The sequence below is a fragment of the Pseudochryseolinea flava genome, assembly GCF_003286915.1.
GTDB classification, from domain to species: domain Bacteria; phylum Bacteroidota; class Bacteroidia; order Cytophagales; family Cyclobacteriaceae; genus Ohtaekwangia; species Ohtaekwangia flava.
Map to the genome: position 1 here is coordinate 173,014 of NZ_QMFY01000002.1, position 57,671 is coordinate 230,684.

Annotated in this window: 39 protein-coding genes (2 of these 39 only partly in view); 17 read left to right on the top strand and 22 right to left on the bottom strand. The window is 43.9% G+C overall.

Annotation, left to right across the window (positions count from 1 at the left end):
- The 3 genes from DQQ10_RS06085 to DQQ10_RS27865 form a co-directional block, all read right to left on the bottom strand.
- Positions 1 to 1,722: the 5' portion of a cation:proton antiporter domain-containing protein gene (locus tag DQQ10_RS06085; RefSeq protein ID WP_112745940.1), read on the bottom strand. 564 nt of this gene lie to the left of the window's left edge; 1,722 of the gene's 2,286 nt are visible here — the first part of the coding sequence; it begins with the start codon at positions 1,720 to 1,722; its stop codon lies beyond the left edge, outside the window.
- A 42-nt stretch (positions 1,723 to 1,764) separates the two neighbouring features.
- Positions 1,765 to 1,965, bottom strand: coding sequence for a hypothetical protein (locus tag DQQ10_RS06090; RefSeq protein ID WP_112745941.1), 201 nt, complete (start codon positions 1,963 to 1,965; stop codon positions 1,765 to 1,767).
- 353 nt (positions 1,966 to 2,318) lie between these two features.
- Positions 2,319 to 2,471, bottom strand: a complete 153-nt coding sequence (locus tag DQQ10_RS27865) for a hypothetical protein (RefSeq protein WP_165823812.1) — start codon at positions 2,469 to 2,471, stop codon at positions 2,319 to 2,321.
- Between the two features lie 249 nt (positions 2,472 to 2,720).
- Between DQQ10_RS27865 and DQQ10_RS06095 the strand changes: the two genes are divergently transcribed.
- From DQQ10_RS06095 to DQQ10_RS06110, 4 genes are all read left to right on the top strand, one after another.
- On the top strand, positions 2,721 to 3,074 hold the full coding sequence (locus DQQ10_RS06095) for a bleomycin resistance protein (RefSeq protein ID WP_112745942.1): 354 nt from the start codon (positions 2,721 to 2,723) through the stop codon (positions 3,072 to 3,074).
- Positions 3,075 to 3,142: 68 nt separating this feature from the next.
- Positions 3,143 to 3,982 (top strand): chromate resistance protein ChrB domain-containing protein, encoded by an 840-nt coding sequence (locus DQQ10_RS06100; RefSeq protein ID WP_112745943.1) that lies wholly within the window; start codon positions 3,143 to 3,145, stop codon positions 3,980 to 3,982.
- Positions 3,983 to 4,055: 73 nt separating this feature from the next.
- Entirely contained in the window at positions 4,056 to 4,814 is a 759-nt protein-coding gene (locus DQQ10_RS06105) for a DUF2490 domain-containing protein (RefSeq protein ID WP_112745944.1), read from the top strand.
- 13 nt (positions 4,815 to 4,827) lie between these two features.
- Positions 4,828 to 5,973, top strand: coding sequence for a chromate transporter (locus DQQ10_RS06110; RefSeq protein WP_112745945.1), 1,146 nt, complete (start codon positions 4,828 to 4,830; stop codon positions 5,971 to 5,973).
- 5 nt (positions 5,974 to 5,978) lie between these two features.
- Here DQQ10_RS06110 and DQQ10_RS06115 read toward each other — a convergent pair whose 3' ends face one another.
- The 5 genes from DQQ10_RS06115 to DQQ10_RS06135 form a co-directional block, all read right to left on the bottom strand.
- The gene (locus DQQ10_RS06115) at positions 5,979 to 7,655 is read right to left on the bottom strand and encodes an ABC transporter permease (protein WP_112745946.1); all 1,677 of its coding nucleotides are present in this window, start codon (positions 7,653 to 7,655) and stop codon (positions 5,979 to 5,981) included.
- Complete coding sequence (locus DQQ10_RS06120; protein WP_112745947.1) at positions 7,579 to 8,637, bottom strand: ABC transporter permease; 1,059 nt, start codon at positions 8,635 to 8,637, stop codon at positions 7,579 to 7,581. The genes DQQ10_RS06115 and DQQ10_RS06120 overlap by 77 nt, the downstream gene beginning before the upstream one ends.
- A complete protein-coding gene (locus tag DQQ10_RS06125; RefSeq protein ID WP_112745948.1) occupies positions 8,637 to 8,957 on the bottom strand; it encodes a PadR family transcriptional regulator in 321 nt (106 codons plus the stop codon). Before DQQ10_RS06125 ends, DQQ10_RS06120 begins: the two co-directional genes overlap by 1 nt.
- 204 nt (positions 8,958 to 9,161) lie before the next feature.
- Positions 9,162 to 10,331 carry a zinc-dependent alcohol dehydrogenase gene (locus tag DQQ10_RS06130; protein WP_112745949.1) on the bottom strand — a complete coding sequence of 390 codons (1,170 nt, stop codon included), beginning with the start codon at positions 10,329 to 10,331 and terminating at the stop codon, positions 9,162 to 9,164.
- A gap of 1 nt (position 10,332) precedes the next feature.
- Positions 10,333 to 11,136: an SDR family NAD(P)-dependent oxidoreductase gene (locus DQQ10_RS06135; RefSeq protein WP_112745950.1), complete on the bottom strand. Its 804-nt coding sequence runs from the start codon at positions 11,134 to 11,136 to the stop codon at positions 10,333 to 10,335.
- Between the two features lie 387 nt (positions 11,137 to 11,523).
- On the opposite strand from DQQ10_RS06135, the gene DQQ10_RS27740 reads away from it, so the two are divergent.
- The 10 genes from DQQ10_RS27740 to DQQ10_RS06180 all read left to right on the top strand — a co-directional run bounded on the left by DQQ10_RS27740 (position 11,524) and on the right by DQQ10_RS06180 (position 37,099).
- Positions 11,524 to 11,898: a hypothetical protein gene (locus tag DQQ10_RS27740; protein WP_133259550.1), complete on the top strand. Its 375-nt coding sequence runs from the start codon at positions 11,524 to 11,526 to the stop codon at positions 11,896 to 11,898.
- Between the two features lie 165 nt (positions 11,899 to 12,063).
- Entirely contained in the window at positions 12,064 to 14,439 is a 2,376-nt protein-coding gene (locus tag DQQ10_RS06140) for a TonB-dependent receptor domain-containing protein (RefSeq protein WP_112745951.1), read from the top strand.
- The gene (locus DQQ10_RS06145) at positions 14,436 to 15,695 is read left to right on the top strand and encodes a PepSY-associated TM helix domain-containing protein (protein WP_112745952.1); all 1,260 of its coding nucleotides are present in this window, start codon (positions 14,436 to 14,438) and stop codon (positions 15,693 to 15,695) included. Before DQQ10_RS06140 ends, DQQ10_RS06145 begins: the two co-directional genes overlap by 4 nt.
- Before the next feature lie 438 nt (positions 15,696 to 16,133).
- Entirely contained in the window at positions 16,134 to 17,780 is a 1,647-nt protein-coding gene (locus tag DQQ10_RS06150) for a hypothetical protein (protein WP_133259551.1), read from the top strand.
- Between the two features lie 6 nt (positions 17,781 to 17,786).
- Entirely contained in the window at positions 17,787 to 24,341 is a 6,555-nt protein-coding gene (locus tag DQQ10_RS06155; protein ID WP_112745954.1) for a polymorphic toxin-type HINT domain-containing protein, read from the top strand.
- 5 nt (positions 24,342 to 24,346) lie between these two features.
- Entirely contained in the window at positions 24,347 to 25,036 is a 690-nt protein-coding gene (locus DQQ10_RS06160) for a hypothetical protein (protein ID WP_112745955.1), read from the top strand.
- Positions 25,033 to 25,959, top strand: coding sequence for a hypothetical protein (locus DQQ10_RS06165; protein ID WP_133259552.1), 927 nt, complete (start codon positions 25,033 to 25,035; stop codon positions 25,957 to 25,959). Before DQQ10_RS06160 ends, DQQ10_RS06165 begins: the two co-directional genes overlap by 4 nt.
- 10 nt (positions 25,960 to 25,969) lie before the next feature.
- Positions 25,970 to 30,538 carry a hypothetical protein gene (locus DQQ10_RS06170; protein WP_133259553.1) on the top strand — a complete coding sequence of 1,523 codons (4,569 nt, stop codon included), beginning with the start codon at positions 25,970 to 25,972 and terminating at the stop codon, positions 30,536 to 30,538.
- A 35-nt stretch (positions 30,539 to 30,573) separates the two neighbouring features.
- The gene (locus DQQ10_RS06175) at positions 30,574 to 34,980 is read left to right on the top strand and encodes a hypothetical protein (RefSeq protein ID WP_165823813.1); all 4,407 of its coding nucleotides are present in this window, start codon (positions 30,574 to 30,576) and stop codon (positions 34,978 to 34,980) included.
- A 10-nt stretch (positions 34,981 to 34,990) separates the two neighbouring features.
- Positions 34,991 to 37,099 carry a fibronectin type III domain-containing protein gene (locus DQQ10_RS06180; protein WP_112745959.1) on the top strand — a complete coding sequence of 703 codons (2,109 nt, stop codon included), beginning with the start codon at positions 34,991 to 34,993 and terminating at the stop codon, positions 37,097 to 37,099.
- 42 nt (positions 37,100 to 37,141) lie between these two features.
- On the opposite strand, the gene DQQ10_RS06185 is transcribed toward DQQ10_RS06180, so the two are convergent.
- From DQQ10_RS06185 to DQQ10_RS06240, 12 genes are all read right to left on the bottom strand, one after another.
- On the bottom strand, positions 37,142 to 38,020 hold the full coding sequence (locus DQQ10_RS06185) for an alpha/beta fold hydrolase (protein WP_221409680.1): 879 nt from the start codon (positions 38,018 to 38,020) through the stop codon (positions 37,142 to 37,144).
- A gap of 113 nt (positions 38,021 to 38,133) precedes the next feature.
- Positions 38,134 to 38,559 (bottom strand): NAD(+)--rifampin ADP-ribosyltransferase, encoded by a 426-nt coding sequence (arr, locus tag DQQ10_RS06190; RefSeq protein ID WP_112745960.1) that lies wholly within the window; start codon positions 38,557 to 38,559, stop codon positions 38,134 to 38,136.
- Positions 38,560 to 38,667: 108 nt separating this feature from the next.
- Positions 38,668 to 39,321 (bottom strand): DUF2461 domain-containing protein, encoded by a 654-nt coding sequence (locus tag DQQ10_RS06195; RefSeq protein ID WP_112746234.1) that lies wholly within the window; start codon positions 39,319 to 39,321, stop codon positions 38,668 to 38,670.
- 5 nt (positions 39,322 to 39,326) lie between these two features.
- Positions 39,327 to 39,695 carry a VOC family protein gene (locus DQQ10_RS06200; RefSeq protein WP_112745961.1) on the bottom strand — a complete coding sequence of 123 codons (369 nt, stop codon included), beginning with the start codon at positions 39,693 to 39,695 and terminating at the stop codon, positions 39,327 to 39,329.
- A gap of 74 nt (positions 39,696 to 39,769) precedes the next feature.
- The gene (locus DQQ10_RS06205; protein WP_112745962.1) at positions 39,770 to 40,588 is read right to left on the bottom strand and encodes a helix-turn-helix transcriptional regulator; all 819 of its coding nucleotides are present in this window, start codon (positions 40,586 to 40,588) and stop codon (positions 39,770 to 39,772) included.
- A gap of 18 nt (positions 40,589 to 40,606) precedes the next feature.
- Positions 40,607 to 42,247, bottom strand: a complete 1,641-nt coding sequence (locus tag DQQ10_RS06210) for a hypothetical protein (protein ID WP_133259554.1) — start codon at positions 42,245 to 42,247, stop codon at positions 40,607 to 40,609.
- 13 nt (positions 42,248 to 42,260) lie between these two features.
- A complete protein-coding gene (locus tag DQQ10_RS06215; RefSeq protein WP_112745964.1) occupies positions 42,261 to 43,949 on the bottom strand; it encodes a CsgG/HfaB family protein in 1,689 nt (562 codons plus the stop codon).
- A gap of 115 nt (positions 43,950 to 44,064) precedes the next feature.
- Complete coding sequence (locus DQQ10_RS06220) at positions 44,065 to 48,906, bottom strand: DNA repair ATPase (protein ID WP_112745965.1); 4,842 nt, start codon at positions 48,904 to 48,906, stop codon at positions 44,065 to 44,067.
- A 136-nt stretch (positions 48,907 to 49,042) separates the two neighbouring features.
- Complete coding sequence (locus DQQ10_RS06225) at positions 49,043 to 51,070, bottom strand: flotillin family protein (protein ID WP_112745966.1); 2,028 nt, start codon at positions 51,068 to 51,070, stop codon at positions 49,043 to 49,045.
- 58 nt (positions 51,071 to 51,128) lie between these two features.
- Positions 51,129 to 51,803 carry an OB-fold-containig protein gene (locus tag DQQ10_RS06230; RefSeq protein ID WP_112745967.1) on the bottom strand — a complete coding sequence of 225 codons (675 nt, stop codon included), beginning with the start codon at positions 51,801 to 51,803 and terminating at the stop codon, positions 51,129 to 51,131.
- Between the two features lie 28 nt (positions 51,804 to 51,831).
- The gene (locus DQQ10_RS06235) at positions 51,832 to 52,533 is read right to left on the bottom strand and encodes a PspA/IM30 family protein (RefSeq protein WP_112745968.1); all 702 of its coding nucleotides are present in this window, start codon (positions 52,531 to 52,533) and stop codon (positions 51,832 to 51,834) included.
- A gap of 35 nt (positions 52,534 to 52,568) precedes the next feature.
- A complete protein-coding gene (locus tag DQQ10_RS06240; RefSeq protein WP_112745969.1) occupies positions 52,569 to 52,961 on the bottom strand; it encodes a YbjN domain-containing protein in 393 nt (130 codons plus the stop codon).
- A 101-nt stretch (positions 52,962 to 53,062) separates the two neighbouring features.
- On the opposite strand from DQQ10_RS06240, the gene DQQ10_RS06245 reads away from it, so the two are divergent.
- The 3 genes from DQQ10_RS06245 (at position 53,063) to DQQ10_RS06255 (ending at position 55,858) form a co-directional block, all read left to right on the top strand.
- Positions 53,063 to 53,740, top strand: a complete 678-nt coding sequence (locus DQQ10_RS06245) for a helix-turn-helix domain-containing protein (protein ID WP_112745970.1) — start codon at positions 53,063 to 53,065, stop codon at positions 53,738 to 53,740.
- Positions 53,741 to 54,044: 304 nt separating this feature from the next.
- The gene (locus tag DQQ10_RS06250; protein ID WP_112746235.1) at positions 54,045 to 54,887 is read left to right on the top strand and encodes an SDR family NAD(P)-dependent oxidoreductase; all 843 of its coding nucleotides are present in this window, start codon (positions 54,045 to 54,047) and stop codon (positions 54,885 to 54,887) included.
- 53 nt (positions 54,888 to 54,940) lie between these two features.
- Positions 54,941 to 55,858, top strand: coding sequence for a helix-turn-helix domain-containing protein (locus tag DQQ10_RS06255; RefSeq protein ID WP_112745971.1), 918 nt, complete (start codon positions 54,941 to 54,943; stop codon positions 55,856 to 55,858).
- On the opposite strand, the gene DQQ10_RS06260 is transcribed toward DQQ10_RS06255, so the two are convergent.
- Both DQQ10_RS06260 and DQQ10_RS06265 read right to left on the bottom strand, forming a co-directional pair.
- The gene (locus DQQ10_RS06260) at positions 55,859 to 57,382 is read right to left on the bottom strand and encodes a PQQ-dependent sugar dehydrogenase (RefSeq protein ID WP_221409682.1); all 1,524 of its coding nucleotides are present in this window, start codon (positions 57,380 to 57,382) and stop codon (positions 55,859 to 55,861) included.
- A gap of 101 nt (positions 57,383 to 57,483) precedes the next feature.
- Positions 57,484 to 57,671: the 3' portion of a helix-turn-helix domain-containing protein gene (locus tag DQQ10_RS06265; RefSeq protein ID WP_112745973.1), read on the bottom strand. 871 nt of this gene lie beyond the right edge of the window; only the last 188 of its 1,059 coding nucleotides appear in the window; the start codon falls outside the window, past its right edge — the gene reads right to left on this strand; its stop codon occupies positions 57,484 to 57,486.

Here is a 57,671-nt window from a genome sequence, read left to right on the forward strand (position 1 = left end):
CGAATTTGCAGATTCAATTTCCCTTGCATTTAAATTCCCTAAAAAACGTTCTTCGAGTCTCCGGTAGAAATTTTTCATTCGTTGCGTAAAAACAAATAAGATCGCCATCACCACAGGAACGGCGACCATAATGGCAACTTGATTAGATGATAATTGAAATGCCCACACAAAAATCAGCACACCGCCCAACAAAACGCGACTCGCTTCTATCAACAGCAACGGCCCACGATTATATTTTCGATCAAGCCACAACTCTTTATAAGAATTGTTTTCTGGCTTCTTTGCCATCAATGCCCACAGAAACGGCAGCGCCACAACAAACGATATGGCCAACGCCACCACACCGCGTGTTGTTTCATTTTCAATCGTACCGCTCAGATACGGCAGCAAGAAATTGATGGACAACCAAAACAAAATCAACAAGAAAACAATATTGATTAAAATAATGTTTCGATACGATTTCAACGCAATCTTCCAATCTGTTTCCGCTTGAATATTTTGCGTGCCGGCAGAGTAAGCTTGCAGACGTTTGATCCATCGCTCTGGAAGTATTCGCTCTAGAAAAAAGTACAGCGGCTCCGAAAATTTAATTAAGTACGGCGTCGTGAAGGTTGTTATTGCTGAGGCTCCCACGGCGACTGGAAAGAGAAAATCAGAAATAACACCAAGGGATAAGCCCAACGTTGCAACGATGAACGCGAACTCACCGATTTGCGCCATACTCATACCAACTTGCACCGATTGTTTTAAGGGTTGCCCCGAGAGCAGTGCACCCACCGTTGTACTGAACAATTTCCCAAACAAGGTAAGTAACGTTACCACAACTACCGGCCACCCATACTGCATGATGGCTTGAGGATCAATCATCATTCCGACGGATACGAAAAACACCGATCCGAAAAGATCTTTTACTGGCTTCGTAAGATGTTCGACACGTTCCGCAGATGTAGTTTCCGCAATAATTGATCCCATGATAAACGCGCCAAGCTCTGCAGAGAATCCGACTTTGGTAGCCAGCACTACCATCGCCAAGCAGAGACCAATCGATAGTATCAGCAATGTTTCTTCGTCTAGTAATGCCTTTGCTTTCTTTAATAACGTCGGCAAGAGAAAGATCCCGGCAATAAACCAAAGCGCGAGGAAGAATAGCAACTTCACGATCGTAAACACAATTTCACTTCCCTCAAATTGCTGCGTAACGGCAATCGTAGACAGGAGCACCATAAGCAAAATCACGACGATATCTTCGACAACGAGCACACCAAAAACAATTCTAGCGTACTGCTTTGTCTTCACACCAAGTTCTTCGAAGGCCCGAATGATAATGGTAGTCGACGAGCTCGCGAGCATCCCCCCCAGAAATAAACTGTCCATCGTTGACCAGCCCATCCACCTTCCAGCATAGTAGCCTGCGATGGTGATAAATGCAATTTCAACGAACGCCGTAATCGATGCAGCGCCGCCAACACGCATCAACTTTTTAAAACTAAACTCAAGACCAAGACTGAACAAGAGAAAGATCACACCAATCTCCGCCAGCACTTCGATATTCTCGTTATCGGCTACAGTCGGCAAAAAATGAAAGTGCGGCCCTACGAGAAAACCAGCAATGATGTATCCGAGCACGAGCGGCTGCTTAATCTTCTTGAAGATTAATGTTGTTGTCGCCCCCGCCATCAAGATTAGCGCAAGGTCTCGTATCAGATCTGGTAAATGTCCCATAGTACCAAGTTAACTTTTAAAAACAAGAAACATGAGCGAACGCTAAGGATCACGATTTTTCTTGACATCGGCCATCCATTTGGCCACCCACATTCCACCAATAATAACGAGTACCATCGTTATAAAGGTCAAGCTAAAAGGATTCGTAACTTCGCGTCGCACGAAGATCACCATTCCTATTAGCAATAACGTGCGCAGCAGGCTTCTTCCGTTGCTATTTTCATCAATGATATTATTTGTCACCGCACAAGAAATTAAAATGAGATTAAAATTACCACTGCCTTGTCACTCATTGAACGAGTGCAACAAGTTCGGCGCTTGAGCGAATCCAACTTACACGCTCTTTCCGTTCGTCATTCCTAAGGTAACGGAAAGCCTTTTTCAATTCCTTTTTGAATAACCTTTTATCAAATGTCATTTTCAACAAAATCAATTTGGAATATTCGAGCATGCTGCTCTTAAATGTTCTGCTCATCATGGCCAATAAAAATTTATCAGCACGGCTTTGAATGGTAGCGTACTGGATGGAATTTAGGAATAACTAGTAAACGAAAAGTGGCTTTTACAGAAAGCGCAACTAGAAAATATTACGGCCACTATAGTTGATAGTGGCCAACAGGCTCTGATGCATGAATGATTTTGATCGCCTCAATATATGGACCAACGGTTAAGGCATCACTCGCGTAAAAAGCGAAATCAGCGTGCAGCAACGCGGTGCTTGCCTTCGTATTTCTCTTTCGCGTGATCATGCTTGTCATAATTAACGATGTTTCACTATTCAAACGTGTGCAAGAAGGCTGCAGTTATTAGAATTTCATTATGTTTCTGATCATCAAGGTCACCAATTGGATTGCGATCGATTAGGCACGCGTTAATAATTACTGGCGTTCCACCCATACGAGAGTATTTGAAAAGCAGTAATTGATAAAAAGGATCTCATGCCTAACGAAGAGGACGCGTCTGTATAGTATATTGTACACAAAACAAAACAGACAGCCATGCTAACACACGTAAACCCTAAATTACCGATGCGTGACAAGGAAATCTCGCGCGCATATTATTTGAGTTTGGGATTCAGTGAATTGGGAAGCACAGCATACAAAGAATATTTGATGGTTCAAAAGGACAACGTACAGCTGCATTTCTTTGAATTCAAGGAGCTGATACCTGAGCATAACTACGGACAAGTGTACCTTCGAACAGATAACATCGAGGCCCTTTACCAATACATGCTTGATAAAAATCTTGACATTCACCCCAATGGAAAGTTGCAAGTAAAACCCTGGGGACAAAAAGAGTTCTCGATGCTCGATCCTGACAATAACCTGTTAACTTTTGGTCAAGCTAGCTAGGCGGTTAAGAAAGATCTTAGTTCAAGCTACATGGCAGCATTGGAAATAACCTTATACTTCGCAGCGGCATGAAATGGATAACACGTGAACGCCCAAAAATAGACCGCCTTGCTTGCCCTTGGCTGATCAAGCGCTTTGTCGACACAGACGCCGAATTCATCTACGTTCCTTCGCATGAGGTTGTTGAACGCGCTAAAGCATACGATGCAACCCCATTCGATGTACCTGATGTAGAATATACACACTATGGAGATGAATGTACCTTCGATTATATCATCCGAAAGCATAAAATAAAAGATGCTGCTGTTCAAACGATGGCGGCGATCGTCCGCGGTGCAGACACTGATAGGCATGATCTCGCCAGTCAATCATCAGGATTGTGGGCTATCTCTGCTGGGATCGCTCATAACATTAAAGATGATCAACAACTTTTAGCACAGGGCATGATCATATATGACGGATTGTATACATGGTCGAAGCTCCTTCAAAATGAAAAACATACACAAAGTCCATTTGAAAGGACGCTACTGGACGTCTACCAAAAGTTTCTGCATGAGAAAAAGAATAAAGCCATACCAACATGGGCAAAAGAATTGAAGGAAATAATTCAAGATCAGATTGACACCAACCTCACACTAAGTTTGAAAGAAATATCACAAACCCTTAATGTACATCCGAGCTATTTGTCGCGAGAGTTTTCAAAGTACTTCGACAATCTTTCTTTCGGCGATTATATCAGAAAACTGAGAATCGAAAAATCCATTGCATTACTAGAAGATCCAAAATATTCCCTTGCCGAAGTCGCCTATCTTACCGGTTTCTCCGATCAAAGTCATTTCAATCGCATCTTTAAGAACCATACAGGAAAAAATCCATCGATCTATCGCAAAGAGTTACATAAGAAGTAAACAATATACAAGTCGGTCAATTCCGTTCTAGACATAAATAATCAAACAATGTTAGCATTGCGTAAAGATTTTTATGTTGCGAACAATTTTCAATCACTTAACCCTCCTGGCATTTATTTGCGTGAGCGCTCATGTCCAAGGGCAGGTTCCAGAAAAACATATTCATGAGCGCGAACAATTGTGGACAGGCTATTTTAATCAAACAAGATTTTCAAACAGGTGGGGAATTTGGGCTGATGTTCACTATCGCATGACCGACAATTTTGCGCGCCGTCCTTTCCAGTTTCTTTTACGACCAGCCATTACATACTTTATAAAAGATAACCTGCGTGTTCATGTGGGCTATGCTTACGCACATCATTTTCCGGGGAAAGCACTTCACACATCACGTGAAGAGCATAGGACTTGGCAGCAAATCTGGTGGAACCAAAAATATCCAGGGCTCACAACTTTACAATGGCTTCGACTTGAACAAAGGTTCAACGAGAAGATTATTGGCGATGTCAAACAAGAAGGATACAATTACACATTCCGAATTCGCTATAATTTTTCATTCTTCATTCCTTTGAAAGGAAAAGCGTTGGACGCAAAGACGCCGTTTGCAGCGGTCATGAACGAAGTATTTCTGAATTTTGGCGATAATGTCGTTTACAATACATTTGACCAAAACCGATTCTTTGCAGGGTTCGGCTATCAATTTTCTTCGCACCTCAATGCGCAACTTGGCTACATGAACGTATACCAGCAGGAAGCATCTGGTAACAACTACTTTTCGACACACGCGATACGATTCTTCGTGTTCCACTCAATCGATTTAAGAGACAAAAATTGACCGAGCCTTCACCATGGAAAAAACAGCAAACTACTCGTTGAAAGATCTAATAGTGTATTACCTAAAACTCGGTACGTGGGGATTTGGTGGTCCCGTTGCGCTCGTTGGCTACATGTATCGTGATTTGGTTGAAAACAAAAAATGGATTACAGAAGACGACTACAAAGAAGGATTGGCACTGTCACAACTTGCACCTGGTCCGTTGGCAGCACAACTCGCCATCTATATTGGCTTTGTGCACCACCGAATTCTCGGCGCAACGTTAGCGGGAATTGCCTTCGTTCTTCCCTCCTTCCTGATGGTACTCGGCATTGGATACGCGTACGTCACTTACGGTGGACTTCCTTGGATGCAGGCCGTGTTTTACGGTGTCGGCGCTGCTGTCATCGGCATCATTGCCATCGGAAGTTATAAACTAACCACAAAGAGTATCGGTAAAGACAAAGTACTCTGGATGATATTTGTTACACTGGCGATCGTAACATTTGCAACGGAACAAGAACTATTGTCACTAATTCTACTCGCCGGATGTATCATGTGGTTCGTAAAAGCTCCACCAAAATGGCTGTCGTCTGCCAACGTAATTTTACCAACTGTCATCGCCCAAATACCAACCATCACAACAGAATCCAAGCTATGGCAACTCGCATGGTTCTTTACGAAAGCTGGTGCATTTGTATTCGGCAGTGGTCTCGCGATCGTTCCCTTCCTTTATGGTGGTGTTGTGGGAGAACATCATTGGTTAAATGAACAACAATTTCTTGATGCGGTAGCTGTAGCGATGATCACGCCCGGTCCAGTTGTGATCACGGTGGGATTTATCGGCTACCTTGTTGCAGGCGTCGGCGGCGCTGTGGTTGCCGCGGCTGCTACATTCATCCCTTGTTATCTCTTCACCATTATACCAGCGCCCTACTTTAAAAAATACGGAAAGCACCCTGCTATAAAAGCGTTTGTTGATGGCGTTACAGCGGCCGCTATCGGAGCAATTGCCGGCGCGGTTCTTGTACTCGCCAAGCGAACATTAACGGATATCCCAACCATGGTCATTGCCGTGTCGAGCGCATTGGTCTTGTTTAAATTTAAAAAACTACAAGAGCCATTGGTAATCGTAGTCGCTGCCGTGCTCGCGATCGTGATCAAAGTACTCTTGCACTAAATAAGTTACTCATTCCGAAGTTTATCGACCGGGTTGGCAATGGCTGCATTAAAAGATTTCATGCTGACAACGCCCAACGCAATTACCAACACCATAATACCGGGTACCACGAACAACCACCATTGAACTTCAATGTGATTTTCGAAATTCATCAACCACTGATCTACGCCATACCACGCGATCGGCACGGCCAACGCGAACGACACGGAAATGAGTGTGATATACTCTCGCGACAACATCACAATGATATTGCTAACACTCGCACCAAGCGTCTTACGCACAGCAATCTCCTTGCCCTTCCTATTCGCGATAAATGTGATTAAACCGTAAAGTCCTAAACACCCAATAAGGACAAATACTACTGAAAACACTTGGAACATCCTTGAATACTTCAGTTCCTGGTCATAGAACATTGCAATATTCTCATCGAGGAAACGGTATTGAAATACATGCTCCGGATAAATCGATTTCCAAGTTTGCTCAAGTTTATCAACCACTTCAGTCATGTTTTGATCTCCGCCGAGATCAAGCTTCACACTCACTTGCCGATATCGATCCGGACTCGCATCAAGGGCAATATTATCAACACGTTCCTTCAACGAGTTTCCGTAATAGTCGTTGATCACACCTACCACATGAACCAAACTATTGCCGCCCACCTTCAGCGACTCACCTACAATTGCCTGCGCATGGTTGTAGCCCAAATTCTTCATTAGCGTTTCGTTGACGAGAATGTTTTTTGATGAGTCCGCCGACGTAAGATTGCGCCCTGCAACGAGGCGAATACCATAGAGGTCTAGAAAATTTTCATCGATTGCAGAATATTCGTAGTTCTGAAAATCCTGAACATCACTTGCTTCCAGTCTACCGATGCTCCGCGAATTTCTATTGCGCTCAACGCCTGACGGAAGTGTAAAACTTTTCGCAACACGCGCGACAAAAGGAAGCTTTCTCAATTCAGATTCAAAGGCGCTTAGGGAGGATGGATCGCTATTCAGCAGTCGAACAGAAACGATCGTTGCATCGCGGTCAAAACCCATTTCCATATTCCTAAAGTACGCCATTTGTGTTACAACGATAAACGTACCAACAGCAAGCACCTGGGTGGCTGTAAATTGAACAATCACTAAAGTCTTTCGCAGACTGACACCCCCAATCTTCGTTGTACTGAACTGATTCTTCATAGCCCGGAGTTGATTCAAACTTGAAATCGTGAGGGCCGGATATAAGCCAGCACATACGGTGACGCCTGCAACAATCATTGCCAAGGTTAACCATAACATCGGATCGAATAAATTAATACTTACCTGCAAGTCCAGCATGAAGGCAAGTGCGGGCATCAACGCTGACACGAGGCCAAGCGCGATAAGTGCCGCGAGGGCAACAATCACGGTAGTTTCTACAAGAAACTGCAATACCAGGTTCAACTGACTACTTCCCATAATCTTCCGCAGACCGATCTCCTTCGAACGCAGTGTAGATTGTGCCGTCGAAAGATTTACATAATTGATACACGCCACCGCCAACAGACAAAATACAATTAACTGTAGTGAAAAAATAGTTTCGTGCGTTATCGTTCTTCTGCTAAACGTTCCAAAGTTCGGATCAAAATGCACTTCGCTTAGTGGCTGAAGATAATAATGACGATAGCTTGACAAATCCTTTCCGATATTTTGCTTCATGTAACTTCGCTATCTGTGCTTCAACATCCTTTACGTTTACGCCCTCTTGAAGGACAACATATACAGCATGTCCATCATTTGAACTCACCCAATCTGACATTCGTTCTTTGAACAGCAGCGGCATTGATGAATAGGACACCAACATGGTGAATGGAAAATCTGTATTCCTCGGAAAATCTTCGATGACACCCGTAATTTTGAAGTCGTAAGCTTTTTGAAAACGCAGTGTTCTCCCGATAGGATTTTCTTCACCAAAATATTTCTGTGCAATTGCCCGTGTAACAACAACACTACTTGGCTCACGTAATGATGTTTTCGCATCGCCAGCAATCCATTGTATAGGACTGCCTGCAAAATCGATAACATCAAAGAACTCAGGCTCGACCGTTACAACACCGTCTTCTTCTATAAACTGTCGCTCAAATTTACCATCACTGCTTAGTACATCGACGTTGGCACCACGCAGATATTCGAGTTTGGTCATCTTCTTTATGGAAGCAACGTCTTTCATTGCGGGCGGAATCGCGTAGGGAATGCCAGTTCGAAATTCAGCAACATCACCACCACTTACGCGCACCATTCTGTAAGTATTCTTATAGTCAGAGTGAAACGTATCAAAGCTTTGTTCGAATCGAATAATGGAAATGATCGCCAACGCTGATGCAATACCAATCACCAAGCCAAGTACGTTAATGGTTGTCGTCACCTTGTTGGCAAGCAAGCTTCGCTTTGCCATTTTAAAATAGCTACCTGTCATATTATATCGGTTTTGTTGAGTTGGTTGTTTCCAGAAAAAAGTGTGCGTACAAAATCCGAGTACACGCCATACATATTTGCGTCGAGCAACACGATGATTCCGTTGTTTTACATCGCCCAAATACATTTCATACAAATCGCCTCTGATCTCCTCTGCAAAATTTTTGGGAGCGAAGCGTTCGATGAGCATCTCTGCCCAGCGGGGAGGTTGTGGATCGGTCACCATCAGATATTTTGAATTTGAGCCCAGATTAGATCACGCACATCACGAACCTCTTCCAACGTTTGACGTCCATAGGTCGTGATTTGGAAGAGTCGTTTTCTTCTTCCACCACGTTCCATGGAAGCACCACCCATCTTTGATTTCACAAAACCTTTATCTTCTAACCGATGCAGCGCTGCGTGCACGGCACTAATGGTGATAACCCGACCGGTCTGCTCCTCGAGTGCTGTGGCAATTGAAACGCCGTAGGCGTCTGTGCCTATGAGCGCGACCATCAATAAAATGAGTTCTTCTAATTCACCAAGATAGATTCGTCCTGACATACGTTATTATTTCAACATCTGTAGAACAAATAGCGGGCCGATGCGAAATCAGTTGAATTTAACGGAAATAAATAATGCCAGTGTACGAAAAATAATCCGATGTGACCGCGTGTGAACACTGAACGCTGCGATAAAAAAAAACTAGACCTTAAAAATTAAATGATCAAGATGATCGATCACCATCTTGATCATTGAAACGCCAAACTACTTCCAAGGATCAAGCACAACCTTCACACAATCTTCTTCTTTTTCCTTAAAAATCTTGTAGGCATGAGCGACTTCAGACAGCGGCAAACGATGGGTGATGATATCATCGAGTCTTACCTTTCCATCAACGACATACTTCAGTAGTGTATCGATATGTTTGTGTGCCGGCGCTTGCCCTCCTTTCATCACAATCCCTTTGTCAAAAAATTGACCGAGTGGGAAATTATCATACGTCGTTGGATAAACGCCCAACACAGATACCGTTCCGCCCCGTCTTACGGCGCTCATGCACGCTTCCAATACCTTGATCGATCCTTTCTCCAGATTAACAACGGCCTTTGCACGATCAAGAATATTTCTATCAGGCTCAAAGCCCACCGCCTCGATACACACGTCGGCACCGCGACCGTTGGTTAACGCGCGAATTTGTTCGACAACCTCTTTTGCACCATCTGTCCATTGAATGGTATCACATCCTGCGGCTGCTTTCGCTTTATCAAGCCTGTACTTCAACGTATCGATTACAATCACACGCGCAGCGCCTCGAAGCCATGCACTCTTCGCCGCCATAATTCCCACAGGGCCAGCGCCAAAAATAGCGACAGTCTCACCACCTTTTACTTCACCCCAATCAACGCCAGTGTAACCCGTAGGAAAAATATCAGTGAGAAAAAGTACTTGTTCATCGCTTAAATTGTCGGGCACCACACGTGGTCCGTAATCCGCATAGGGCACACGAACATATTGTGCCTGTCCGCCATCGTATCCTCCATATAAATCGGTGTAACCAAATAACGCGCCTCCCTTTTCTTTTATCAATCCACCTTCAGGACCATAGTGCTCTGGATTGCTATTTTCGCAATGTCCGGGAAGATGATGAGCGCAGAAAAAACAATTTCCACATGCAATCGGAAAAGGGACGACGACACGGTCGCCACGCTTCAGATTCTTTACACCTGCGCCTACCTCTTCAACAATTCCCATAAACTCGTGACCAAGCGTCATGGGTCTTGGTTGCGGCAGTCCACCGGAGTAAATATGTAAATCAGAACCACATATCGCAGTGGCCGTTACTTTTAAAATTATATCTCTATTATCCTGAATTTTCGGATCGTCTACGGTGTCCATCTTGACATTACGCGGACCATGAATTCTAGCTGCTTTCATTTTATTTTCTCCCTGTGGTAACTGGTTCTTGTTGTTTGTTCATTTTATCGGCGAGTTTTTCGTCTGTTGTTACTGCGCTCATCGCGACTTGCATCTTGTTGCCAAAGCCAGACACAACCATGTCGTCGCCGTCGAGAAGCGCTTTGTATCCGTCCCGTGCAACATCCACCGCATCGTATAACTTTCCTTCTTGATAGATTTTTGATTCTTCCATTCCCGCTTTGTTGAAAAAGTCAGTATCCGTTGCTCCTGGTAGTAGCGCGGTGATCGTAACACCAGATTCTTTCACCTCGCTACGCACAGCCTCTGTAAATGATTGAACAAATGCCTTCGTACCGTGATATACGGATTGCCACGGTCCAGGTGCTTTACTCGCAATAGACGAAAGGTTCATTATCTTGCCTTGTCTGCGCGCGACCATGTCTTTCAGAAAAAGCTTCGTCAATATCACAAGACTGGCAATATTCAAGTCAACAATTTTCAATTCCATTTCAAGATCTGTCTCTAGAAATTCGCCGTAATGACCATGTCCCGCGTTGTTGATTAGAATATCAACATCAATATTCCGCGCTTTCACGTCGTGGTAGAGATCGAATGCACTTCGCCGCTCGAATAAATCTTTTGCAATGGTAATTACATCGACGCCATACTCGTTCTTCAATTGTGACGAGACACGCGCGAGGTCGCCATCGCTGCGCGCAACAATGATAAGATTGTAACTGTCGGCGGCTAACAATTTCGCCAGCTCAAGACCAATGCCACTTGTCCCGCCGGTCACTAATGCATATTTGTTATTTTCATTCATGCTATCAGATTTTAGATGTTTTGTACCTTAAGCGGAAGAACAGATGCGAATGAGATACTATCTTCCGTTTGTTCAACACAAATTAGAAATAGTGATGCCTACGAGACCGGATGTAAATGAAGGCTGTTGACTACCTGCGTGGCGAGCAAAAAATCAATACAAAAAAAACAAGAACATTGTTGATTTATATAAGCGAAGTTATCAGCGGCGTTGCGTTAGATACTACGCCGTTCACCTGTAGCATAAGTTTTCCTACGCGTTACCGTGGGCAATTAAGTCGGCATCTGCGTTGGAGACCGATCGTCTTTACGGGAAATCCCCATAGTTCAATATTGATTACGAAATGCGGTTGGAAAATCCCAGTTCGCATCATACATTTGCCCGCACGTGAAAAACCGACTGATCATAGCACTCATTCTTTTCAGCATGACGTTGCATTGCAGCAGCAGAATCGGTCTTATTTCTTATCTTTATCAACAACGCCACGAAATGGCCCACGCATTGGGGCTTATTTCAGAGGTTCCCATCGCAGTCTGCGGTAGCGATTATTACGACAACACTACACTAACGTCTCCTACCCAGGATAGTCATAACCACCTCCCTGCCACCTTACAGGCCATTGAAATAATTCTCTTCGTAAACAACGACGAAGTATCAACAAACTTTGACACAGTTCTGCTGCAAAACATCGCGTTCTGTCGATACAGCGATGCCGTAATCGGAAACTCTCCTCTCCCAATTTTCCAACCACCGCGCGTTTAGTTTTCCATACATCTGAGGTCGAACGTAAATAATGTCCGCCCTCCGATCCGTAATCGTTTTGCATTTCGCTTAACGATTCAATTCCATCATCAACAATTCAAAGGATAGTTTGACTATCCACAAAAGCGACTGAAGAAAATTCTTCATCGCTCAACCATCTCAATCATGGAACGTTTTTATTTGACGATACTCATTATAGTTCTTCCTGCAGTCACCACGCCCCTACTTGCCCAGGTTAAGGGAAGGGTGTATGATGCACACACGAAAGAACCACTTGTAGGTGCTTCTGTTTCATCACTCGATGGCAAACACGGCACCACAACAGATGTTACTGGTCAATTTTTACTCGACACAAAAAAAGAATCGATTGACAGTATAAAGATCCAATATATTGGATACGCGACGTACAACACCTTGGTCGTTGCCGAAGGTCCTTTGTCGATTCCGCTAACAGCAGCGAGTGAAAATCTTCAAACGATTGTTGTCACCGGTAGTAGAGAGGCAGCCTTAAGAACTGAAACACCGATTGCCATCTCGAAAATTTCATCGCAGCTCATTGATGAAACGAAAGCCACATCCATTCATGAGGTAATCAACAAAACGCCCGGTGTGATGATGGTGAACTATAACAACGAACAACATGCGATGTCTATCCGCCTTCCGTTCACAACAAGCTCATACTACCTTTACCTCGAAGACGGTGTACCAATTCGACCGATGGGCGTCTTCAACCACAACGCTTTGTTAGAGATGAATCAATTCACCGTAAGCAGCATTGAAGTTGTAAAAGGTCCTGTGTCATCGATATATGGTCCTGAAGCGGTTGGTGGTGCCATCAATTTCATTTCTCAACGACCCACCGCTGTACCTACTGCACGCATCGGTGTACAACTGAACAACTTCGGGTATAGACGAATACAATATGGCGGCGGTGCGACATTAGGCAAGTTCGGTTTCTACATCGGTGGGCTTGTGTCCGATCAAAAAGATAGTTGGATGACTTATTCCGACTACGACAAACACGCACAATACGCGCGAATGGAGTACGCCATCACGCCGCGTCTGCATCTCACGAGCACAATATCCTGGGCTGACTACGATTCCCAAACTGCTGGCAGTGTTGATAGCATCGCGTTTTATAACCGCGCGTATGTGAGTACCAATGACTTCACATATCGTAAATCATATTCCTTACGCGCGCGTGTTACACTTGACAAATCATGGAAAGATGAGTCAAAAACTTTTGTAACGTTATTTGCGCGCGACAACAAACTCGGTCAAAATCCCGCCTACCGCATCCGATGGACAAGCGGTACGACTACAGCGACCGGCGAAATCAACTCCAACGATTTTCAGAGCGTAGGTGCGCTGGCACAACACGTTCAGCACTTTAACATCTTGAATGCAAAACTTATCATCGGTGGAATTTACGACAACTCCCCCGTTCAATACCACTCGCATCAAATTGATCTCGAAGCAAAATTAAGAGCCGACGGAAAATCAGTTGAAAAATATATCTTCCTTAAAGAACGCCCGGATATACTCATCGGCGATTACGACGCCACCATTCACAATGCCGCAGCCTATGGACAATTCGATTTCAATTTGACTGAAGCATTAAGAATTTCTACCGGACTGCGTTACGACAATATGTCGTTTGATTTTGTAAACTATCTCGACAAAGATCTTGGCAACGGTAAGGCTATTGGTGGAAAGAAAATTTACGCCCGCGTCTCGCCGAAGATAGGACTCACCTATGACCTTGGACAAGGTGCTGGATTATACGCGAGCTACGCGCAAGGATTCTCTCCTCCCGACTTAACAGCCATATTCCGTAAGCGGACTGTTCCTGCTGATAACGGCGACTTGTTCTATTATAATCTTGAACCGGCTACATTCAACAACGTTGATATCGGGGGCTGGGCATCGTTACTCGAAAACAAAATCTATGTAGATATGTCATTCTATAGCATGAGCGGAAAAAACGAACTTCTACAAATTCGTTTGGCCGATAACTCATCCGACTACCGTTCCGCAGGAAAAACATTGCATCGTGGTCTTGAATATGGAATTACATTCAAACCCTCAGCTGAATTTATGTTTCGTTGGGGTGGCACGTACGCGATTCACAAATACAAAACTTTTGTTCTGAGCGAAAGAGAATCTGACGTCATTCAAAATGTTGATGGGAAGTACATGCCAACGTCTCCACGCTGGTTGTGGAATACAGAATTCAGTTACTACCCAAAACGGCTAAAAGGATTCCGGTCGTCAATAGAATGGCAGCATGTTTCAGCCTGGTATCAAAACCAAACCAACACCATAGAATACCCTGGCTTTGAATGCTTGAATTTCCGTGCAGGCTACAATTGGAAAGGACTCGAATTATACACCAACATCACCAATATCACGGATGCGCTATACGCAACCAGTACTTCACGTGGAAATGGTGTAAACGACAAAGCAACCTATAATCCCGCGGCACCACGCACTTTTGTATTCGGAATTCAATATCAACTCACAGGAAAGCGTCATCTATGAAAAAGAACAGAACACTTAATCAATGGCTGTGGAAGTGGCACTTCATAGCCGGGCTAGTTTCATTGCCCGTTGTGTTGATATTGTCTGTAACAGGATTCATCTATCTTTTTAAAGATGACTACGAAGCTCCAAGACAACAAGACATCCGACGAGTTGCAGTTGCCGGAAAAGCCATGTCTTTCCAGCAGCAGTTGCAGCACGCAAGAAAGGCTACTACAAAAAAAATCGACGCCATGGTGCTGCCTACTTCAGATCGACAAGCAACGGAATTCATCTCTGGAAAATTCAGTCATAAGAGTAGTTACTTTGTTGATCCGTATACTGGAAGCATAACGGGTTCGATCATTGCTCATGAAACAGAAATGAATACGATACGGAAGCTTCACGGCGAACTGCTCATGGGCAAAGTCGGCACACTGGCGGTTGAGCTCATCGGTAGTTGGTTAGTCGTTCTCATTTTGACAGGTCTTTACATTTGGTGGCCTTTTGATGGATTTAGATTGCGTGGCGTTTTTATTCCGCGAATAAATCTCGGCAAGCGTACATTCTTCAGGGATCTCCATGCGGTGACAGGTTTCTGGCTTTCAATATTACTGCTCATGACACTTGCAGGCGGCTTACCATGGACAGATGTTTTCGGCGATAACTTTAAGTGGGTACAACGCGTCACAAACACAGGATATCCCGCGACTTGGGACAGCGACGCCGTAAAATCACAACCGCCTGGAAAACGTTTAACCGTTGACGAAATCGTATCTAAATCCGAAAGTCTACAGCTTCCTGGCGAAGTTCTCATTGAGTTGCCAAAAGATTTCGAGGGCGTTTACAGCGTTTCGAATATTAGTTACGAAGATTTGTCGTTGCAGCAAAAAATCCATTTCGATCAATACACAGGAAAAATTTTGGTAAGCCACAGTTGGGCTGATGTTGGGATACTCATGCGCGGACGAATGTGGTTTATGACTTTTCACCAAGGGCAATTCGGTGCATGGAATTGGTGGTTGATGGCAACCGTAGCCCTGTTGTTATCCGTGATGAGTGCTTCAGCTATTCTCTCTTATGTCTGGAGAAGACGCAAGGGATGGGATACACCCGTAGTTCCAGCATCTTTCAAAGTTGGCTACGCAGTCATCATCGCCTTAGCAATACTTGCCGTTGTATTGCCTATGTTCGGAATGAGTGTCGTGCTATTAGTCGTCATTGTAAAATGTCGCGAATATTTCTTGACGACTTTACGCAAACATCCAACTACCTAGTTTCAATATATTTTAATGCGAACAAAAACTCACTATGTGCGAGCTTGCTTATGAATCTGTGCGATTACCAATGCCTGTTAATCCCGACATACGATGTAATACGATTTCATTTTTAAAACTGTTTTGATAAACGACCGTGGGCTCTCAACACCGGATATTTCCGGTAGCCCATCCGTTAACAAGGATTCACAAATCGCATTATTGGATCAATTCCGCGCTTCATATCGGCTTATGTATTCACCAACAAGCTGAAACTTCGTGGCGACTGTAGTAGTATTGGCCTCTCCATCCATGTAATAAAATCAAAAAAAAAGTATACACGTAATCATTGTCGCGTACTATTTTTGTCACATGCCGGTAATCCCAAGTATCTTGACAAGGGCAAGGTATATCATTTTACTCCTATCGTTGTGCCCGTTTTTGCTTTACGCACAAAACTTGGAATCTATTGGCAAAGAAAAGCCGCTCACTGTCACGGGCGGAATCTCCCTCAATCAAATATTTTACACGGCAAATGGGATTGACTCCCGCAGAGACCCGTATACATATTTTGCTTCCGGCAACGTTAACTTCTCACTCTATGGGTGGAGCGTTCCGTTCAGCTTTAGCTATTCAAACCAAAACACATCGTTTCAACAGCCTTTCAATCAGTATAGCGTTCACCCTACTTATAAATGGGTGACGGGTCATCTCGGCTACAACAGCATGAGCTTTTCTCCTTACACTGTCAATGGCCATATTTTTTTAGGCGGTGGAGTCGATCTTGCACCTGAAGGCAAATGGAAATTCAGCGCGCTTTATGGAAGGTTTATGCGAGCCGTTGAATATGATACAATCAGCAACGCGACACCTTCCTTCAAACGCATGGGCTATGGATTCAAAACGTCATACAATGACGGCAATAACTTCGTGGACCTTATTCTATTCCGAGCGAAAGACGATCAGCATTCAATCGACCCGATACCCGATAGTCTTAGCATTTTACCCGAAGAGAACCTGGTGGTGAGCATCGGGGCAGGGAAAACATTTTTCACCAATTTTGTTTTGAAAGCTGAACTTGCATCGAGCGCGCTTACACGAGACTTGCGTGCTGATGAAACAAACACGGGCCACATTTTAGGCAATACAGGGTTCCTGTACAAGCCCCGATTATCGTCATCATACTATAAAGCATTTAAAACATCATTAGATTACCAACAGCAAGGATATACGATTGGTGTGGGATATGAACGAATCGATCCACAATACCGGACATTGGGCGCATACTATTTCAACAACGACCTTGAAAATATAACAGTGAACGGTTCCGCTTCTATTCTCAGGGGAAAAATGAACGTGGCCGTGAGCGCAGGGACACAACGTGACAACTTGGACAAAAGTAAGATCAGCACCATGAGAAGAATGGTCGCGTCATTAAACATAAACTACACACCAACCGAGAAACTAAACTTATCCGCGTCATATTCAAGTTTCCAAACGTACACCAACATCCGTTCACAGTTTGTAGATATTAATCAACTCACTCCGTATGACAACTTAGACACACTCAATTTCACTCAGATATCACAGAGTGTTTCTACAACGGCCATGTATATGCTGGGATCGTCGAAAGAGAAAAGACAAACGCTTAACGTAAATCTCAGTTTACAAGCCGCTGCAGATGAGCAAGGCGACGAGGAACAAAATTCTGGATCAAAGTTTTACATGTCGAATGTATCCTATTCTTTAAATCTGACGCCACAAAATCTTACGCTTGCAATCTCGATCAATGGAAACATCAATGAAAGTGTTGGATTTTCTACAAAAACATTTGGCCCAACAGCATCGGTAAGCAAAATGTTTTTCAGCAAAACGCTACGAACAACATTCTCAACCTCGCTCAACAATAGCTACACCAACAATAAGCACACGAATAAAATCGTAAACCTGCGCTTAAGCGGAGGCTATAGCATTCAAAAGAAGCATAACCTGAACGCGAGCATGGTCATGGTGAATCGTGATAGTAAAACGGAAACTAATACTAAATCATTCACTGAGTTTACAGGTACACTCGGATACAGTTATTCATTTGGCACGAAGCGTTAACCCCTGATGAAATATTTTATATTCATACTACTCGTCATTTTTACTGGAACCTACGCGGCTTCGCAGACATATCCAGTTCAGGTTAATGCACAGGTGGTAGCACCGTTCAGTCCATATCTTTCTGATTACACGCTACCCGGCGCGCAAAAGTTCCTTGTAAACATCCTGTTGAAAGATCCTACGCTGCCCGAGTACCAAGCAAAACTTCGGCTCACCATTGAAGGCGTCGGCATCACGATTCGCACGAAATCCTCGTACGTGCCGCCACCACTCGTACTACCAGGAGGTGGAATACCATTGGTTCTATATGGCGAAGACATTGCTGATTATTTCGCTCCAGCGAACCTCGACTTTGCAGGAATAACGCGAAGTCAATACGAACGTGGTGCAAAACTCCCTGAAGGTGTGTATCGCTTTACCATTGAAGTACTCGACTACAATCGGGGAACGGCTGTCAGTAACAAAGGTACATCAGTCGCTTGGATTATTTTAAATGATCCTCCACTGCTAAACCTACCGCGAAAGGATGCAAAACTTGAAATCATTGATCCTACCAATATCATATTCAATTGGACGCCACGCCACACGGCATCACCTAACGCAGCGTTTACCACAACGTATTTATTCAAGTTAATTGAGATCTGGCCACTCAATAGAAACCCCTACGATGCGATACTCACGCAGCCACCACTGTATGAAACCGAAACGAATGCATCTCAGATATTGTATGGTCCAGCGGAGCCCGCACTTATCCCTGGAAGGAAGTATGCCTGGCAACTACAAGCGCGTGACGAAGAGGGCAGAGATCTTTTCAAGAACCAAGGTAAAAGCGAAGTTTTTGTATTTCAATTTGGTGACGCACTAGGACTTCCTGAAAATCTCCGCTTGCAAACTGCAAACCCATCTTCACTTGTAGTGCGTTGGGACCAAACCGTCGCTGGAGCTGATGCCATCACTTACCGTGTTCGGTATCGCCCAGCCAATAAAGCTGACGGGCCTTGGTATGAAGAAACTACGGAAGAACAATGGAGAACAATCGGTTCTCTCCTACCGGACACTGAGTATGAAATGCAAGTGCGCGCGGAACAAAACGTCCAGCTCACTGAGTACTCCCCTTCAAAGATCTTCAAAACAAAGTCTGCTGGGGCGAACGACTTTTCATGCAGTAGCGACATTCAACCTCCACCACAACCTACAACCATCCAACCATTATTTAAATTGGGTATCAACGACACAATCCGCGCGGGAGGTTATGATGTTGTTGTGCGCAAGGTATCAGGCGCTAACGGAACTTATACAGGAGAAGGAGTCGCGATTGTACCGTGGTTCATGTCAGCGAAAGTTCGCGTCACCTTCGATAAGATTGGCGTGAATGAACAATACTGGCTTACCAGTGGTACCATTAAAAGCGTGTGGGATGCGAATAGCAAATTCCTAATCAAAGACGAAAAGAAAACAGATCCGTCGAAAGCCCCTGATGTTGGCGATCAGTCGGTGAACATTGTACAGACCGAAACATTAATCAAGATCGAAAACGGCCTGATTGTATCCGTCACTAAAAATGAAGATGGTGAAGTTGTCGTTGAAACGTCGTCTGGAGAAACCAAAGTGGTCCCCAAGGGACAAAGTGCATCTGTGGTTGACGCTGCGGGCAACGGATATATTGTAGATAAAGAAGGTAACATTGCAAAGACCACAGCGGAAACAGCGATGGCTGCGTACGAAAAAAGTCAACGCAATTATAACATGCAGCTGGTCTTCGCGCCAGGCACCGGCAAATTTGGATTCGATGAAAAGAAACTAGACGCACTCTCCTCGTACTACCAACAACTTCAAGATGGTTCATTCATCCCCTGGAAAGCAGTCTCATCGTCTAAGCATGACGGTGTGGACGCCATTCTACGGGGAATGGAAATCGACAGTAAAAAAGTTCGTTTTGAAGTCAGCGGCGAAGGCGTTACGCCACAGCAATCTACGGATTCACAATTCTCACTTTCGTTGCTTGGTAAAGTTGAAGGAACAGAAGAAGAACTTGTCGCGTACTTCCAACCCAACGACACGGCAAAACAACAAGTAATCGGAAAACTCAACCTCACCAGTTACGACAAGATCACAAAGAATATTGTGATCGTGCCGGTGAATATGGATCTCCCGGTCGGACTATCCGCGCCGATCGTGAAATCCGCTCTCGACGGCATCTTCGAACAAGCCGTAGCCTACTGGCAAGTGAGTACAGCCAATCGCGTTAACGTTACCTTCGATCAGACTTTTGATGACGGCGAAAGTGGATTGCTTAGCAATTACACCGCCGATATGAAAAAAGTTATCGCTGCTTACGGTCAGTTGCAAGACGAAACATACTACCTCTTCCTGATTAAAGATCAAACACGCAGCGGCGCTAGCGCTCTAGGATACATGCCGCGCAGTAAACAAGCAGGATTTATTTTCACCACCAACCATAACGATGATGCCACCAAGATCATCCGCACCATGGCGCACGAACTTGGACATGGTGTATTTAACTTGAAACACACATTCAGCGAGTTCCCTGCTCTATCGAAAGGAATAACGAAGGAAAATTTAATGGACTATCCCAACGGGGACAAGTTGTATAAATATCAATGGGATTATATCCACGATCCTCAAAAGGTAATCGCATTGTTTGAAGATGATGAGGAGGGGGAATCATATGGACCTAGTGCCGGCATTCCTGATATATGGAGAAATACTGATAAAACTGTCCATTTCGTAGCGCCGAACAAAAAAATTATTAGACTGCCAAAGGAAACACTTAGTGCTTATTTTTCATTTGGAATTGGTGATTTCAAGGACCAGCCTCTTCTACCGTCGGGAATGCTAACTGGCTTTAGCATACTTGAAGGAAAAGATACGGTACGGTACAAAGCTTCCTTTTCAGGCAATAAGTTCCTGGGATATACAAACAAGTTGAACCAATATGCCAAGGTTCTTGCCAAACAGAACAATACAGAAGCTGATGCTGCCGTGATTCAACTGCCTTACAGTGCAGGATTTAAGATATTTAGACTGAAAGGAGTCCCCTATTCTTATCTGACTTCCGGACAAGTCGATGAAAGTTTTATTGACTTGACAGATGTGGCATCTGCCAATCTCAATGCAGCTTCCTGGCAAGAGCTTAGTTCACATGATTTCTCAAAAGGGCAGGTCGAGTCCGGCATATCGTCATCTTCCATTAACCCTGAGTATACCGATCTGCTAAATGATGTTGATCACAACAAATTCAATCAGCAGTATCTACTCATCTGCAAAATTATGGAGTTCAGGACAGTTTATCCTGACGTGTACGACCGCATGACGGTGTCGTTTAATAATTGGACTGACATCAGTGTGTGGAGCTCGACCCTATTCAATGATGTACTCAACTTAACCCCCGAAAATGCAGCACTCGTTGTATTGAACAAAGAGAAAGCGAATATCACAGCTGGCTACTTCGATTATCTCTGCCGGAAAAATGAGTGGTATGATACTAAAAACAAAGAAGAGCTTTTGGTTCTTTTTCTGCAGGAGTTTCAAAATCTGATCAAATACAACCTGAAGAAATATGATGATAAGATCAAGATACTGATGGAAACTGCCGTCCTGCCTTGTGACGCAGGTGAGGTATACGTCATTGTCAACAAGATGTCTCCTGAAGACATTGTCAACGTGGTGAGCGTTATGTCGGTGGATGATCTGAGCTTACTTTGCCCTAAAGTCAGATCACGTCTCATCGCCACCGTTCTCGATAATTTTATTGTCAGTGAACCTTATGAAAAAACCATCTACAAACTTTTGTGGACTTGTCCGGCTGGTGCCTCCAGAGGATTATTCCTGGAGACATTGGCAGAAACGAAAAATGCCGATCAGGAATATATCCTGGGGACACTGGTATCTGCTGTAGACGATGAAACACTATTCATGGGAGAGAATTACAACACCATGATCATGAATTTTATCATCAAGGCATATGGTAATGTAATTTCATCCAAATCTGCATTCGCTACAAAAAATATTAAACCGATCACCGAGCTGGACATCAGCGATGTAAGTGCTTTGAGTGAAGAACAACTGGTGAGTCTGATGAACACCATCGTGACTTACAACTACCAGGGTTTTACCAAACGATTATTCAAGGAAGTCTTAAAATCAATTTGTTCGATTTGCGTCATGGCAACGTCAGATGATTTCCAATACGATACCAAGTCGGTGGCATCGTTCGATGAAAAGACAAATCAGATAGGTTTCAGCAACAAAACGGTTTCTGGTTTCATTACGGTAAGCTCTTCGAAAGAAGTTAAATATCACCCGCTCTCCCCTATTATCCTGGATGACAAAGCAAAACTTTTGGATGTATACGCTACTTCGGGAGGATATTATGTACCGGCTATCATGTTGTACTTCCTGGAGAAAAAAGCTGATGCAAAAACAACCGTCGATGCTGTTCAGACCACTTTCGATATTGCTTCACTGGCAATTCCCGGTGGACAAGCTACGCTCGCACTTAAGCTCCTGAATTATGCAGACAAAGTAAGCGCAGTATCAAGTCTTGTCGGCAGTTATACCGAAACAGATTATCCAAATTTCGCAAAAGTAATGAACCTTACTTCAGGTGTGCTTGGTGTAGGCAATCTCACAGGAGGTTTTGTATACGCAAAGCTAAACAAACTTGACAACATCAAGAGCTCGATGGACCTGATCGATAAATCGGAAGATGTGATCAGTGCGGCAGGCCACGAAAGCAAGCTCACAGGCTTGTGCGACAAGATTGATCTGATGAATGATCCAACGAAGATCGATCCGGATCTCGCCGCCGTTCTGAACAGCACCGGAAAAGAAAAGCAAACATTGATCGACATCCTGGAGATGGAGAGAAAAACAGCGGATGCTGCCGGCAAAACAAATCTGGCAAATCGTCTTGAAGGTGCCGTCAGTAAAATAAGAGCTACGGCCAAGGGTGTTAAAATCGTAAAATCAACAAGACTTCAGAATTTATTTGAAGTGATGTCTAAGCGCTTCACGTTCCTCGCCAACGACGGTGACAAGATTTATGCGAACGCAGCAAAGACAAAACAACTGGCGCATATACAGGATGGAGAAATTGTAATGGATCGTCTGGATGACATCCAGGACCTCGGCGACAATGCGCGACTGGAGGAATCCATTAGTGATGCGCTCTATATGGAACAAAAAGGTGGTCAGCTTACAGAACATTCTGATGACATCCTGATCTTCGACGACAATGGTACACTCAAATGTCTGACGGGAACAAACTGTTTTGTTGCCAATACTTTAGTGGCTACACGTACAGGATCAAAAGTTATCCAGCAGATCGAAATTGGCGATGAGGTACTGAGCTATAACGAGAAACAAAAACAATCGGGATGGAATAAGGTCACCAAGTTGTTCAGTAAAACAGCAAACAAGCTGAACCGTCTGATCGTTGGAAAAGATACATTGTTCACCACACCGGAGCATAAATTCATGACAGCAAAAGGTTGGGTGAAAGCTGCAGTGCTCTCCGCAGGGATGATGCTGCAAACACAGTCTGGTTTTGCTGAACTCGCATCTAACCAAAGCATTGATAGCGCTGCCACCGTTTACAATTTCACGGTTGAGCAGAATCACACGTATCATGTCGGCCATCAACAGATCGTTACGCACAACAAATGCGAAGAGCTGGGTGATATCCTCAAGCAGTTCGACAAGAAAACACAGGCCGCCTTTGTTAATGACTTCAAGAAAAACAAAGCGCTGTTGGATAAATTCACGAGCGGTGAATACAGTCCTGTAGCATGGCAGCTTATTCACAAAATGGATCCGTCACTTTCGAAGAGCGAAGACTGGATCAAGAGTCTTACTAACCTCGCCAAAAAAGACCCTGCGATTCTGGATGACCTTAAAGATCCTGTGCTCTTCAATGCATGGGTAGATCTTAGAAACAATCCCGATAATGCCTGGAAAGTTTATGATACGTTCAAGGAGGCTGGCAAGCTTTCGGATAATTTCAAAAGTTATATCAAGAGCAAATTCTTTAACGAAATCATGCAGAAGGGAAAGGACTTCGAAGACTTTGTGAAAAATTCGCTGCTAAATCATGCAGATCCGATCTGGAAAACATTGAATTTGAATCCCAAAGATTACCGTGTATTTGAACAGGTTCAAATGAAGACCGGGAATCTGGTAGATGCCAAGGGAAATATCTACGAAAAAGCAGCAGACGTTCCTAAAGGTGTAGATACCCGAGATGAGTATTTTGTCGCGGATTTTGTTCTCGTTAAAACGAAGAAAAATGTGGCGGGGAACGCCACTCTTGATTTCCAAAATTCCATTATTCTAGAAACCAAGTTAAGTCTTTCAACAGACTTGACGGACCGTCAATTAAATGCAGTGTCAAATATTAAGTCAGGGAACAAGTCATTTACTGTCCGAGGTAATCCTTTTCATGGAGAATCAGAAAGTCTTCTTGCGAATGATTTCTTAAAGGTACACAGCAATGGCGCTGGAGGAGTGGTTTCGGGCGCCAGATCCCTAATAAAAGAATAAACGATATGTTCTTAACAGAATTTTTAAAAGAAATAGAATTGAATTTTTCATTCCTGAAAGACTATGGATTTGCACAGCAAAAAGTCGATCCATCACTAAGCAGATATATCTGGTTCGAAAAACATTCTAGCTCCGAAGGATTCAAATTAATGTTTCACTGGACGCAGTATGGTGAAAAGTTCTATATCAAAGAAGTGAGAGCAGAAAAGAGATTCAACACCGTGGAGTCTGAAATAGCACGCACGCTATCTCGCAAAACAGAAGACCTGTATACAATCAATCTGATGCCGGACCTGGAAACGATACCGAAAGAATTAGATCCCAAGATGACATCGGCAGGAATCGAATCAACTATTCTAAATAAAGATCACCTTATTGAATTCGCCTCCTTTTTCAAAAAATTCTACCAAGAACATGTTACTCTATTTTTCAAAAGATACAGTGATTTATCTGCCGTCAACGCAGAACTGGCGATCCTTCTGGAACGGCAAGAGATTCAGACGCTCCTTACATCGGTTGCGAATTCGACCATGTTAAGATTCTATTGTATTGCTGCATTGTATAATAATGTAGAAATGCTTGACTTCATGAGCAAAGTGTATTTCCCATACCTGGAGGAAAACATTCACGAAAATGTGGAGAAAACTGAAAGTGAGCGATTCAAAGTACTTATGCAAAACCTGAGACAATCGTGAAAGGATCAATAAAAATCATATTCTCATTCCTGATAAGCCTCTTGTCTCTGGATTCTTTCGGACAGGCCCCTCAGCAATTGATCGGCGTTTACTTTGCTGAACTTCGAAGTGGCAACAATCCGTCCATCCCGAAACAAATTTCATACAGTGAAAATGCAAACGCATCACTGAAAGCAATCACACCGTATCTCAAAGACACGGCTACCATTGTTCGCGCGAGAGCCTACACCCTAACAAACCTGGCTGGTGCAAATGCAAAAAACGAAACAGCGCGCACCACCGCTGTGCTTCAGCTTATTTCTGCTTGTCGTGATAAAGACGCGGGTAATGTCGGACAAGCGATGGATTATCTCAAGACATTTCGACCAGCAGACTTTAATACCGTGGCATGCGACAGCATGAGAAAACTTTTTCGCGACCGACCTGCGCACTATGACAAACTGATCCAACTCATCGGATTTGTCGATATGCCCGACATGAAAGAACTGATCAGAACGTACACGCGACCAGGAACACCCCGCGATATCCGTTGGTCAGCCATTATTTCATTAGTGAGAATGAATGACAACGACGCACTCTACGAAATGATGTCAAGGGTGCAGAATGTTACCCTAAACAACGATGTCGTCTATGAAATTTTCCCGGATTTAGTATACACACGCCATCGCATGGCGATCACTTACCTGGTCAACGTAATGCGAAGCGATGAAAAAAACTGCATGACGGCCGATGCAGAACGTGAAGTCGCAATCCCTTGCGGATATCGTATCATGGAAATGCTCGCTCCTGCTATCGAAAATTACCCACTTCAATTAGATGAAAGTGGTGACGTGATAACAAAAGATTATGTAAAAGCCTTGCAGACCGTACGCGAATGGTTTTCAAAAAATCCATCCTATGTGATCCGCAAAGATACTTATTGACATGAATGCCATGATAAAACGTTTCGCGCTAATTCTACTGACTTGCATGTTGTTGGCTAACGTTGCCACGGCTACCGATCCCAATGACTCATTGCGCGCAGTCAATAGTGCTGCCATCACACAAGCTGACGCCGAAGCGTTATTACATCGCACTTTCAGTGGACTCGATCTTCCGACATCTCTTGCACCAGTCGACCCGATCGTACTTCCGCCACTCCTACTGGCTGACTCCATCATCGAAAAACGTAACCGTGCACATTCGCTCTTTGAAAAAGTACAAAGTGGTCAGCGCTTCCTCGAATCACTTGATGCCCTTAGCGAAGTAGATCTTCCTATCGGCATTGTTAAATCTGGTGGCGCGGTCGACTATATGATTATTATTGATCGTATCAACTTCACTCGGGAAGGCGCCATGATGGATGTGTTCGTATCGCTTGCACTTCCGCAAACTGGTGACCGCATTGCTTTTAATGGTAAGATTCCACTTTCAAAATCCGGAGGCATCGCTGGAACAGCGAAAGTCATGCTGCTGGGCGACCATCACATCAGTCTTGGCTCATCTCTATTTACCATCAAAGGCACCAATCAAACTTATGTTGAATTTGATTGCAATGGATTTAAAGGAGCGAGTCTCGACGCACTCATTCAATTCTCGCGCGATCTCATCATCCCTGAAGACGCGAAGGGAAATCAAGTCAAAGGAGAAGAACGTGTTAAAGTAAATTTCACCACGTACGTTCAAAGTCTCAACGACTTAATGATTGGTGTTAGTATACCCGCTTTCCAAGTGAAGGGATTGAATGGCGTTGGTTTTACGATCACAAAAGCATTCATGGATTGGAGTGACATTGCCAATCCACCAGGCCTTTCTTTTCCCGCAGACTATGTCTCACCGTTTAGTGATGAACCGAATTTATGGCGAGGCTTTTTCTTGCAGCGTCTTGAAATGCGCTTACCCAAAGCTTTCACCAAAAATCGCGCTGACAGCACACGCGTAATGCTTGGCGCCGAGAACATGATCATCGACGACCAAGGGTTCACTGGAAAATTCTTTGGCGATAACTTGGTGCAAGCAGGTGATATGAGCGGATGGAGCTATACACTTGATCATTTAGCAATAGAACTTGTTACAAATCAAGTGCAAGGTTTTGAGTTAGAAGGAAAAATTTCGGTCCCTGTCATTAAAACTAAAGAGGGTACACCAACACAATTTGGTTATGTTGCACAGCGTGGCGCCGATGGCAATTATCTTTTTGCAGTGAGCGTTCAGAATGAATTAAAGTTTCCACTTTTCGTTGCTGATCTCAACCTATACAAGGGGTCTACTATTGTAATCAAAGAGCGCAATAACAAGTTCTACCCGTCGGCAACACTCAATGGTGAATTGGCAATCAAAGTCGCGGGCAAAGGTCCGAAAGCAAATTTTAGCAGCATCAAATTCGAAGGATTGCTCATCAGCACCGAAGCACCACACTTTGATATAAAAGCCGTTGGCTTCGGCAAAGAAGGCGCATCACAATCCGTATCAAAATATCCGCTCGTGATCAACAACATCATGCTTAAGCGCGAAGCTGAGCGTGTTGGAATCGGGTTTGATGTGACGATCAACATCGGCGGTAAAGAAGAAGAAGAAGGATTTGGAGGAACTGCTGCACTGACCGTGTGGGGTAAGCGAGATGCTACACCCGGTGGTGGTGGATCAGGTGACTGGAGCTTCGACAAGGTTGAACTGAGTGGTATTGGTATAAACTTCAAGAAACCAGGTGTTGTTGAGATTGCTGGCATGATTCGTTTCTTTGAAGATGACCCTACTTACGGTGATGGCTTCAAGGGATCTGTATCTGGAAAAATTCAAGTGATCTCTTTGCAGATCGAAGCCATGTTCGGCAAGACACCCGAGTACCGTTATTGGTATGCTGATGCGTTAGTGGAATTTGAAAATGGTATTCCGCTCGCGCCTGGTTTTTCTGCTTATGGATTTGGCGGTGGCTTCTATTCGAAGATGAAACAAAGTACCGATGGATCTGGTAGCACGCTTGGCGCAACTACCTCTGGATTAATTTACGTTCCTGACGAGAACACCATTGGTATAAAAGCTATTGTTAAGTTCGGCGCAACGCCAAGCAAAGCACCATACAACGGTGATGTTATGCTAGAAGTGATACTGAACCGTCACGGCGGAATAAACTCAGTGACCTTCTCGGGAAATATTGTTGTGATGTCTCCTGCGCTTCCAGGTGGCGCTGATAAAATAAAAGAGATGGCTAAATCTGCACTCGGCGGTGTCGGTGAAAAGGGTGTTGGCAAATTAATGAAAGCATTAGAAGGTCAAATTTCCGCGAGTGTAAAAATTCTGTTCGATAATGTGAACGATGTATTCCATGCCAACATGGAAATGTACATCAACGTCGCTGGTGGAATCATCAAAGGTGTTGGCAGTGGTAACCGCGCAGGATGGGCCGTGATGCACTTTGCTAAAGATGAATGGTATGTACACATTGGTACACCTAACGATCCTGTGGGGTTAGAACTTCTGTGGCTTTTGAAGGTTCGAAGCTATTTTATGCTTGGACAAAATTTACCTGATAGTCCACAACTACCGCCACAAATTTCAGAAATCCTTGGCGTTACAAGTGAAGACCTGGATTATATGCGCGACTTACGTGCTGCGGAATCAGGCACCGGTTTCGCTTTCGGTATTCACATGAACATGGACACTGGCGACTTGCGTTTCCTCATGTTCTACGCGCGCTTTGCAGCCGGTATAGGCACAGACTTCATGATCAAAAATTATGGAGACAAATATCACTGCGCCGGCTCTGATGAGCCGATTGGTATCAATGGTTGGTTTGCGAATGGGCAAGCATATGCCTATGTACAAGGAAAAATAGGAATCAAAGTGAAGCTTCGCTTCTACCGTGGTAAGTTCGACATTTTGAGCATTGGTGCAGCGGCCGTCTTGCAAGCCAAAGGCCCTAATCCTTTTTGGATGAGAGGTATTGTTGGCGGTCGTTATAGTATTCTCGGGGGACTCGTAAAAGGTAATTGCAAATTTGAAGTAACACTCGGAAAGAACTGTACAATTGTTGGTGAAAGTAATCCACTAGAAGACGTCGACCTGATTGCCGAAGTAAGTCCGGTGAAGGGATTAAAAGATGTTGATGTCTTCAATGCGCCGCAAGCAGCTTTCAACATACCTATCGGAGAAGTTTTTCAAATCACGGACATTGAAGGACGCAGGCGATCATTCCGTGGACAGCTCGTTGGCTTCAAAGTAACGGAGGGCACCAATGTTATTCCCGGTAAACTAAGATGGAATGAAGAGCAAGACGTTGTTGCGTTTGACGCACACGATGTTTTTCCGTCACAAAAAGAAATCAAAGTATCAGTCAAGTTGACGTTTCAAGAGCTTACTAGTGGAGAATGGAAACCATTGGTGTTCGACGGAAAGGTGGTTGAGGAAGTAAAAGAAACTGCGTTCACAACAGGTGTCGCTCCTGATTATATTCCGGAATCTAATATTGTTCTATCATACCCGCTTAAAGGACAAGCTAATTTTCACGTTAAAGAATACAACCAGGGATTCATTCAACTGAAACAAGGTCAGGCCGAATTGTTCAAAGTGAACGCAGATTGGATCCAAAAATTACAAATGCACAATGATGGATCTCCAGTTGTCGAAGGCGATTTTTCATACGATGAAATACAACGGCGAATATCATTTGATATTCCAGGTGCCTTAGAAAAGTCAAAAATTTACGCATTTGAGATCCTGAATATACCAAGACGAAGTACGATTGTGGACGCAAATGTACAACAAGTGGAAACTCAAATTGAAGGTTATGATAGCAGTGCCGTGCTCACAACGAAACAAATTGAGGGCGAGTTAAAAAGTCTGGAGGTAAAATCAATCTACTCGAGCGTTTTCCGCACCAGTAAATACAACACCTTCAACGAAAAAATGACTAACATGAGTCTTGGCTCTGGAACTAGAATTCCTGTAGCACCAGACATTTTTCAATTAGCGGGGTATATAAAAGGAGACGAACTTTGGGATAAGGCAGAGCTTGACGGATTAATGAATGCCGAAAAGTTAATTCAATTTGAAGCTGTGCTTACCGGAAATGACTGGTATGAAAAATATGTATTCCCTTTAGTATACGATGGATATCCGTTGCTTGGTAAAATGACATTGAGCAAACGCCACAACATACTGCTTACAGGCATTCCTCCTTTGAAGGATATCTACACAGAAAACGTTAAAGAAAAACTATACATTGATGCTGAAGGGCGATCTATCAACGATCAACCTTTCACCATGGAATATCTGGTATACAATCTTGGAGAGTCAGTGTATTGGGATTATAAGGACTTGCAGCTTCAAGTCGTCAACTACATTGTAGATCACCCTCTTTCCAATTCTATTAGGTTTCAAAAATTTCTAACGGATCCAGTTCCATACTTAAGGTACGGTCCATACAGATTTAAAGTAAAATATGTGATTCCTGGTATCAATAGAAGTAATAGCTCCTATGATTGGCAGCTCTTCAACATAAATCCTGACTACGATAAAGAATGACCGTAGCCCCAGAACAAAAGCATAAGATAATCGCTATGAAACGATTGACAATTATAGTAGTACTCTTTGGATGCATACTTTCTATGGAAGTCAGTGCTCAAGGGTGGGTTATTGCAGGAACTGGCGGCGTGTCTATCAATGGCGAGGACCCGTCGCAAATCTACGTGCGCCCAGGCGCGTCATCAGTAAGCATCTCTGGATTCGGCGGAGCTTATGTCTACAGGTCAGAAGAGAACATTGGGTACTTTAAAATGTCGGGCACCGGCGCCTTACCCAGCGGTACGAAAACAGTAAGTTTTTCCTTGGAAGGCGATGGCCCGTCTTTTGGTGATTACACGGTAACAGGAAGTAGCAGTTATAATTTCGGCACCGGGATCGGATGTGGAGCTATAACTTTTTTTTCTAATCCAGCCACGAACAATCCAAGCGTTTCGGGATTTGTAACACTCTATTTTTTCCCGAGGATGACGATCACTGGCCCAACTTCGACGTGCGGAAATATTACGCTAACAACATCAAGGTGTGATTCAGAATCCTCTGACCTTACATTGCAAACTGACATTCTATGGGAAGTGAGCGACACGCCGACCAGTGCATGGGTTCCCATCACGAAGGCAACAGGGGCTTCAACAGTCACGATGACACCATCAGAATTTAGCACGCTGGGGCTAACCAAGTTTGGTAAGAAATATTTTCGAGTAACAGGTGTACCTGGTACAACAAGCGAAGTCAAAATCATTGACGTTTACGTCGCGCCGCCTACAATAAGCCTGACACCGCTCGATCCAAAGTGCAACAATGATTTTACCGGATCGATAAAAGTAGACATTTCTAGTACTGATCCCGCAGTGAATCAATTTACGTTGAGACTGTTTAAACCATCTGCAGGCGACCTCATCGGAACTGACTACCCGCTCACCGCTGGCCAAGTTACAACCACAATCACCGGTTTAGACTATGGCGGATATACGGCGCAGGTAACAAATGTTGCAGCCGGTAGTTGCAACACCACTTCCTCAACTACCCTAATCAATCCCACTAAAGTCAACGTGAATTTTACAACCAGTAATTACAACGGATATGGAGTAAGCTGCAACGGAGGTGCGAATGGTTTTATAACGATCAACGGCACCGGAGGAGCTGGAGGCTATTCCAATTTTGCCTGGAACACAGGGAAAAACTCCCAAACAATTACTGGACTTAGCGCTGGATCATACACCGGAAGTTTAACAGATAGTAAAGGCTGCGCCGCTTCAGGCAACATCACGCTCACTCCACCCCTTCCCCTGACAGCTACGCTTAGTGCAACCACCAACTACGGAGGTTACGCCGTCCAATGCTGGAATACACCGAACGGTGGCATGCGTGTAACGCCAACGGGTGGTGTCTCAGGATATACTTATAACTGGAGCACGGGCGCAACATCATCAACAATCACTGGACTTGCTGCGAGCACTGCGTATAGCGTAACCGTTACAGACGCCAATGGCTGTACAAGATCCTCAAGTCTTACCTTAACTGCACCAACGCCAATCGATTTTTCCATTCAGCAAGTAACACCGCTTAATTGCCCGGGCGATGCAAATGCAGCGCTGCAAGCTAACCCTGTCATGACGACCATCATCGGTGCGGCTGACTACAGTTGGTCTACTGGTGCCGCCACGCAAAGCATTTCAAATGTCGCAGCGGGCACCTATACTGTTACAGTTTCTGATGATCAAACCTGTAGCACGACTAAATCTATCACCCTGGCCCCGCCACCTGCGCATACCGTGGCCGTTGCGCCTACTTCAAACTTTAATGGCGCATTTATAAAATGCAACGGCCAAGCTAATGGTGTGCTAACAACCACCGTACGCGACGCTACCAACACGATTGTTACAGCGCAAAATTACGAATGGTTCAAGGGCACAACTCCGCTCGGCTCTAGTCCCTCACTTTCATCACTCTCCGCCCTTGACGAAGGGATGTATAAAGTCGTTATCACATACGGATCCGGATGTAAAGCTGAACGCCAATATTTCCTAGGCGATCCCGATCCTATGATCTCTTCTATTTCCCCAACAACAAACTATAATGGTCAACCAATTAGTTGTGCGAACCTTACCGACGCAAACCTCAGAGCAACTTCTTCTGGTGGAACTGGTGCCCACACATACACTTGGAACACGAGTGCCACAGGAGCCTTACTCACGGGGGTCGGCGCTGGAAGTTATTCCGTCAATGTAACGGATCTCAATGGCTGTGTCGCTACAGCAAACTACACACTCAATAACCCTTCTCCTGTAGTTGCATCCATCGCTTCGGTTTCTGATTTCTCAGGGTATGGCGTATCATGTAACGGATCTACAAACGGTGTGATTGTTGCCGAAGGATCAGGGGGAACAGGTGAGTATAGTTTTAATTGGAGTAATGGAAAAAACACCGCATTGAATAACAACCTCCCTGCGGGGAATTACACGGTTACTGTACGTGACGAAAATGGCTGTAGTCATGCAGTTCAACAAACTTTAACGGCTCCTTCTGCAGTTACAATAACTGTCGTCGACAAGAAAAACATAAACTGTTTCAATGGCAGCGATGGTTACATCAAGCTATTGGCTGGTGGAGGCGTTGGCAGCTTTCAATATTCTAAAGATGGAAGTACGTGGCAGAGTAATGATACATTCACAAGTTTACCACAAGGCAACTATACACTCCGAACGCGTGATGCGAATGGATGTAGTATCAATACAACTTCATCGCTTACGCAACCTGCGCAGATTACCATTTCGTTTACCGATGTTGTCGCTGCGACTTGTAGCAATCCAACCGGATCTGCGAAGGCTGTCGTCGCAGGGGGAACTGGCGCTTATGCCTATTTGTGGCAAGATGCCTCGTTAAATACCGTTGATAGTGATGCGCAGCTGTCAAACGCTCCTGGAGGAATCTACACGCTCTTCATCAAAGACGCAAACCTTTGCGAGCGTTCTGCTAATGTTTCAATTTCCAGTGTCGATGGTGCGCAAGCGACATATACGACGGTGCCGTCTAAATGTTTCGACTCGGCAGATGGAAGTGCACGTATAACGATTACCTCTGGTGTCGGACCGTTTTCTATTACCTGGCCCGATGGACAAACAAATCTTCAAGCTGTTAATCTGAAGAAAGACACTTACGCCGTTTTAATAAAAGATGCCAACAATTGTACCGTCGTGAAAAGTATTGTGGTTCCAGGCCCGAACCCTATGGCTTTACAGATTCAAAACTCTGTACACCCGACCTGCAAAGGTTCATGCGATGGACAAATTACGCTCACTGCAACCGGGGGTGTCGGTGGTTACGCTTACCAATGGAATAGTTCGAACAGCGCTACGCAATCTGATCTTTGTGCAGGTAGCTATACCGTTATACTGAAAGACGCGAATAACTGTACACTGCAAAGCGATATCTCACTAAGCGAGCCCGATGAAATTGATTTAAACGTTAGCAACATTACGATGCCAAGTTGCAAAGATAAATGCGATGGCGCACTAAGCATTGAAGGAACTGGTGGAAACGGTACCTACACCTACAGCTGGAACGTGGGCGGTACAACCAATAGCATGAGCAACCTTTGCCCTGGAGATTATTCAGTCGTGGTCGCTGACAAACTCGGCTGCAGTAATGAGCTCTCCATAGAACTTCCGAACGCCCCCGATCTACCAATCGACCTCGGCGGCGGCGCAACAGTTTGTGTTGGTCAAGCTTACTCTCTGCATGCGGGTAACAACTGGAGAACTATTGTATGGGGAAGCAACACTGGATTATCTAGTGACGAACCTTCGATAACCGTTCATGAGTCTGGAGCATATTGGGTTGAAGTTTCGAACGAGTTGGGCTGTGTTGGTCAGGATACGTTCTTACTAGAGACATCGAACGATCTACTTAACGCTTCATTTATTATGTCGGGAGAAGCGTTCGCGGGCGATACGATCATTATGATAGATGTTTCATGGCCTCTGCCTGAAAGCATTCATTGGACACTTCCAATGGAGATGAACAAAATTGAAGATCTCGGCGACGTCATCTCAGGAACCTTTAACGACCCTGGTACTTATCAAATACGGTTGACAGCCCACTTAGGGGAATGCTTAGGGGAAATCGCAAAATCGATTTCTATTCTTGAGCGAATCGAAGAAAACGAAGGCGGAAGATTGGGTTATGAAAAGTACGTGAGAGCCTTCACATTACATCCTAATCCCAATAATGGTTCGTTCCAAGTTTATGTGGAGTTGGCCGAAAAAGAATCAGCTACACTTAGCGTGTGGCATAGTAGTGGCCGGTTGATAAAAACTTTTCCACTAGAAGGGAACAATGTTTACGCACCATTTCTGAATACTGGAAACCTTTCCCCAGGCGCTTACATACTAAGATTAGACCACCGCAAAGGAAACAATTACATCCGGTTTATCGCCCATTAAGCAACATATCATGCACTCTGAAATTAAAGTCTTCAGCACACTCATAAAAAAAATTGCACGTATAATCATTGCATGCTGGTGCTTTTCGATTTTCACAACACCGAACTTTGCTCAAGACTCCACCGCCGTCGGGGAAGAACCAATTGGCGTAATCGCCCGCCCATCTGCAGACTCGATTGCGTTACGGTGGGCACCAACCAAAGCCAGCCATTGGCTTACAGCAAACAAATTCGGATACATCGTCGAACGCTATGCCGTCGTTAAAAATGGCGTCATGCTAAAGGTTCCTGAAAAAACTATCCTTTCATCGTCACCGATAAAACCATGGCCAGAGGAACAGTGGGCGAAGTATACCAGTAGCAAGTATGCGATGGTTGCCGCGCAAGCTTTATTCGGCGAGACTTTTGAGATCAACATTGAGCAAAGTGATGTCATGCAGATCGTCAACAAGTCTAGAGAAAACGAACAGCGTTTTTCAATAGCTTTATTTTGCGCAGACATGTCACCGATCGTTGCAAAGGCTTCTGGATTGTATTACGTCGATAAAAATATTCAACCCAATACCAAGTACTTGTATCGGATTAGCGTTCAAACTCCCACGGATACACTGCGGGGAAGTATTTTTATTGACACGAACGAGAAGTATGTGCTTCCAAAAGTCATCGAAGCAAGTGCCGAGTCATCAGCCAACATTGTTTCACTCAAATGGAATCAACAAACAGGCTCGCGCCATTACACGTCTTACAGCATTGAGCGATCTGAAAACGGTAAAGATTTTTTAGCATTGTCTGATATCACCAATGTGGGTGTAACAAATCAAGGGAAGCAAGATCCACGTTACCAGTACGCATCCGACACGCTTGCCATGTTAGACAAGGAGTATAGCTACCGTATACGTGGAGTGACGCCGTTTGGTGAACATGGACCAGCCTCCGACATTGTAAGTGTAAAAGGAACACAGCTTGTGACTGCCAACGTATTTATTACTTCCGCATTGAGCACCGACAATAAAACGATCGATGTACAATGGGAATTTCCGCAAAGTCAAGAGCTTGGATTAAAAGGTTTTGAAGTCACGCGCGCACAAAAATCTTCGGGTCCCTATAAGTCAGTACACCGCGACGTACTACCTGTATCATCACGCGCCTTCAAAGACATCACTCCTGAACAGACAAGCTACTACAAAGTAAAAGCACACACGCTCGATGGCCGAGAGATCACATCAATGCCTTATCTCACGCTACTCGTTGACAGTGTTCCACCGGCCACGCCCACTGGACTAAGCGGCAAGGTAGACCAAGAGGGACGTGTCAGAATATCATGGAAACCAAATCCAGATTCCGACATTTATGGTTACCGTATTTACCGCGCATACTATAAGAGTGAAGAGTTTGCACAACTTACCGCCGGCCCACTGCAAGACACGATCTTCAACGATAGGGTAACGCTAAAAAGCCTCAATGAAAAAGTACACTACAAAATTATGGCGATCGACAAAAATCAAAACCATTCTACCTTGTCGGCAACATTATCGCTATCTCTGCCAGATAAAGTTCCACCTATGCCACCGGTATGGCTCCCTGTAAAATCAATCGCTAAAGGTGTTACATTAACTTGGTTACCTGGCGGAAGCGAAGATGTAACGTCGTATGCTTTGTATCGAAAGGAATCAACTGGATGGAAAAAAATATTCTCTACACCCGCTAATAGCAACGACACGAGCTACACATACACAGATACCACACTACAAACAACAGAAGCTCAACATTACACTATTCTCGCCATTGATGACGCTGGTCTTGAATCTCCCCCGTCACCAGTGGTAAGCGGATTTAAATTGCCGCAGAACAAAGAAGCTGTAAAACTAAAACTACTTCCACTGGATAGATCAACAAAACAAATTACAATAGCTTGGTCACACACAGGTGGTAACGTCGCCAATTATCGTATCTACAAAAAAATTAACGACAACGCTTTGCAGCTCTATAAAACCACACGTAACAAAGAGTTTACAGATACAGCCTTGTCACCCGGGCAAACCTATACCTATCAGGTAATGATTGTATTTACTAACGGAGCGCTTTCTGATCTGAGTAAAAAGGTTGTCGTGGATTACTAAGGTGATTTTGTAGACTCAAACTGATAACTATAATTTAAAGGGCTACCGCCCACCACTAAAAAAATCCGTAAGTATTGGCGCCATTACTTTTTCATCTACTTGATGATCCTGTCCTTCAACAGTCCGGCGTTTCGATTGCGGAATAGCGCTACCAATCTTTTCGGCGGATGTTCGCATAAAAGGCATCTTCTCCAAACTTTTTTCACCATCCATCACCAAAATTGGTACTTTGATTTTTCCGATGCGCCCGGCTGGCACGGAGCGATCATCACCAACGATGGCCACATCATACAACAATGTATGAGCTAAACTTTTCATCTCCGCCCACTGTGGAGATGCTTTCAGTGCTACTAACGCTACGTCTGGAATGCCGACGAACTTCAAATGATATTCCACTGCATCGCCGTTGCGACTTGAGGCAACGTACTCTTGTAAAGTATCGGCATACGCCTTCCAACGCTCCTTCTCTCCTACGCCTTCGTCATATGGTGCTTCGTAGATCGCTAGCTTAGTAACTTTGTCGCCGAGCGTTGCAGCTGCTTCAAGCGCAAGACACGCACCCGATGAAATGCCATACAAAAAAGCAGAACCGCCCGCGTGATCGATCAGAGCTTCAATGTCATCAATCTCCCGCGCAACCGCGTAGGGTTTCGTATCTTCGCTTCCTCCACGACCACGTCGATCATAACTAAATACCGTAAAATGATCTGAAAGCAATTCGGCAAGTTTACCATGATCTTTGTGAGAAGCCAACGCCCCACAAATCAAAATGACAACCGGACCGTTGCCAGACTTTTTAAACGCAATCGCTGTTCCATCCTTTGATGTTACCTTTTGCATATCATCCTCCTTTGTATTTGATGCGCACCCAACTATCGCACCAATGACTGCACTCATCAATATTGTAGCAACTATTCTCATAGGACATTCATGATCGTTATGAGAGGTGAGCTCTCCCACACTGCACAAAAAACGAAATGCCAAACTAGCCGTCGGCGAAAGCATTGAACATCGTAAAGACGTACAAGCGCCAACTACTCATCATTCAACGAATCGATTCCCTCAGCTTTAAGTTTCGCCAACGCCGCTTTCATTGCATTCACTTGCTCCGGTAAGTGGCCTTGCCATACCGTGACCTCACCTACAACCTTGAAGGGACGCTCCGAACGATAGGACATGCTAGGATTCCCTGGAAATTTTTTATCCGTCAAATCAGGGTCATCCTCTATCGGCCCTGTTGCTTCTACCAAATAAATTCTTTCCCTCCCTTCACCCATGGCAAGTTCAGCACCCCAAACTGCCGCATCTAACGTAGATGTGAGAAAAATATATTTGGCATTCTTTTGCTTGCCATAATTTGAATTGAAACCTGCAGTAACAAAATCACCGAGCCGGAGATCGGCCTTTGTGCCATGAAAATATGTTTGTAAAAACGGCGTGTGCCCTACGGTATTACTCATACTGTTTATCAAATTTGTTAGATGGTGAAGGTACACAATTGAACCATAATGGTTAACACAACAGAAAGCCTTCACGAAAACATGAAGGCTTTCAAAATTTTAACGCTACTATGCAAGCGACGCATTAATAAAGCCATTCAACGGCTTCAATGATCGATATACCTTGGAGAACTTTTTACAAGCGTCTCCCTCTAAGATCGCTTCGTCTGATACTTGATGAACACCTACGAAATGCTTTAACTTGAGGTACTCGCCCATCGGGTCATCTTTTTCAAACCCCAACGGGACACGTTTCATTTTCCCTTCCTCGCTTAACGCTCCGAAATGCTGACAGAACTTTTTATCCGAAACAACTTTGATAAACGATTCTGCATGGCCAGAAATTTCTTTTCGCACATTCTTCAATGCTTCATTCTCCAACATATAAATACCGCCCGCTAAAAAAGATTTCCCTGGCTGCAAATGAAAATAATATCCAGCGCGTGGCTTCCCTCTTCCATTTACGATACTTGCTCCAAAATTAATTTTGTACGGATCTTTATTATGTGAGAAACGTGTATCGCGATGAATCCGAAAAAGAGATTTTCTCGCATCAACACCGCCAATCTCCTCATCAAACGTTGCAATCTCAGCAATCAGTTTTTCCACAAATAACACCATGTCTTCTCGCGCCGCTTCATATTCATGCTTGTGTTCATTGAACCAATCACGGTTATTATTGCGAGCAAGTTTCTTCAGAAAGGATAGTGTCGAGGCATTCATATACATTAACGAAGTGAATGAACTGCCATTTTATTTCCTTCAGTGTCAATAAAAATTCCGATGTATCCTACCTCAGCACTAATGTGTGTTTTGGGAACAATCACTTGTCCTCGATGACGCGAAACTTTATCCAATACATCTTGTAAATCACCACCGCCATTAAGATACGCCAATACGCCATGAGCAGCAGGCTTGTAGTCTGCACCTTGCACAATTGCACCAGACGCATTTGTACCATCACTCGGGAAAAAGCCCATCTTTGTCCCTGCCATTTCCGTTTCGTTAATCTCTAAACCTAAAATGGCTTTGTAGAATGACACCGCACGACTAAAATCAGTCGCCGGAATGTCAATAAAATTCACGAGGTTTTGCATTGTCTATTTGATTTTGTGTATGGCTGCAAAGGTGCAATGCCAACAAAATCAAAAATTGTAAAAATGGGACAATGCTATTCAGGACTATCAAAAATCAACGACATCTTCAAATGGTCACCATAAAAAGCTTTGGGCGTGATACCCGTAAACTCTTTGAAGTCTTTAATGAAGTGCGCCTGGTCAAAATATTCCCCTTGACAAGCCAGGTCCATAAAATTTGTAGACTCATGATGTAACAATGTCTTCAGCATCGCTTGCAGCCTAACTGTTTTGGAAAGCTGCTTCGGACTTAAGCCGATTGCCGACGAAAACTTGCGGACCAGTTGCCTTCGATTGATATTATTTTGCTTAGAAAGTTCATCAATAGAGAGTTGCCCATTCTTTGTCAATATCATTTCCACCGTCGATTGAACGATATCATCAATTGTGTTTTCGTCTTCTAATCGATTGAATAAAAAATCCTCCACAAAGCGTATCCGCTCTGACGTCGTATTCGCCATCAGAATTTTTTGAGATATCTCCTCTCCTGCTGTACCGAATAATTTATCCAACGGTACGGCCGTGTTTTCCATGTCTTTGATAGGCATGGTGGCAAAGGGAAGAAATCCATAGGGATGAAAACAAACAAAGAAAGTTCCTGTCGATCCTACAGGCTCTACATCAAGTGGCTTCGTCAGTTGTCCGATAACAAAACATCTCGGCAAAAGAACGCTCACATCTTCTTCATCCGTGTACCGCTTGTAGGCATCGCCGTAATGAAAAATCATTTTCATACAACCGTCTGGAACGATGGTGTTCCGTTGGGGTGTATGCCCTTTGGGGCTTTCCAACGTCCAATAACATTTAACCAATGTTGCTAAATCGCTCGCCGGTTCAAATATTTTTGGAATCATGGTCATCAAGAATTGCGATCACCGGTATGTCTTACGCACCGTTACTGGGTCAAGCGCAAGTCTATTTTCCTCATAGCGCTTCGACCCACACTCGTTTTCATAATCGCGAATAAATGGCTCAAGCGGTTGCACGCCCTCCTTCTTCAGATCATAGGTGCCCTTCAATACTTTCTCCTCCACAGTTGCACATGTGCCTTTTATCACTTCGGCTAATTTCTTTTTATAGTTTGTCACGAACGAAGCACCATCGTTAGAATCAAACGTCTTGTACAGAACCGGTTCGCGATTTCCGAACTTAAACCAAACGTCGGTGGGTGACGTCGACAACACCACAAGCTGCTCAGAAGCATACACCACTCTTGTTTTACCATTCTTACCAAACGAATACACTTCTCCTCGAATGCTCGCAAAACGAACCGCGGCATAGGGAGCATGAAAATCTCGTCGCGTGCCTCCGTTGGGAACGAACGATACAAGTCCTTTATTCAGATTAACATCAAACTCAACAAACTTTCCAAACGTGGTATCACCTGTTGAAAGAATCAGGAATCCTTGTTCTAAATAATTCGATTCTGTTGTGGCTGTTGTCGACGTCTTCTTCCCTAAATCAAACACACTCGAAGGTGTCGTATTGGCACTCTCACTTTTCAAGTAGATACTTTCTGGATTACTTTCAACTTTAGCCTTGTCTGCAAGATATTGATCTTTCATTTTCTTGCGCTTCGTTACCTCGTTTCTCAACAAACCTACATAACCTGGTTTATAATCATTCGCTTTTGCCTTATCGAGGTACGCGACCGATTTATCGAAATCGTCGAGGTAACAATAGGCGGCAGCAAGGTTGTACGTACACAGAAAGTAATACGACTTTTCATCCTCATGTGCAGAAGGATTCAACGTTGTCATCTTCTTCTTCCAAAATTCAAGCGATGGCTCAATTGCTTTAACCAAGGCAGCACCATCCGACGATTGAGCGAACGCACCTTCCAATGTCTTGACCGCTGTGGCATAGTCGTCGTACGTCTCAGTTTTTGAAGGCTTCACCGCATAGAACTCTAATGGATGTTTCTCGCGATAAGTATCAAACAAATCCTTAATACGAACATTGCATGCTTCTATGCCTTCGTTAATAGCAGTAGTAACGGCACCCACAACTTCTGTCGCTTTTGCTTGTCTCCTAGGAATGTCAGTGGTACCGCCCGTCTTAAAACTAGAGCCGCTAAGGTACGTTTCTTTTTGAATCACAACATTCCTGCTGTCCAACACCTCAAACGTGACCTCAATAGTATACTCTATGATGGTGTTAAAACTTGCACCCTTTAAATCATCAATTGATTTGATCACAGTCGGCGAAGCGAACTGATACAGCTTAAGGTTCCCGTAATGCAGTCGAATCATAAGGTCGGCATTTGATGCTACGCGACTAAACCCCTCCAATAAAATTCTTTCTGCAGGGCTTTTTACGCGATTGAACTCAATCGAGTCTAATCCCATGCGGTTTGATTTAACCGTGTATGTCTTCATGCTTGCAGGAAGTGCAACGATCGGATAATGAATCGACGTGCCGTTCACGGTCTGACTTTTTACTTTTTGTGCCTGAATGTAATTCGACAACAAACACATACTAGCGACGATAATCACGAGCAATTTATTACGCATAACCAGGGGGGATTTATTGTTTGAATATATAGCGGATTCCGACATTGTAAAAAAGGCCGGAAAGGTCTACACTGCTGTAGGGAATAATCGACGTCGGCGCCGTCACTTTTTCGGAGTCTTTGTCTGGTTTAATTTCATACGTCCATTTCGAAAATTTTAGATGATCGTAAGAAACGCCAGCGACTATACCAATACGCCCAACTTCGTAAACAAAGCCTACATTGCCAGCCAAGAAAATAGAACTCGACTTAAGATCATCCGCGTGGTGACCGCTGATTATCCCGACAACATCATTTGCAAGTTCTTGCTTTAATCTACCATAGCCAGCAGAGCCACCAACAGAAATAAAAAACTTCTCAGGCACAACTGGGTACTCATAACTCACATCCAAATACGCTATCCACGTTTTAAGTGGCGACATGTTGTAAAAATCAAAACTTAACGTCGTCGACAAATCTCTTTTCAAATTCTTCACTCCAATCCCAGCGCTCAACACTGTGACTTGTTCAATATCATCTGTATCGGACAAATATTCCGTATCAATATTGTATTCCCCTGTCTCGTTCTTAACAGCAACAGTACCCGATGGCGCGGTGGGCTTCATGCGAACAGAGAACGGCGCGCGATAACGCACTACCAAAAAGTTCTTTCGATACGTTGCGTTACTTGATTCTGTTAACGGTGTATTCGCTGCAACATTTTTATAGCCGCTGATGATCTTTCCTTTTGCGTAGTTAGCATGGACTTCGGTAACATAAATTTTCGCAACGGTTTGTTCTTCAACCAAGGTCCTGTCATCCGTCTTAATTTCGTTTCCGCGTGTCGCAGTATAGATGTCACCTTTTTCAAGACCGAGGTCCTTACCGCCATTGATAATTACCCGTTCTTTCTCTCGCTTCTCTACCTTTAGCACATTCAACTCGCGTGCGAAAGACTCCACCGCATCATCCTTCAATGTGATGACTGAAAAATCCCCCGTCAGCAGTCGTCCAAAAGCCTCATTGTCCGACACCTTGATGATTTTTAAGGATCCGCGTTCGTTTCCCTCTGGCGATAAAATCTTAAATACATCAAATTGCTTTACACCATCCGAGCTTCCTCGATCAAGCGTAATCACAGGCGAATTCAATTCTTTTACTTTTGCTTTGTTTGGAAATTCCTGAATGAGCTTTTCCATCAATTGCTCACTGACCACACGAATGACTTGGTTAATAGAGATATCCCGATCTTTTAAGCTCACCGTAGATTCAGCTTTCAACGCCTCACGGTAAATACCCGTCTCCAGATTCACAATCTTTAACGCGACTTGTAGATGACTCGAATAATGATATTCTATTTCATTTTGAAATGTCTTTGTTGCCACACGATCGCTCGCGAACTGAACGATTGATGCATCGATATAATACTTCGCGCCTAACATTTTACCAAGATTGATCGCCGTAGAAGGATCGATAAAATCTTGTAATGCAAGCTCACCTTCGATATTCTTCCAAATCTCCGGAGAACGGTTTACCACGTTAAATCTACGCTGCGCAACCAACGCCTGTAGCAATGTCTCATACAATGTTTGTTTGTAAGCTAATCCAAGTGTACTGTTGCCAGCATTCACTTCCTGGAATACAATTGTGGGTTTATCTTGACCGACTACATGAAGACTGGCAACCAGCAAAGTTAACCAACATAAATATTTCACGACGCTCATTGGGGATAATTGAGCGACAAAATATACAAATCGTCAGTATAAAATAGGTAGACGTAACATAATTAATCTAATTTCATCTTTTGTCACCCCATAATTTTCCTGCAATGCTGTACGATCACTTCTCCCCCTTGATCGCATTCGCAATGGCCTCGAGGTGATCATTAAACGAATTCAATTGCACCAACATTTGCCCGGACGTATCGCCTTCGGCCACCATTCCAAATTTATTATTCTTCACAAATATCTCTTTGATCTGCTTCCAACGTAACGCTTCTGGTTCACTGAGGAATCCTGCAATTTCCTTTAAGCGCAATAAATTTGCTTCCGCATCTGACGTGAGCGTCTGCGATTCACCTTCATAGTGAGACAATATCAACGTACTCACTTCATCTGCGTTCATGAGTGGCACAATTTTACCAGCCATCTTATTCATGTTCCGGTAAGAGCCTTGAAGCTTGAACGCCGGCTCCGTCCGATACGCGTCTTTCATCGCAGCGCTCGCAATGTATTGTTGATTCACCTGCATCACAACATCACGGATGCGCATGATGTTCTTGAGAACTGCGATGGCGTCGTCTATTTCCTGCTGATTATAGTTCCCTTCGACCTCCGGCAACAATTCACTCTTCGTTTCTACATACGTGATTAACTTGTATAAATCGTCGAAGCTGCGATTACTGATACGTTGCAAATAGCGATTCTCAGCAACACAGTTCTCGATCAAACTAAGTCTGAACAACTGCTCTGAACTGCCGATCACATCACCGAGGTTATAAACATCTGCACGGTTCGACAACATGTCGGGTATTTTAAACTGCTCGCCGCTCTCAGTGTAAGGGTTGCCTGCCATCACTACACAAAAACGTTTTCCACGTAAATCGTATGTCTTGCTTTCTCCCTCGAAAATTCCGTCCATCTTACGCTGACCATCGGCAAGCGAAATAAATTTCTGAAGAAACTCTGGACTGCAATGTTGAATATCGTCAAGATAGAGCATAACGTTGTCAGCCATCTCGAAAGATAAATTAATCTTTGTTAGCTCAGCACGTGCTCCTGATGTCGTTGCCTCTTGCGGATCAATCGAAGTAATGCTATGCCCAATCGTGGGACCATTAATCTTCACAAAATGTAGCCCCATCGTCTTCGCTAGATACTCCATCAACGTTGTCTTACCATATCCTGGCGGTGACACCAATAACAACATACCCATCCGTGCTGTACGCTTATCGTCACCAGCCGCGCCAATTTGTTTTGCAAGATTGGCACCGATCAGCGGAAAATAAACTTCGTTGATAAGTCTATTCCGCACAAATGAACTCAGCACCTTTGGCTCAAGTTCACCGATCTTTAACTGTTGTCGATAGTCACGCACCAACTGCTCTTTTAGCTGATTGAAAGACAAGAACGCAGGAACGATCGTTGAGAAGTACTCCCGTAACTTACTCATAAAATGATGGAACTTCAGCACGTATTTGCCTTCACCTTCAATCACGGTATGTGTGCCTTTCATGCCTGTAAGTTCAATACCGTCCGCCGATGCCCGCTCTTTGTACGCATGTTCTTTAAACAGCAGCATGCACGCGGTTTCATCAACGTAAAGTGAGTCTGCCGTTACCGCTTGTGTCTGAATAAATGCATGCAGCCAACTTTGAATAATATAGAAACGCTCTCCTGTATGAAACTCCTTGTTACTTATCTCCTGCGAAAAGACAAGCGCCTTACGCTGTGCGTGCAAATAATCATCGAAAGCCTTCTTCAGATGCATTGCCTGCTGACTGCATGTAAAATGTTTGGCAATAGAAAGTTCTGCATATAAATACTGCGCAACATCATTTGCATCGACATACTCATAAGGGACTTTCGATTGACGAAATTGTGATGATAACTCGTCACCAATAAAGCCAGCACGTTTACTCATTGGGAAACTTTCTTGAATAGAATAGGCCGCACTAATCAATTGCTGCAATTTATTTCGGACGCCTTCCTCCAACCCGAACCAAAACAACTGCGCGGCTACACGCACACCAGGAGCATATTGAAGAATTCCTAACTCCGTCTGAAGCGTCTTCAGTCCCTGATAGATCAGGGCGGCATCGGTGTTATGTACGCCTTTTAAATAAGCCGCAGCATAATCGCGTTCGGTACGATCATTCAAAAATGCTTCCGCATTCCACTGGTCATTTTGTTTAAGGCTTTCCAAATAGGTCTGATAAGCGAGATATTCAGATCGATAGATCGACGCGTTTTCGGATATCAACTCTTGCTCCCATATCGCTTTATGCTGATATAATGATTCTGCAGATACACGTTTATAAAAACTGGTTCCGATAAGGTGAAAGAATAACTCCTCATTCTTACGCACGATGGTCAAATCGAGAACCTGTTTATTGACGATGAACTTATAACTTCCGAGCGCAATGATATTTTGTCCTTCAACAAAAAGATCTGTTTTGTCTTTCAAATTTCGCAAGGCCGTCTCTTGAGAAACTTTCACTAGATTTTCCAAGTTTTCAGCTTTCGCTACATCACCTAGCTCTCGCAATTCAATCATGAGATTCCGAACCTTATCAACCATCAAGTCCGTCGAAAAGAATGCGTAAATACTTTCTTTGTCGTTAAAGGATTGCGCCTTATTCTCAATGTTCTTTAAAACCCGGAGTCCTATTTGTTCGAGTGCAGTCGTACGCTTATTCAACTGCGCGATCAGCATCTCTTTCTTCGAATTGAAAGCCTTTGTTACTTCGTCACGCTTGTCGGCAATCTTCAGGATGAACTCATCGAAATCAGCAAACTTGCTCTCCAACTCTTCTACCTGTATACCCACTTTCGTAAAGTATTCCTCACACTTCTCTGGCGATGTTGAAAGGTCTAGAAAGTTTACAATACTCTGATCAAGCAAAGTCAACTGAGCATAAAACTGTCCCGTTGACTCTTGCGCTTTAAGGGCTGTCGTCACGCGAACCAACTCTGCCTTCACTTCATTGAGGGAAGCAAAAATTAACGAGATCTTTTCGACAATGCGTGTGGTTTGCGTCGTGTCTTCAATCTTCAAGCTGTTGAGAATGTCGATGAGCATCTCTAACCCTGTAGAAATTTCTTTTATCGTCTGTTCTACAGGATGAGCCTCGATCACCTTCTTAACAATTCCTGCACGCTTCTTCAACTCAGCAACCTGGCTCTCATATGGCGCCAACGCCTCGTCTTTGAGTAGAAACTGAACCGTATCTTGAGAAAGTGCGCTGTTGTATTGCGACAGTACTTCTTTCAGCGCATCAACAGCTTTTGTATCGATATAACGAATATTTTGCAGATCGATTACGGCGCCCTGCATACTTCGTGTCGCAGCAAGCAACTTCACAAGTTGGTCTAATTGTGTAATCGTCGCGCCCTTAATGTCAATCACCAACTGATCCAAGCGCTTCTGCATCGCCAGAAGGTTGTCCTTTGCGTGCTGACGTTGCGCCTGAACTTTTGCAAACTCATCAATCGCCGTGTTAGCAATATTTCTGATTTGCGTCAGCGGGGTCGCCAAATCAAACGTACCCTCATCCTTCAGCCAGAAATATGAATCAACGATATCATTCGTTCGCTTATGAATATCTTCGTATAGATCTTCGTAGCTGTCTTCCTTTTGCAAAAGCTGTATCACCTCCTGACTTTCGCTCATCGCGCTCACAATATCCTTGTTTCCAATTTTGTAGAGCACGTTGTTCGTCATGGCGGTGTTCTCCTGAAGAGTCGCCGTGTATGGTGTCTGCCAAATTTGGACCTGATGATGGCGTACGGCTTCGTTCTCAGATTTAAAGTACACCAGCTTGCCATCATGAAATACCGTAAAACCATTGCAAATAATCGGCGTCTCAACCTGCTGCGCGATCATGTTGTAAGACATCAACACGTATGTATTCAACTGCTTCTGATAGAAGACATACAGAAAGTCTTCACCGTTAGGAGAAGCAATACTATTACTAAACTCTAGCTCGGATACTTGTAAATCAAAAATCTTGTGTTCACCGTTTTGGAGATAATAACCGTTTGGAAATATGATGCCTTGGTTGTCGGGCAACAACACGCCAGCATCTAACAAACTGTTAATGGGAAGCACTTGTTTCGTGCGTACATTAAAAATATATGCACGGAAAGCCTCGCCGTACGGTTTTATTTTGATGGGTATCAAATTGCCCAGATCGGCATAATGATATTCGGCATCATCTAGCTGTTGATCTTTGCTGACAACGGGTTCAGAAAAAATACCCTGCCCAGAATCCGTATTGTTTTCAACCTTGAAAGTAATGTCGCCATGAACGGCTTCAATAAATACTTTGTCCAAAATTGAAATATGCGGATGTACGCCTAATCTCCGGTTATTGAGATCGCTCTTTATCCAATTGAACTCAAACTGTGCTGCTTTTTTTACTTCATGAACACTTCTATCGTCGATGTAAACAAGCTTGTCATCCTTGATTAACCATTTAAAAGCTTTTCGATCATCCGGACTTTTACTCGTCTGGAAAACCATATAGAGATGGTTCTCAGTCTTGACAAATCGTGCAAATATTGATTCACGGTAGTATTTATATAAGTTACCGAAATCTGTAATGAAGTTATCGTCTTCAATTAATGTAAGCGGCTCGGGCTCGAAGTGATCACCAGTAAATTTGTAAATACTGAATACATCACTGAGTGTAATGTTTTCGCGTAAACCAAAATGAACGTTGTATGCGAAAAGCGTTAGATTACCAAAGGCCATGATACCACGCGCCACACCACTGTTCACCGTAGTGATACGTTGATTGCCGATGAGTTGAAATCCAGTGGAATTAAATATTTCCTTTCGCGCGCTGTTGAGCTTTGCCAGCCTTTCCAACAAATTTAACCGTTGTTCTTCCAGTCGCTTCCGGATAATCTCATAGGTTCCGGAATCCAATATTGTATTCGTGCTTTCAGTACCTGCCATTACGAAAAAGATAAACGCTGATGAATATCGTACATCCTGTTAATTAATACCCTCCTAAGCAGAACCGGCAACTTTTTCAAGTCCCGGTTCGCACTCATTGGGGTTCCGCTTTCAAAAGCACATCACGTATGATGTACTAAAGCTTCTTATTACCTAGTCCCAAACTACTTGCCAGGTTCGCCAGATTCAGCAATGATGGCCGATCGGCATCTGAACTTTGCTGCTGCATTTTCAGAATCAAGCTCGAGATCGTTAGGTTTTTAATGTCGTTGGATGTGATATTATACTTGGCCGCAAAATCACGAATGCGTGACAGTAGGTCGCCACTATTTTCACCATCACCAAGTAACGCCGTCTTTAACTGTGTTGCGTTTTCACTTTCGTTGATCAATCGATCGAAACCTTTAGCATTCGATATTTGATTCACAATATTTTGGAAGAACATGGTTTCTCCGCCAACGATATCGATACGTGCTGACTTCAGCGCCTCACCCATAATCGATGCCTGCGCTTCGGCAAGTTTTGTCTGTATGTTGATTTGAGCAAGCGCGATATCTCTATCTTTTGCCAACATGAGTTTGAACTCTTCGTGATCCTTTCCAACGCCGTCCAATTTCTTCATTGCTTCAGCTTTCTCTTGGATACCCGCGGCTTCTGCCAACGCTTTCTCTTTCGTTACCTCCGCTTCGTTCAATCCTTCTTTGCGTTTAGCGTCTGCTACTTTCTCAATCACGGTCGCGTCAACAATACCTTGTCTTTCTGCTGCCTCGGCCTTGGCCAACATTACCTCCGCTTCAGAAAGTCCCTTCGTTGCTTCTTCACGAGCTTGCGCTTCAGCCAAAATTTTGCGTGCTTCAGCCTGTTTCACGGCTGCCTCTTTCTTCGCATCTGCATCGATGATTAATTGCTTAGCTTTCTCCTCAGCAGCTTTCTTCTCCGCTTCAGCTGCCTTCACAGTATAGATTAACTTCTCTTCTGCCTGTTGACTTGCTGCTGTAATGCCCACCGTCTTCTTACGTTCAACTTCGCGGAATGCTTCCAAATCTTTCACACCTTGTTGCTCTTCAACCACACCTTTTTCAAGACGCACGCGGTCGCGAATTACATCTTGGATGTTTTTGCGCTCCACTTCCACAGTCTTCTCTTTCTCAATCTGCGCCAAGGTTACGATCTTCTCACGCTCTGTAGCTTCCAACGCACGATCTTTCTCTACGCGTTCCGTTTCCACTGCATCTGTGCGTTGCTTGTTCTTCGCTGCGATAATGATCTGGCGTTGCTTATTCTCTTCCTGAACTGCAAGCGACTCTTCCGTTTTAATGCGTACACTTTCGGATTTAAGTCTCTCCTCCTCCCTTACTTTAAGGATCTCAGCTTGCTCACGTGACTTCACATTGTCGATTTCTCTACGTTGCTTTTCTTCTTTCTCCGCCATTTGACGCTCTAACTCAAGAATAGCCTCACGCGCTTCAACATCTTGCTTCTTGATGGTTTTCTCCTCATCACGCTTGATTAAATTCGCTTTGATATTCTGCGCAGCAGTAAGCTCGGTGATTTTCTTAATACCCTGTGAGTCGAGGATGTTCTGTGGACTAAGAAACTTTATCTCGGTTTGTTCTAGAAAGTCAATCGCGCAATCGTCGAGAATATATCCGTTAAGATCGGTTCCAATGATATTCAAGATCTCTGTTCTGAATTCACGACGCGCCTCATAGAGTTCTATAAAATCAAATTTTTTACCGACAGTCTTTAATGCTTCCGAAAATTTCGCTTCGAATAAGTTGCGCAGCGTTTCGGTATCACTGGCACGCTCCGTACCGATGATTTGTGCCACGTTCAACACATCGTCGATATTTTTGTTTACACGAACGAAGAACGCCACCTTGATATCAGCGCGAATATTGTCTTTACAAATAAGACCATCTTGCTCGAGGCGATCGATCTGTAATTTCTTAACGGAAATATCCATGATCTCCATTTGGTGGAGAATCGGAATAACATACATCCCTTTGTTGAAGGCAACTTTACCACCGCCAACACCGGTACGCACAATCGCTTTTCCTTGCGGAATTTTCTTGTAGAAATTCGCAAAGGCAATGAGAATAATAAAAATAAAGAATGCGATGCCCCCGAGAGCTAATAAACTGATACCGCCAAGTACATCCATAGTAAAAGGAATTTTTAAGGGTTAAAATAAATTGAGGTATTTTTAAAATTATCTACGATCAAACGATATTGGAAAGTGTGACTTCCGGAACAACCAAGTAAAATTTTTTATCCGCCGATTCGTCTGCTATCATTACGTCCGCGTCATACGCAATCGCCTCGCCGGTTTTACTCCTTACGTTAATGCGAATAATATCACTCTGTATTTTAAGTTCCGCTGCACCAATCGTGTCACCTGAGATTGTACTCTTCATTTTCGCAATCCTTCCCAACAGCTCTTGAGGTTCTTCGCCGTTATAGCCCATCGCATCATACACTTTAATGAGTGGCTTCGTCGCATACCGCGTGATAATGTATGCGAGAAAAAAAATCGGGATAAGTATCGCTACTGATTTCCATCCCCATGCTGCCAATCCGAACACAACGGAGGATGTTAGTGTAAAGATCCAAGCAACAAATTTGAAAACAGAATACACCACCATAAAGGGCACCTTTCCTACATTCACAAACTCAAGCGCTTTCTGAAAAAACGATTTATCAGAAGTGACATCGTCGGTATCAATATCGGTATCGACATCCGCGCCGTGTACACGAACATCTGCATCGACGTCAGCATCGCCAAATAGGTCGCCAACAAAGAAAGTCGTTAGCCAATAAATCGCCGTCACACCCGTAAGAACGGTCATGATGGCATTGCTTAAGGGATGAAAAAGCAGGTCTGTTATGCTTGACATCGTTTCGTGATTGGGGTTGACAAATTCTCTACGATATACCTAATTTTTGCTTGATAGCCTGAAGATCTTTTTCAATTGATACAGAATCATCTTTCAGCAAGCTATCCAGTTCTTCTTTTCGACTATTTCTTTCGCGCGAAATCTCACCATACGCCTTCGCAAGCGCCTCTTGATCTTCCACTTTCGCCTTCATGCGCTCCAGCATACCGATAACCCCATGGTTATCAGCGTGCGCCAATTGTTTGTTAACTTGTTCTGTCGCCTTGCTCACTTTCACCCTTGCCTTCAACGTGCGCAACTCTTTCTCCCACTTCTCCATGTTCTCTTTGAGAATCTCAGTATTCCGGAGCATTTCCCTGGATGATTGCTGCAGCGCATTTACTTGTTCGCCAAGCTCTTCTGACTCTACGTAATAACGCTTGTGGAGCGACAACGCCTCGCGCGCAAGATCTTCGGCTTTCACCAGATCAACATGTCCTGCCTGTGCCTTTTGCATGATCAATATAGCTTTTTCAGCATAACTTCTTGAATCCTGTTGACGCTGAAGTTGATCATTCTCAGTACGAATGGCCAACGCCTTCACCTTCGCATACGCCTCCGTAGCTTCCGCCAAATCCGTAGCCAACTCACGAAGACCCTGCTCCGTCATCTTGATCGGGTCTTCCATTTTATCAACCGCGGCATGAATCTCGGCCTGCCCTATTCTAAAAAGTCTCTTGAAAATATTCATGACTAATAAGTTTTAGGTTAACAATCCTTCCTACACTATAGCTTTGAAAAATCAATTATCTGCTGCGAATACTCGCTCATCAATAAGCCAAGAGAATTCAACGCACTCTCAAATTCATTAAAGTCGATATTCTGAAGCTGCATCGTATAACGAAACAACACGCGATCACCTTCTTCATTAATAACGAAAGCACCGTGGATGGTATCCCGATTTTTTTGCAACAGCTTTTTGAACATCTCCTGATTTCCTTCCTTAAAAGAAAATAGAAACTGCTCCATAATTAATATTGGAGGAGCAATCCCCAGGATGAGGTTGTGAATACCATCGGCTTCATTGTCAATCTTAAGAATGCCATGTTGCTCATTCTTGTAAAGTATTTTACAATTGAGCTTTAAAGCGTATTCTTCGATGGTCTCAAAATGATTCATGAGCGTAATTTCTGCTTGACAAAACAAATCTACTAGACATTTTTCAGAATTGCAAAAAATATTAGCATTGTGATAATAAAAATTACAGCTATCTTTGCGCCATGACAAAGATTGGCGCCAACATCAAGAAGATTAGAACGACCAAAGGGCTAAGTCAACAAGCTTTTGCGGATTTATTCCAATTAACGAGGGGAAATATCTCTTCATACGAGGAAAATCGCGCAGAACCGAGGATCGAAACGGTCGTGCAAATTGCCAATTATTTTAGCATACCACTCAACCAGTTTATCGCTCAGAACCTGTCGATCCATGAAATATTGAAGTATAACGGGGATAAACTCATCGAGGATGAAAATCACATCATCAATCTTCACCTCCGCCAAGTTCCTTTCATGAATGACGCCATCTACATGAAATGCTCTTACAAGGAAATGTCGTTTAGCGACTGGCAAAATTTCCCGAAACTCGTTCTACCGGAAATGAGCAATCGCAATATGATTGCGCTAAGTTTTAACCCGAACATTCCTCACCACACTTCTCTCCCACAGTATAAAATGAATGACGTGCTCATCTTCGAAGAAGTGACACAACACAATATTCACCTCTGCCATCACAAGATTGGGCTTTTTATCTCCGACCATGAAATGATGATCGGGCAATATGACACGAAGGAAGAAAAAATCGCGCTTGTACTCAACGACTTTAAGCACGAAAAATTTGCCTTCGATTCACCCCAACGTTTTTGGAAACTTTTTTCTACTTACCAGCACACATACTAATACAAGTCTCCTTCAGTATTCAATTCACAGTTCAATGTCATTGACTTACATTGAGACATAATGAATCACACCCCGACCTTTTCATTCCCTAAGGTTCAGCCCGCAAATCGAATTCCCCTTGCGGAGCCATGTGAAGATAAATCCATTGCTGAGGTCGTTGGTTAAATCAACGACATTGATTCACGATTCCTACCCTTGCAGCCACCAACATTCCTCAATTAGGCTAAGGATGTCGTGAGTTTGGCTACGCGCGCGACCTGCTACTACTCGATTTTTGCTTCATCAAACAATGAAGCAAAAGCATATGAAGAATCAGAACAACAATAAGGTTTGGTTTATTACGGGTGCATCCCGTGGATTTGGAAAAATTTGGGCAGAAGCTGCTCTTCAGCGTGGCGATTACGTTGTCGCGACTGCGCGTAATGTGAGAAGTCTTGACCCGCTCAAGGAAAAGTATGGTGAGCGCGTACATACTGCTACGTTAGACGTAACGAACGCAGAACAAGCACACGCCATCGTGAAGGAAGCGCACACGCACTTTGGAAGATTAGATGTGGTGATGAACAACGCTGGCTATTCACTCGTGGGAACTATTGAAGAAGCTTCGGCCGCAGACGTAAAAGCGATGTTCGAAACAAACGTTTTTGGCGCCGTCGCTGTTATCCAGGCTGCATTGCCACTTCTTCGGAAACAAGGTTACGGACACATTGTAGGCGTTTCTAGTAACCTCGGGCACGTTACGCTTCCGGTGATTGGCTACTACTGCGCTTCCAAGTGGGCATTCGAAGCAATACACGAAAGCTTGGCTGCGGAAATTAAATCTTTTGGAATCAACGTTACCATTGTAGAGCCTGGTGCCTATGCAACTGAATTTGGAAGTACCGACTCACTAAAATTTGCATCGCCAATGGAAATCTATGGAGACTTCAAAAATGAGTTTTTTGAAACGTTGAAAAGCATGGAACGAGGCGATCCAAAGGCTACACCGCAGGCGCTTTTCCAAGCGATCGATGCAGAAAATCCGCCACTGCGCTTCAATTTAGGAAGCCAAAACCTTTCGTGGGTACGCGGTGCTTATGAAGAACGTCTGGCGCTTTGGGAAGAATGGGATGCTGTGTCAAGGTCGGCACAAATAGTCGTGAATTAAGAACAGTAAGACAACCGGTGATTGTGGATCACCGGTTTTATAACATTTCTAACATGAATAGAGACGAGAAAAATATATTACGCTTTGATACGCTAACCGAGGCGCATCGTGCATTTGGATTAACACCGCCAAAACATCCATTGATTAGTGTTATTAAAGCTGCGCCGTCTTGGTCGGAACTCAATTTGCCACAAGGCCATGTGCTAGGATTTTATAAAATCTCTTACAAACCTAAACTCGGCGGTAAACTTAAATACGGACAAGGATACTATGACTTCGACGAAGGCGGTTTGCTTTTCGCGCAACCAGGGCAAATCATTGGTGTCTCCGAACATGAGGGCGCAGTATGTTCTGAATACACCCTGTTGATTCATCCTGACTTTTTTTTAGGATATACGCTCGCGAAGAAAATCACACAATATGGATTTTTTTCATATGCTACCAATGAAGCGTTGCACCTCTCCGATCAAGAACGCGACACCATCATTTCTATTTTCAAAATTATGGAAGATGAACTTAACACGCGGCTGGATGACTTCAGTCACGACGTTGTGATCTCTCAGATCGAGCTACTGCTTACCTACGCCAATCGATTTTACAAACGCCAATTTATTACGCGGAAAGTTGTACATCACGACTTACTCCAAAAGCTCGAAGACCTTTTACGCGACTACTTCAACAATGAAAATAGTTCCAGTAAAGGCATTCCGACAGTTCAGTATCTTGCTGACAGTTTAAACTTATCGCCAAGCTACTTGAGTGATATGTTGCGTACACTTACCGGACAAAATGCGCAGCAACATATACATGACAAGCTCATCGAGAAAGCAAAAGAAAAACTTTCAACGACAACGCTTTCGATAAGCGAGGTGGCGTATGCCCTTGGCTTTGAACATCCACAATCGTTTAGCAAGCTATTCAAAATGAAAACGAACCGATCGCCTATCGAATTTAGAAGATCTTTTAATTAATCATCCATTCCTATTTTTGATTCGGATCAACAAACCATTCATTTCATCGGTCAAAACATAGAGCTTTCCATCGGGAGATTGAACTACTTTCCTTAATCGCTTCCTATCGTCAACAAACAATTCTTCGGCACTTTTAATCTTATCGCCATCAACAGTTAGTCTCCAAAAACTTCCGCGCGACAACCCGCACACCAGTAAGCTATTTTTCCAAGAAGAAAATTCTTCTCCGGTATAAAACAACAATCCTGTAGGTGCTACGGTGTGTAGCCACGACCACACTGGCTCTGTGAGTACATCATTAGTCGATGGCGGTACATAGTCTGCATAACGGTATTTTCCGGTAGTCTTCAACGGCCATCCATAGTTCGCACCCGCCGATAAGATATTAATCTCGTCGCCTTGATGTGTTCCATGTTCACTAAACCAAATGCTTTTTGTCGCAGGATTCAAAATCATCCCTTGCGCTGCACGGATACCGATCGCATATAAACCGGCCACGGCATCTTTACCAAAGTCAGGGTTATCGTTCGGTATGGTTCCATCAGAATTGATACGGTATATCTTTCCACGTCGGTCTTTCACATTTTGAGCAATCGGTAAAGCGGGTTCACTCTTCTCCGAAAAAATGCGTTCACCTAGTATAAAGTAAAGTTTACCGTCGCCGCCGAAAGCCATCCCCCCACCGTAGTGTACACGTTCAAAAGTATGCGGTGCTCCGATGAAAAGCGTCTGGATCTTAGTCAACGTATTGTTATCGAGTGTCGCGCGAATAATTTTTGTCGCCATGCCCTTTTCGTTCTTCGCAGCGTATGACAGATACACCCATTTGTTTTTATTGAAGTCCGGATCCAACAAAATTTCAAACTTGCCAGTGTTATCGCCAGGATGAAAGAACGCAATGCTGTCGGCCATATCAGATGGAAACCCACCAATTTTGATACGCTCTTTCGTGCGCAGATTAGCTTTGATCAAATCTCCCTCCTTCTCAGTAATGAGCACCTCCTCCTCAGACAAGAACACGATACTCCATGGGCGCTTTAGTTGATCGAGAATGATTTCTTTTTCGGGTGAAGCCGACTTCTCAAAAATCTTGTTCGGGGAATAGGTAGAAACCTTATCGACAATGTACCAGTGCTCACCGTCCTTCATTACATTGAAATAGTCTGTGAACTTGCCGTTTACTGTGATCAATTCAACTTTAGAACTACCAACATTTCCGGTAACATCGAGATTGACTATGTGTGTGATCAAATCTTTGTTCCTTACATGTACTTTATGAAGATTAAGGTAGGCAGCACGCGCCATAGACGTGAACTTGCCTTCGCGAAAAAATTTCAACTCACAAGTGGAATGCATAGCCTTGGCCAGTTTAGCGGTGTCGCCCGTGGCCCAACCATCGAAGTAAAGGTGAATCACTGATTCGATCGCCATCCTTTCGGAGACTGGCAAGGATTGACTGTGAAGATGTTTGCCACTACAAAACAAAATCGGCACAAGGGCCGCCATAATTCTAAAAGACATCATTTGCGGAATGGATTAATTCTGCAAATATTCTCTGGAAAATGATGCTAATGGTTTCGTTTTCGCAATCCTGTAGTACGGTTTTATAATCTTGCACTACCAAATCACACCGTAAGATTCGTTTTTTGCCGCACGTACATCGCCGGTGTAGTCCCCATCTGCTTCTTAAAAGCAGAGAAAAATGTCGACTTCGAATTAAACCCAACGTCATCGCCAATAGCTTCTATCGTGATGTTATCATTCGTCGCCAACAATTTACAGGCCTCACGAATTCTATATTCATTGACGTACG

Bases quoted from the DNA above. Each gene is read 5' to 3' on its own strand.
- DQQ10_RS06195 (WP_112746234.1), bottom strand. From the start codon at position 39,321: ATGAATGCCTCGACACTATCCTTTCTGAAGAAACTTGCTCGCAATAAT.
- DQQ10_RS06230 (WP_112745967.1), bottom strand. From the start codon at position 51,803: ATGTCAAGCATAACAGACCTGCTTTTTCATCCCTTAAGCAATGCCATC.
- DQQ10_RS06125 (WP_112745948.1), bottom strand. From the start codon at position 8,957: ATGTCAGGACGAATCTATCTTGGTGAATTAGAAGAACTCATTTTATTG.
- DQQ10_RS06155 (WP_112745954.1), top strand. From the start codon at position 17,787: ATGAAATATTTTATATTCATACTACTCGTCATTTTTACTGGAACCTAC.
- DQQ10_RS06250 (WP_112746235.1), top strand. From the start codon at position 54,045: ATGAAGAATCAGAACAACAATAAGGTTTGGTTTATTACGGGTGCATCC.
- DQQ10_RS06105 (WP_112745944.1), top strand. From the start codon at position 4,056: ATGTTGCGAACAATTTTCAATCACTTAACCCTCCTGGCATTTATTTGC.
- DQQ10_RS06245 (WP_112745970.1), top strand. From the start codon at position 53,063: ATGACAAAGATTGGCGCCAACATCAAGAAGATTAGAACGACCAAAGGG.
- DQQ10_RS06130 (WP_112745949.1), bottom strand. From the start codon at position 10,331: ATGAAAGCAGCTAGAATTCATGGTCCGCGTAATGTCAAGATGGACACC.
- DQQ10_RS06175 (WP_165823813.1), top strand. From the start codon at position 30,574: ATGAAACGATTGACAATTATAGTAGTACTCTTTGGATGCATACTTTCT.
- DQQ10_RS06255 (WP_112745971.1), top strand. From the start codon at position 54,941: ATGAATAGAGACGAGAAAAATATATTACGCTTTGATACGCTAACCGAG.
- DQQ10_RS06110 (WP_112745945.1), top strand. From the start codon at position 4,828: ATGGAAAAAACAGCAAACTACTCGTTGAAAGATCTAATAGTGTATTAC.
- DQQ10_RS27865 (WP_165823812.1), bottom strand. From the start codon at position 2,471: ATGATCACGCGAAAGAGAAATACGAAGGCAAGCACCGCGTTGCTGCAC.
- DQQ10_RS06120 (WP_112745947.1), bottom strand. From the start codon at position 8,637: ATGGTGACCGATCCACAACCTCCCCGCTGGGCAGAGATGCTCATCGAA.
- DQQ10_RS06095 (WP_112745942.1), top strand. From the start codon at position 2,721: ATGCTAACACACGTAAACCCTAAATTACCGATGCGTGACAAGGAAATC.
- DQQ10_RS06260 (WP_221409682.1), bottom strand. From the start codon at position 57,382: ATGATGTCTTTTAGAATTATGGCGGCCCTTGTGCCGATTTTGTTTTGT.
- DQQ10_RS06170 (WP_133259553.1), top strand. From the start codon at position 25,970: ATGATAAAACGTTTCGCGCTAATTCTACTGACTTGCATGTTGTTGGCT.
- DQQ10_RS06100 (WP_112745943.1), top strand. From the start codon at position 3,143: ATGAAATGGATAACACGTGAACGCCCAAAAATAGACCGCCTTGCTTGC.
- DQQ10_RS06215 (WP_112745964.1), bottom strand. From the start codon at position 43,949: ATGAGCGTCGTGAAATATTTATGTTGGTTAACTTTGCTGGTTGCCAGT.
- DQQ10_RS06210 (WP_133259554.1), bottom strand. From the start codon at position 42,247: ATGCGTAATAAATTGCTCGTGATTATCGTCGCTAGTATGTGTTTGTTG.
- DQQ10_RS06180 (WP_112745959.1), top strand. From the start codon at position 34,991: ATGCACTCTGAAATTAAAGTCTTCAGCACACTCATAAAAAAAATTGCA.
- DQQ10_RS06185 (WP_221409680.1), bottom strand. From the start codon at position 38,020: ATGAGAATAGTTGCTACAATATTGATGAGTGCAGTCATTGGTGCGATA.
- DQQ10_RS06200 (WP_112745961.1), bottom strand. From the start codon at position 39,695: ATGCAAAACCTCGTGAATTTTATTGACATTCCGGCGACTGATTTTAGT.
- DQQ10_RS06205 (WP_112745962.1), bottom strand. From the start codon at position 40,588: ATGATTCCAAAAATATTTGAACCGGCGAGCGATTTAGCAACATTGGTT.
- DQQ10_RS06140 (WP_112745951.1), top strand. From the start codon at position 12,064: ATGGAACGTTTTTATTTGACGATACTCATTATAGTTCTTCCTGCAGTC.
- arr (WP_112745960.1), bottom strand. From the start codon at position 38,559: ATGAGTAATACCGTAGGGCACACGCCGTTTTTACAAACATATTTTCAT.
- DQQ10_RS06220 (WP_112745965.1), bottom strand. From the start codon at position 48,906: ATGGCAGGTACTGAAAGCACGAATACAATATTGGATTCCGGAACCTAT.
- DQQ10_RS06235 (WP_112745968.1), bottom strand. From the start codon at position 52,533: ATGAATATTTTCAAGAGACTTTTTAGAATAGGGCAGGCCGAGATTCAT.
- DQQ10_RS06225 (WP_112745966.1), bottom strand. From the start codon at position 51,070: ATGGATGTACTTGGCGGTATCAGTTTATTAGCTCTCGGGGGCATCGCA.
- DQQ10_RS06240 (WP_112745969.1), bottom strand. From the start codon at position 52,961: ATGAATCATTTTGAGACCATCGAAGAATACGCTTTAAAGCTCAATTGT.
- DQQ10_RS06160 (WP_112745955.1), top strand. From the start codon at position 24,347: ATGTTCTTAACAGAATTTTTAAAAGAAATAGAATTGAATTTTTCATTC.
- DQQ10_RS06115 (WP_112745946.1), bottom strand. From the start codon at position 7,655: ATGAAGCAAAATATCGGAAAGGATTTGTCAAGCTATCGTCATTATTAT.
- DQQ10_RS06145 (WP_112745952.1), top strand. From the start codon at position 14,436: ATGAAAAAGAACAGAACACTTAATCAATGGCTGTGGAAGTGGCACTTC.
- DQQ10_RS06135 (WP_112745950.1), bottom strand. From the start codon at position 11,136: ATGAATGAAAATAACAAATATGCATTAGTGACCGGCGGGACAAGTGGC.